This is a genomic window from Pseudomonas sp. CC120222-01a (assembly GCF_003097235.1).
GTDB lineage: Bacteria > Pseudomonadota > Gammaproteobacteria > Pseudomonadales > Pseudomonadaceae > Aquipseudomonas.
The window spans coordinates 57,672-108,504 of the sequence record NZ_QEQQ01000020.1; the positions used below are offsets into that span (position 1 = coordinate 57,672).

A 50,833-nucleotide genomic window follows, 5' to 3' on the forward strand; every position below is an offset into this window, starting at 1 on the left:
TGGCCCGGCAGCAGGCTGAACAGCAGCTCCGACAGCTCGATCACCGCCGGGTGGGTGGTGTGGAAGAACATGTTGTAGTAGGCCAGCTGGTCCATCTGCGCGGCGGCGGCGGCGGTCAGGTCCTTGCGGCCATAGCCGAGCTGGGTGCACCACAGGCCCGACATGCCGTCCAGGTAGCGCTTGCCGTCGCTGTCCCACAGGTGCAGGCGCTCACCACCGACCATCACCCGTGGGCCTTCGGCGTTCAGTGCCTTCTGGTCGAGGAAGGCATGGATGTGGTGGGCGGCGTCGCCGGCCTGGTAGTCACGGGTATCGCGCTGGGCTTGCAGCTTGGCTTGGAACGGTGCGTTCATTGTTGTTCTCCGGGGTAAAACGCGGCGTGCAGTTGGCCCTGCCAGGCCGCTGACAGTAAAAAACGGGTGGGGTGAAACGGCGCGTTCAGCGCCTTCGCAGGTAGCTTTCCAGCGGGTCCTTGCTCAGGCCTTCCTGGGCCTGGGCGAGCGAGTCGATGAACAGCGAAAACAGCTCGGACTGCTTGGCGATATCGAGCTTGGTGTAGAGGTTCTTGCGATGGGTCTTGACCGTGTCTTCGCTGATGCCCAGGCGCTCGGCCAGGGAACGGGTCGAGTGGCCGCGCAGCAGGTACTGGGCGATGCGGCACTCGCGCTCGGTGAGCAACGACGAGCCGAAGTTGTTCAGCGCAGCGTTGATCTGCCGGCCCAGGGCGCTCTCGAAGCGCCCGCCCAGGGCGTCGACATCCAGGTGGCCCCATTGCCGTCGCACCGTGGCCACCACCCACGGCGCCACGCACTTGAGGTCATTGACCTGCTGGCGGTCCAGGCGGCGGGTACTGGCCAGGGCCACGGCGATGGTCAGGTGCTCGTCGAGCGGCACGATGAAGTTGAGTTCGTCTTCCAGGTGGGCGTGCTGGTAGAACGCCAGGTAGTACTCGCTGCGCTTGAAGTGGTCCGGTGCAACGTCGCTGAGGCGGTAGCAACCGGGGGCGATGCCGTCCATGCAGGCGCGATAGAACGGGCACAGCAGGTAGTAGCCTTCGAGGTACTTCTGGATATTGCCTTCCGGCAGCCACGGGCCCTCTTCGTCCTTTTCGAACAGCGCCGAGGGCAGACCTTTGCGAGGATAGAGAAAAACAGTAATCGCCTGGCACGGGGCAATCAGCTTGAGCGCGGCGAACAGCGCCTCGACGAAGCCCGGCGAGCCCTGGGCGTCGACGACACGGGCCATTTGCGCGTACCAGTCAGGCGATTTCAGCCGGTCTTTGCTCATTGTCGTGTCCCATGCCAGGGTTGTTGTGGCTGGGATTCTTGCACGGGGCCTGGTTACAGACCATCACCCTTAGGGGTGAGCCCCAGGCCCGGTTCAGGGTAAGGCAGGTCCCAAGAGTGGGCTCAGCTGATGGCCTCAAGAAACACCCAGGACGCCAGCGCAGTCAGGACCAGCACAGCAACCACAACGAAGATCATGTAGCGATAATCGTTCTGAGTCATCACGGCATCTCCCCCAAAAGCATGGTTTTTCAGGGAGAGAGCAATTCCCATTCCATATCGTGCTGCTGGCCTATCTTATGCTTGGCTGCTTGTGAGCTTCCAATCGCTGAACGTCCCTGGCGAACCATATTCCTACCGCAATCACCATCAGGCAGATGAACACAACGTCCCATGCCCTGTGTTCGATGGCGGCCACGATCGCAAAAAACTGCAGGGCGCCAGCCCACCACAGAAACGGTCTGATTTTCGAGTAGCGCATAACCCACCTCACTGCCCCCAACTATCAAAAGTCTAGTTGAGTACCGACCCGGCAACGCCCTGCCCTGCACCGGCACTGACCTACCGCCCCGCCGACAATCGCCCCATGCACCACCGCATGAAATCCGAATAGTCATAGGTGATAACGGTATGCGCCCCCTACAGCAGCAGTTCTGCAGTCTGTCCGAACGAATATCGGTAGCCCCTGCAAAATGCTTCCCACCCCTCAGCCGACCATCCTGACCGTCGCTTGACTTGTCTCAAGTCATGGTGGCCGGCCTGCTTCGCGGTAAGGCGTTTCCTGGCCTTCTCCAGGTCAAGCAGTGCGACTTTTACGCACGCTTCGCTGAAGTCAACAAAGACATGTTTCAGGTACAAGCAACCGTGCTGCCAGCGGCCAAGGTTCAATCTGGCAAGTTCTCGGCCATATGCTTCTAAAATCTCGTGGTGGCGCCTGAATCCAAGTGATTGGTCGAGGTTGCGGGCGTAGTAGTCTTCCACCGACAAATAACCGTCCAGAGCTGCCGTCACCATCACTGCATGCCAATCTCCGTCGCGTTTACGGACTTCGGCGTGGAGTAGCGATGGCGTTGCCACGCCCAATGACGCTGCCGCACGCAGAGCCTTTGCTTCGCGGGCAACAGTCGGATACCCGAACGGGTGTAAAAGGCTTCGATAGACATGCCCGACTTGCTGCTTTTTGTAGAAGGTCTGGCCCTCTAGCTCAACCCGGAGAACGCCACTTTCCCCGCCCCTGCGGATATTGGGGGGTTCCACCCAGTTGCCGGGGGCATTCAGGATGTCCTCAACACGTGGGTAGGAGGTTCTCAGACTTGTTGAATTATTATTTGTCATTGAGCACTCACTCATATGCCAGCCTTGGCGCGGCGAGATCCAAAATATAACAGTCACTTCGCAGACAAATCGATACCGTGGATAACAGGGAGCGCTTTATGACCATTCGCAGCTTGGCGAAAAACCTGCCTGCAGATCCTGACAAGGAAGGCTGGGTGCTTGGGTGGGGCGTCCTTCGGGATAGACATCCATGGCATTTTGTCGACGTCTATGCCGACCAGAAAACAGCCAAGGCGGAAGCGCAACGCCGCGGTGATGGCTACGTGGTGGAGTACGGCTCTCACCGCCTTGGCTCGAAAGAATTTGTGTGCGGCATCACCCTGCCTGAGGGCTGAGCAGTCAGCGTGGATGAAGTGCCATTACCGCGCCGCGACATAGCGGCCAAGGTATTAGCTGCGCGCTTTCTTAACGATCCCGGCGGCCATGAGCGCAGCGCCTGGTATCCATAGACCAGCGTTCGAAGTGGCCAGCCCGACAACAAGCAGCCCGATACCGACAGCAAACATAAGCGTTCTCTCTAACTAGAAATATCCATTTCACAACCCGCCAATTTAGGCACAAGCCGGTCGCAGGAGCGGCCAAGGCGTCGTCATGCCTGAAAAAATCAAGCTGATCCAGCGACTCTTCAACGCACGGCGCCCGAATCGGCCCATCCAGTGAGCCCTTTTGTGCTCCAACCGAGCAAAGGTGGGCTGTGGATCAACGAGCCAAGTGTTACAATCCGCCCATTCAAATCGGCGCTCAAGGCGCTGAACGTCCGTAAACGCCGCCAGTACGACACCCGCCACACCTACGCAACCATGTGCCTGATGCCTGGGATGAACCCCGCGTTCATCGCGAGTCAGCTTGGCCACAGCGTCGAGATGTTGCTCTCTACCTACGCGAAATGGATCAGCTCCTCCTCGGATTGGAGGGAGCTGGAGAAGCTGCCGCCCCGAGTCGAATTGGCCCAAAATTGGCCCAAAACGGACGAGAGGGCCTAAATACACCTCTGGAACCCCCGCAGGACAAGCACTTGATTTCTACCGCCAACATCACCATGCAGTTCGGCTCCAAGCCGCTGTTCGAAAACGTTTCGGTCAAATTCAACAACGGCAACCGCTACGGCCTGATCGGTGCCAACGGTTGCGGCAAGTCGACCTTCATGAAGATCCTCGGCGGTGACCTGGAGCCGTCCGGCGGCCAGGTCATGCTCGAGCCGAACACGCGCCTGGGTAAACTGCGCCAGGACCAGTTCGCCTACGAAGAATTCACCGTGATCGACACCGTGATCATGGGCCACGGCCAGCTGTGGAAGGTCAAGGCCGAGCGCGACCGCATCTACTCGCTGCCGGAAATGACCGAGGAAGACGGCATGGCCGTCGCCGAGCTGGAAACCGAGTTTGCCGAAATGGACGGTTACACCGCCGAGTCCCGCGCCGGTGAACTGCTGCTGGGCCTGGGTATTCCGCTGGAGCAGCACTTTGGCCCGATGAGCGAAGTGGCGCCGGGTTGGAAGCTGCGTGTGCTGCTGGCCCAGGCGCTGTTCTCGGACCCGGACGTGCTGCTGCTCGACGAACCGACCAACCACCTGGACATCAACACCATCCGCTGGCTGGAAACCATCCTCACGGCGCGTAACAGCACCATGATCATCATTTCCCACGACCGGCACTTCCTCAACAGCGTGTGCACGCACATGGCTGACCTGGACTACGGTGAGCTGCGCCTGTTCCCGGGCAACTACGACGAGTACATGACCGCGGCCACCCAGTCGCGCGAGCAGCTGCTGTCGGACAACGCCAAGAAGAAAGCCCAGATCGCCGAACTGCAGACCTTCGTCAGCCGCTTCTCGGCCAACGCCTCCAAGGCCAAGCAGGCCACTTCGCGTGCCAAGCAGATCGACAAGATCCAGCTGGCCGAGGTCAAGCCTTCGAGCCGTGTCAGCCCGTTCATTCGCTTCGAGCAGACCAAGAAGCTGCACCGCCAGGCGGTGGTCGTCGAGAAGATGGCGAAAGCCTTCGACGACAAGGTGCTGTTCAAGAACTTCGACATCACCGTCGAAGCGGGCGAGCGCGTGGCGATCATCGGCCCCAACGGTATCGGCAAGACCACCCTGCTGCGCACCCTGGTCGGCGAGATGACCCCGGATGCCGGCTCGGTGAAGTGGACCGACAGCGCCGAAGTGGGCTACTACGCCCAGGACCACGCCCACGACTTCGAAGACGACATGACCCTGTTCGACTGGATGGGCCAGTGGACCAGCGGCGAGCAGGTCATCCGCGGCACCCTGGGGCGCATGCTGTTCTCCAACGACGAGATCCTCAAGTCGGTGAAGGTGATTTCCGGTGGTGAGCAAGGCCGCATGCTGTTCGGCAAGCTGATCCTGCAGAAACCGAACGTGCTGGTGATGGACGAGCCGACCAACCACCTGGACATGGAATCGATCGAAGCGTTGAACCTGGCGCTGGAAAACTACCCGGGCACCCTGCTGTTCGTCAGCCATGACCGCGAGTTCGTGTCGTCGCTGGCGACCCGCATCATCGAGCTGAGCGCTGATGGTGTAGTGGACTTCAGCGGGACTTATGACGATTACCTGCGTAGCCAGGGCGTCGTGGTCTGAGGTAGATCAGCTGGCCTGGTCGCCTTGTGGTGACCGGGCTGGCTCTCGCCGATGAATAATTCGTTAGCCTGCTTTCATTTACTTCGCGCAGCGGCCATGATTAGGGCACGCCCAACCGCCCGCCCGCGAAAGAGCCCATGACCGCGCAACAGCCCGCCCCCGCCAGCAGCACCCTCAGCATTACCCTGCAGATCCTGTCGATCGTCTTCTACACCTTTATTGCCTTCCTCTGCATCGGCCTGCCGATCGCGGTGCTGCCCAGCTATGTCCATGATCAGCTGGGCTTTGGTGCGGTGATCGCCGGGGTGACCATCGGCCTGCAGTACCTTTCCACCCTGCTCAGCCGCCCATTTGCCGGGCGCGTGGCCGATACCCTGGGGGGCAAGAAGGCGATTGGCTATGGCCTGCTGGGCATCGCCGGTTGCGGGGTGCTGACGCTGCTCTCGGCCTGGTCGCTGCAGGTGCCGTTGCTGAGCCTGGCCCTGCTACTCGGCGGCCGCGTGCTGCTGGGCCTGGCGCAGGGGCTGATCGGCGTCGCCACCTTGAGCTGGGGCATCAGCCAGGTCGGCCCGGAACACACGGCGCGGGTGATCTCGTGGAATGGCATCGCCTCGTACGGGGCGATCGCCATCGGTGCGCCGGTCGGTGTGCTGGCGGTCGCCGGCCTGGACTTCAGCGTGCTCGGCCCTGCCCTGCTGGCGCTGGCGCTGCTGGCCTTGCTGGTGCTGCGCAAACGCCCCGACGTCGTGGTGACGCGCGGCGAGCGGCTACCGTTCTGGTCGGCCTTCGGCCGAGTTGCGCCGTGCGGCCTGGGGCTGACCCTGGCGTCGATCGGCTACGGCACCCTGACCACCTTCGTCACCCTTTATTACCTAGAGCGTGGCTGGGTCGGTGCGGCCTGGTGCCTGAGTGCCTTCGGCCTGTGCTTCATCATTTCGCGGCTGCTGTTCGTCAACGCGGTCAACCGCTTTGGCGGCTACAACGTGGCCATGGCCTGCATGGCCACCGAGGTGCTCGGCCTGAGCCTGCTGTGGCTGGCCCCCTCGCCACCCTGGGCGCTGGTCGGCGCTGGCCTGACCGGCTTCGGCCTGTCGCTGGTGTACCCGGCACTGGGTGTCGAAGCGATCAAGCAGGTGCCGAGCAGCAGCCGCGGTGCCGGGCTGGGGGCTTATGCGGTGTTCTTCGACATGGCACTGGCCATCGCCGGCCCGGTGATGGGCGCGGTGGCAGTGCACCTGGGTTATGCCTCGATTTTCTGTGTCGCGGCCCTGCTGGCCTTGGCCGGGGTCGGCCTGACGCTACTGCTGGCGCGGCGCAGTCACCGCAGCTGAACGCTCGGCGTGCTCCGGTGCGCCCAGGGCCTGGGTGAAGAAGGCGGCCGTGTCGCGCTGCAGTGAATGATGGATGTGGCGGCGGTCGACGCCATCGGCGTCCTTGCACAGCGCCGCCATGCGCGCGCGCTGCTCCTCGTCGCAGCGGGCCATGAACACGAAGTGCCCGGCCCCGGCCAGCAAGCGGTAGTCCGGGGTGATCGGCAGCTTGCGCGCCAGTTCCTCGGCATTGCGGTCCACCGCCACCAACTGATCACTGTCGCCACTGTAGATCAGCGCAGGCACCCTTACCCCGGCCAGGGCATGGCGACCAAACATCAAGCTCAGGGGTGCCATCAGCATCACCGCGCCAACCCGTGAGTCGGCCTTGGGCGAAAGCTCGCTGCGATCGGCTATCAGCACGCCATGGGTCTTGCAGGCATCGGCATCACCCGGGCGCTCCAGGCAGTAACGGCGCAGGCGATCGAGGTCGGGCTGGGCGCCAGACAGGATCAACGCGGTTTCACCGCCAGCCGAATAGCCGATCACACCGACCTTGCCATCATTCAGGTAGGGACCAAGCAACGCGTCTTCACGGGCGGACGTGATGGCCTCGCTGACCTGCAGCGGCCGACCATACAGATTGCTCAGCGTACCCAGGCGGCTGTGATCGCGGGCGTTGTCGCCCGGGTGCACCACCGCCACCACGACGAAACCCTGGCGGGCCAGGGCGGTGGCCAGGTAATGCAATGCCAGCGGGCTGCCGGTGTTGCCGTGGGACAGCACCACCAGCGGGAACTGCCCGAGGGCGACCGGGGCCTCTTCAGCGACGTCGATGGGGTAACCGTCGATGCGGATATTATGTGGCGTGCCATGGGATGGGTAGAACGCCAGGGCCTGCATCGGCCGGGCATCGACCGGGTCGTCGAGGGTCATGTGATGCAAACCGGCAACCCACGGGGAGGCTTCGGCATGGGCCAACAGGCCGCCGAGCAGCAACGCCAGCAAACAGCGGGGAGTGTTCATCGGTCAGCTATCGCGCAGCAAGCATCAGGATAGCGTCAGCATAGATCCGGCCTTAGCACCGGCAGATGAAAACTGGATGAAAAAACCGGCTGGCGCACGGGGTGCCAGCCGGTTTTTTTGACGCCAGGCGATCAGGCTGCGGCGAACAGCTCGTTGGCAATCTGCGCCTGGGCGGCGTCGATGGCCTGGGTACGGTGTTCCGGACCGTAGGCCAGGCCGTGGGCACGGACCACTTCCAGGTCGGTGATGCCGATGAAGCCGAGGAACACCTTGAGGAAGTCTTCATGCCCAACGCCAGTCGGCTGGCCAGCGTGCAGGCCACCGGCGGTGGAGACCAGCACCACTTTCTTGTTGCCGCACAGGCCTTCCGGGCCGGCTTCGGTGTAACGGAAGGTCTTGCCGGCTACGGCCACGCGGTCGATCCAGGCCTTGAGCTGGGTCGGTACGCTGAAGTTGTACATCGGCGCGCCAATCACCACGGCGTCGGCGGCGAGGAATTCTTCCAGGGTTTCGGCGCTCAGCTTGGCTTCGAAGGCCTGGGCGGCGTCGCGGGCTTCTTCCGGGGTACCGGCTGCTACCAGGGTGGCGGACGAGAAGTGGGCGATGGCGTCGGCAGCCAGGTCACGGTAGACCACTTCGATGCTCGGGTCTGCGGCTTTCCAGGCTTCGACCACTTCGCGGCTCAGTTGGCGAGAGGCGGAATTGTCGCCCAGGATGCTCGAATCGATATGCAACAGTTTCATGGGACTCTCCTGTGAATGAAGACCGCAGCGGTGGGCGATCACGATGGGGAAAATCCTACCGGGATGCCGAATGGCTGAAAAGTCAGTAAAAATGCGTTAGTTTGTCCCACAGGTAGAACAGTGAGACAGCCCCATGCAAGACCTCAATGACCTCTTCTATTTTGCCCAGGTGGTTGAAGCCGGCGGCTTTGCTGCGGCCGGGCGCCAGTTGGGCATCCCCAAGTCGCGCCTGTCGCGGCGGATTGCCGAACTGGAAGAACGCCTTGGCACCCGCCTGCTGCAGCGCACCACGCGCCAACTCAAGCTGACGGCCGTTGGTGAACGATACCTGCACCATTGCCAGGCCATGCTGCTGGAGGCCGAGGCCGCCGACGAAGTGGTGGCAAGCATGAGCAGCGAGCCACGTGGGCGCCTGCGCGTATCGTGCCCGGTGGCCCTGGCCCATGCGTTTCTGCCGGACGTCATCAGCCGCTTCCTCGAACAATACCCGCAGGTGCAACTGGACATGGTCCTGCTCAACCGCCGTGTCGACCTGATTTCCGAAGGCATCGACGTGGCCCTTCGCGTACGCGACCTGGGCGACGAGGACCCGGCACTGGTCACCCGCCGGCTGCGCCAGGCGCAAATGCAGCTGGTGGCGGCGCCGGGCTTTGCCGACCATATCCGCGAACCCTCCGAGCTGGCCACCCTGCCCGTGCTGGGCGCAGCCGAAGCCGATCGGCTGGTGCACTTCCGCTTGTTCGGGCCCAATGGCCGGCAGCAGGAGATCGCCCTGGAGCCACGCTTGGCGATTGACGATTTTGTCGTGCGCAACGCTGCCGTGCGCGCCGGGCTGGGCTTTACCGCCCTGCCCAGCATGTTCTGCGAAGAGGAGCTGGAACGTGGCGAGCTGGTCAAGCTGCTGCCGGACTGGTCCTTGCCAGGCGGCTACCTGCAGGCGGTCTACCCTCATCGACGGGGCTTGTTACCGGCCGTGCGGGCGTGGATAGACCACCTGGCGGCGTCATTCGAGGCGTGTGGGGAGCGTTATGTCTAGACAGAAAATGAGCGAAGAGCAGGTGGCGGCGTTCTGCCTGAGCCTGCCGGGTGCGCGGGAAGACTACAAATGGGGCGGCATTCGGGTGTTTTCCGTGGCCGGCAACAAGATGTTCGCCGTGCTCGACCTGGCCGGGGCGGGGTTGTCGTTCAAGGTCGCCGATGAACTGTTTCTGGGTTATTGCGACCGGCCCGGCGTGCGGCCAGCGCCTTATCTGGCACGGGCGAAATGGATCAGCATGGAACCGCCCTACCCCATGGGCCGGGACGAACTTTGCGACCTGCTGCAGCGCTCGCACCAACTGGTGGTGCGGCGGCTGCCAAAACGTCTGCAGGCAGGCCTGCTGAGCTGATCAGTTGAACGGCAGAAAACGGCTGCCCAGGAACAGGTAATCGAGCCAGAACACCTGGTGCAGCAGCACGATGCCCCAGAACACCAGTTGGTAAGACAGTTTGCGCGTCTTGTGCCGGAACAGCTGCTGGGCCACCAGTGCGCCGGGCCAGCCCCCCAGCAACTCGCTGGCATGCAGCACCTTTTCAGGGGTGCGCCAGGCATCGCCCTGGGCCTGGCGTTTATCCTGCCAGTACAGCAGCAGGCTGATCAGGCTGACCAGCGGGTACGCCGCCAGTGGCCCCCAGGTCTGCCCGCTCCAGCCCATCTTGGCCGCGCCAAGCCCAGGCAATAGGCACAGCACCGCCAGCAGCAAGCATTTCAGGCGCGCATTGCGCACGCCCTGTGTGCGCTCGGCGCCGCGTGGCGCCGTGTGCTGTGCCCGCGCCATGTCAGCTGTGCGCCGTCGACCAGTCAACCCAGCCGAACTGCCAGGTCGCCAGGATCAGCAGACCAAAGACGATGCGGTACCAGGCAAAGGCCGCGTAGCTGTGGTTGGCGATGAACTTCAACAGCGCGCGAACCGCAATCATCGCGAAGATGAACGAGGTCACGAAGCCGAGGGCGAACACCGGCAAGTCGCTCGGTTCGAACAGATGGCGGTACTTGTAGCCCGAATACACCGCCGCACCGACCATGGTCGGCATCGCCAGGAAGAACGAGAACTCGGTGGCCGCCTTGCGCGACAGGCCGAACAGCAGGCCGCCGATAATGGTGGAACCGGAGCGCGATGTGCCCGGGATCATCGCCAGGCACTGCACGAAACCGATCTTCAGGGCATGGCTCCAGCGCATGTCGTCGACATGGTCGACCGCCACGGTGTGCTGGCGACGTTCAGCCCAGAGCATGATCACACCACCGATTACCAGCGCCGTCGCCACGGTGATCGGGTTGAACAGGTACTCATGGATCAAGTCGGCGAACAGCACGCCCAGCACCACCGCCGGCATGAACGCCAGTAGCAGGTTACCGGTGAAACGCCGGGCCTTTGGCTGGCTGGCCAGGCCGAACACCACTTCGAGGATCTTGCCTCGGAACTCCCACACGACTGCCAGGATCGCCGCCAGCTGGATGATGATGTTGAACGCCATGGCCCGTTCGCCACCAAACCCGATGAGGTCGGCGACGATGATCTGGTGGCCGGTACTGGAAATCGGCAGAAACTCCGTGAGCCCCTCGACCACACCTAAGATGATTGCCTGGAAGGCAGTCCAAAAATCCATTATTCCCCCGATGAAGCGCTGCTGCTTGCAGGCCCCTAGTTCTTGGTTTGCTTGTGATTACCGCACGCGGCGCGGCCTTTTTACAGCGACTGCTGGGACCGGCGCCAGTGGAAAAGTTCACCCCGACTAAAGGTTTCATCTCGCACGGCCGAGATCCTATCAAAGCGGCAAGGCAAAGGCTCGTGCGGCCGGTGGCAGAGTAGCCAATAACTAGCACTTAGCCATTAGTCGAGTGCCTGCCGCCTGCAAAGCGTGTTTGGATGCACCTGAATAAAAAGAACAATGCGGGAGTGAGTTCAATGAAGGCATTGCGGTCGATGTCGATCAGCCGGCGTCTGTGGCTGATTCTGGTGGTGGCGGTGGGCATGCTGGTGGTGCTCGGCCTGCTGATGTTGCGCCAGATCCATGGCGACCTGTACCAGGCCAAGGCGGAAAAGACCCGCCACGTGGTGCAGACCGCCGCTGGTGTGCTGGCCTACTACCAGGGCCTGGAAGCCGCCGGTACCCTCAGCCGCGAGGCGGCCCAGCAGCAGGCCCTGCAAGTGGTACGGGCGCTGCGCTACGACCAGAACGACTATTTCTGGATCAACGACCTGGGGCCGAAGATGATCATGCATCCGGCCAACCCCAAGCTCGACGGCCAGGACCTCTCGGCCATTCGCGACCCGGACGGCTTCGCCGTGTTCAACGAGATGGTCGCCCTCGCCCGCAGCCAGGGCGCCGGCCCGGTCGACTATCGCTGGCCCAAGCCGGGTGCCAGCGAGCCGGTGGCCAAGACGTCGTATATCCAGCTGTTCAAGCCTTGGGGCTGGATCATCGGCTCTGGCGTCTACGTAGACGACGTGCAGGCCGAATTCGCCCGCCAGCTGCGCGATGCCTCGCTGGTAGGCTTGGGCATCGCCCTCCTGCTGGGGCTTGTGGTCACGCTGATCGCCCGCAGCATCGCCCGTCCGCTGCAAGAGGCAGTGCAGGCCATGGGCAACATCGCCAGCGGCGAAAGCGACCTGACCCGCCGCCTGGACACCCACGGCCGTGACGAGATCACCCACCTGGGCCAGCACTTCAACCAGTTCAACGGCAAGCTGCAAGGTGTGGTTGGCCAGCTTCAGGGCGCTGCCCATGCCCTGGCACAGTCGGCCGGGCACGTCGGCGACAATGCTGGCGCCGCCCAGCAACACAGTGCCCAGCAGTCCCTGCAGATGGACCAGGTGGCGACGGCGGTCAACGAAGTCACCTATGCCGTGCAGGACGTGGCCAAGACGGCCGAACAGGCCGCCGGTGAGATGCGCGCCGCGCAGCAACAGGTGGAACACGGCCAGCAGGCCATCCATGGCAGCCTGCAACAGATCGACCGGCTTTCGGCGACCATCGAGCAAGCGGTGCAGGTGATCCGCGACCTGGCCGGGCACAGCACGAAGATTGGCGGGGTGCTGGAGGTGATCCGCGCCATCGCCGAGCAGACCAACCTGCTCGCCCTCAACGCGGCCATCGAAGCCGCTCGCGCCGGCGAACAGGGCCGCGGCTTCGCCGTGGTGGCCGACGAGGTACGCCTGTTGGCGCAACGTACCGCGCAGTCGACGGCGGAAATCCACACCATGATCGAGCACCTGCAGGGCCAGTCCGATGCGGCGGTCAAGGCCATCGACACCAGCAGCGAGGCTTCGCGCCAGACCGTGCAACAAGCCCGCGAGGCGGGTACCAGCCTCGATGCCATCAGCCAGGCACTGCACAACCTCACCGCCCTCAACGCCTCGATCGCCAGCGCCACCTTGCAGCAGTCCCATGTGGTCGAGGAGATCAACCGCAATGTGCTGGACACTGCCGGGCTGTCGCAGCAGACCGCCGATGCCGCGCGCCAGTCCAGCGACGCCGGCTTGGCCCTGGGCCAGTTGAGTGAGGAGCTTGAGCAACTACTGCGTCAATTCCGGGTCTGAACCGGCCGTAAGCACCGGCCCGTGAGCGGGCCGGTGCGGGTTGCACGCTACACCTCCCGCCCTGCACAAGCTACAATCGCCGCCCTTTGCCAACCAAGGATCGCCGATGTCCGGCCTCGAACTCATCGCCGCCGTGCTCGGCGTCACCGCCGTGTGGCTCACCGTCAAACAGAACGCCTGGTGCTGGCCGATCGGCCTGGTCATGGTGCTGATCTATGGCTGGCTGTTCTACGAGGTGAAGTTGTACTCGGGCATGCTGCTGCAACTGGCCTACGCCGTGCTGCAGCTGTATGGCTGGTGGCAGTGGAAGCGCCCGGACCGGGTCGAGGACGCTCGCCAGGTCTCGCGCCTGCCAACCCGGGCACTGTGCGGCGGGTTGCTGGCAGGGCTGCTGCTGAGCGTGGCGCTCGGGGCGGCGATGGCCGGCTGGACCGATGCCGCCCTGCCCTGGCTGGATGCCACCCTGACCGGCTTCAGCCTGGTCGCGCAATTGTGGATGGCGCAAAAGCGCGTGCAGTGCTGGCCGCTGTGGATCGTGGTGGATGTGGTCTATGTCGGCCAGTACCTGCACCAGCAGTTGTACTTCACCGCCGGTTTCTTTGCCGTGTTGACCCTGATCGCGGTACGCGGCTGGCTGGAATGGCGCCGTGACCCGGCAGTGGTGCAAGCATGAAGGTTCTGGTGCTGTGCGGCCCGGAGTCGAGCGGTAAAAGCTGGTTGAGCGGTGAAATCCAGGCGCATTTCGGCGGTATCGTGGTGGCCGAATACGTGCGCCACTTCATCGACCAGGAGTGCCGCGACACCTGCTATGCCGATGTCCCCACCATCGCCCGCGGCCAACTGGCCTGGGAAGACCAGGCGCGCCAGCAGGCACCCGAACTGCTGATCCTCGATACCCACTTGCTCAGCAACATGTTGTGGAGCCATGCCCTGTTCGACGCTTGCCCGCCCTGGCTGGAACAGGCTTTGCTTGACCGTCGTTACGACCTGCACCTGCTGCTCAGCCCACAGGGGGTGGGCTGGGTCGCCGATGGACAGCGCAGCCAGCCGGACCTTGCCGACCGCCAGGCGTTCTTCGACGACAGCCGCCGCTGGCTGGAGCGCCACGGGCAACCGCTGCAGATCATCGAAGGTGACTGGCCGCAACGCAGCGCGACGGCCCTGCTTGCGGTTCAGCGCCTGCTGCAAGGAAAAACCCCGGTCTGCCCCACCGAGTGTTAACCCCATGACACACCTGGCTGAGGCCAAGCCCCCGTTTTTGCGGGCTTCCAGCCATTTTTGGGGGCAGTGTCAAGGCGGTGAAACAATCGTCAAAAAGCCACTTCGAGTAACGCAAATGCAGGGCCAAACACCCATTCCCTGAAAATCTGTCTCAGCGCTGATACAGCTAGTTGAAAGTTCGTTCAGGCATTGCGTTCAACCTACTGATCTTGAACAGATATCCAAAAACGGCACGCCTTTCGCTCTCCTCCTTCGCAACGCTGAACAAGACCAGCGCTCTAAGAAGGAGTAGCCGTCATGGGGAAACTGGATAGAGGCGTTTTTCGCCTGTTGCTGGTCGGCTGTGCACTGGCTTCGGCGCTACCCGCATACGCCGATAACGGCATCATCGTGATCACCCGCGATGTGCAACCGCGCATGGCCATTCGCGCACCCCTGGCGCCCGACCCCTACCCCACCACCGCCAATGCCAACCCCTCCGCGCAAGTGCTCAAGCAGACCAATGAATTGAGCGATGGCGACTTCGCCAGCATCACCAGCGGCACGGGAATTTCCTCGCTGATCACCCAGCAGACCGACAACCTTGGTGGCCAAATCGGCAACCAGACGCAGCTGTCAAACCAGGCAGCCGGGCGTGGCACCGGTTCAGGCAACGGCATTTCCAACATGGTCAACTCAAGCGTCCAGCGCGGTCTCGCCCCACTGCAGATCCTCACGGGAGGCAAATGACATGAGGCAGACGCTGTTAATCCTGGCCCTGTTGAGCAGTGCCTCGGCACTGGCGCAATCACCCACACCATCACCCGTTCCGGTGATCAACGACGCCAACATCGACAGCTCTGGCGCGCAATACCAAGGCAACTTCAGCGTCAACCAGGCTGCAGGCGACAGCCAGCAACAGGCCAATGCCCGGGCAATCGCCACCGGTCACGAAGCCAATGCGACCACGCAGATCCGCCAACGCCAGCTTTCCATCGTCGACCCCAACATGGGCGCCAGCGCCAGTATCCAGGGCAATGCCTTCAGCCATGGCAGCGGCGCACTGGGCGTCAACCAGAGCGCCGGGGCCGCCACTCAGCAGGCCAACGCCCTGCGCATCAGCATCAGTACACAACCGCAAAGCATCGATGACAGCGTCCTGCTGCAACAGAACGTGGCGCTGATCAACAGCTCCGATCCATCTGATACCTCACCCGGCTATCGCCATGTCACCACCGGTGACCAGGCATTCACCGGTAGCCGCGGGGTCATCCAGCTGAATCAGAGCGCCGGGGTGGGTAACCAGACGGCAAACACCCTGAGCGTAAGGGTCGCGAACTGACCCAGTTAGGTAGATAGGTACAGGTAAGAACAACACTTAACCTAAAGACGGAGAAACACCATGAAACCCTCGATGGCAATCAAGCCTCTGGTTTTCGCAATTGCTGCGGTCATGGCTGTTGCTGCACAAGCGAATCAAAACGATCGTCGTGATCACGACCACCACAACAACAACCACCGGCAAATGGACAAGGCGGTCTACACCAACGCCACTGCCACTGCCACTGACTCCCAGAGAAGCACCGGCAACACCATTCGTAACGAAGGCACCATCAACGAAGCCGAAATGAGCAGCTCCGGTGCTGGCGCAAGCGGCAACGTAGGTGTCAACGTGGCCGCCGGTAACGGCAACCAGCAGGATAACGCTGCGGCCATCGCCAACACGTCGTCCAACAATGCCGATATCGACAACAGCTTCGTCTTCGGCACTGCCACGGCGACCGCTGAAGTTACCCAGCGCAGCAACAACAACACCGTCAACAACTGGTCGACCCAAAGCTCCGCCGTCATGAGTGGCTCGGCCGACGGTAGCAGCGGCAACATTGGTATCAACATTGCTGGCGGCGACCTGAACCAGCAAAAAAATACCATGGCCATCGCCAACAACGCCGCGCCTATCGGCAACTCCACCGCAACTGCCTCGGCCGACCAGAACGGCCCTGGCCTGACAGTGAACAACAATGCCGACCGCACCTACCGGGTCGATACGCTGACCTTCACCACGTCTTCGAGTGGTTCGGCCTCGCGTAGCGGCGCGTTCGATGCCAGCGTCGACAAGAGCTCCAGCTCCAGCTACAGCGCGTCGGGCAGCCAAAGCGCCAGTGCCAGCGGCAGCAAGAGCAGCAGCTCCAGCGGTTCGAGCAGCATGACCGCCAGCGGCTCCAACAGCAGCAGCTCCAGCGGCAGCAACAGCATGAACGCCAGTGGCTCCAACAACTGGGCTGCGAACGGCTCGTCCAGCCGCGACCACAGCTCGTCGTCCAACACCACGGTTAGCGCATCGCTCGATGCCAGCGCCAATGGCAGCGCATCGTCGTCGCAAACCTTCGGCAATTTCACTCGCTCGCGCAGCAGCGACTTCGACGCATCGCTCAGTGCATCGCTGGATGCATCGGTCGACAAGTCGCATCAGTCCAACAGCAACTCGTCGTTCGACAAGTCGCTCAGCTCGTCCTTCGACAGGTCCTATGACTCCTCGTATGACCGTAGCCATGACTCGTCCTACGACAAGTCTCGCGATACTTCCTACGAGAAGGCCAACGCCTCGGCATGGGAGAAAGCCAGTGCCTCGGCCTACGAGAAAGCTGGCGAAAAAGCCTCGCAGTCGTCGGACAGCATCTCGAAGAGCTTCAGCGAGTCTAGCGAGTACGCGCTGAGCAACACCGTGTCGTTCCAAGTGCTGACCCCGACCGGCTGGGCCAACCCTGTGACCAACACCGCTACCCTGAGTGGTTCGGTGAACGGTGGCAGCGGCAACCTGGGCGTGAACGTGGCGGCAGGTGTGGGCAACCAGCAAAGCAACTCGCTGGCCATCTCCAACACCTCGATGTAACCACTGCGGTCTGGAGGCTCCCTGCGGGGAGCCTCTTTCTAACAAGAAAAAGGCAGGGGGCGTCGAACATGCGCATTATCGCCTTGGCAATTCTGCTGTCCATCGCCAGCGTCGGCGAAGCCTCGCAGATGCCGTTGTCCGTGCTGCCGGGTGGTGCAGTGATCTACAAACCGGTCCAGAGCATCCGCGAACGCAAATTCGCCGACCTGGTCCAGCAAAAAACCGACTTCAGCTGTGGCGCAGCGTCGCTGGCGACCATCCTGCGCCAGGCCTACTGGCTGGACGTGGATGAAAACCAGGTCATCGAGGGCATGCTGGCCCACGCCAATGAAGACCTGGTGCGTACCCAAGGCTTCTCGATGCTCGACATGAAGCACTACGTGGAAAGCCTCGGCATGCGTGCACGCGGCTACAAGGTAGCCCCCGACACCTTGCCCAGCATCCGTATCCCGGTGGTCGTGCTGATGGACATCCGCGGCTACAAGCACTTCGTAGTGATGCAGAAGGTCGACCGAGGCTGGGTGTACATCGGGGATCCGGTCCTGGGCCACAAACGCTTCAAGCTCGACGATTTCGTCAAAGGCTGGAACGGCATCATCTTCGCCGTCATCGGCAAAGGCTATGACAAGAACAACATCCTGCTCGACCCACCGCTGCCGCTGAGCGCGAAGAACCGCATCAGCAATTTCACGCCGGTGCCGGACGCAGAGTTGATGGACTTCGGTTTCATTCAAAGCGACTTCTTCTAACGACTTTCTTTCAATGACGTAGGGCAAGACGCTCAGGGAGCACCCATGAAGACTTCCCTCTGGCTGGCAGTGGTATGCCTGGCCGCCAGCCTGCCAACCCATGCAGAAACGTTCAAACCGATCGAGTTGAAGGATCAGGAGCTGGCCAACCTGCGCGGCCGCTACGTGATGCCTGGGCGGATCGTGAGCTTTGGCATCGTCATGACCAGCACTTGGCAGAACGCCAACGGTGAGGTGATTGGTGCGACTTCAGCGATGCAGGTCCAGCAATCGACCATCAAGCCACAGTTCTATGTCTCGATGATCGATGAAAAAGGCACTGGCAGTTCACAGACCAGCAGCACCGGTACCGGCACCGTCAGCGGTGGCAGCGGCCTCAACACCACCCAGGGCGTGACCCAGGTGGTACGGGCTGCCGGCGACTTCAACTCGGCCAACAACAATGTCGATATCAATGTCACCAAAGGCAACGAGGCACCTGCCGGGCAGCCGCAGGGCCAGGCCCTGGCTGCGGGCTCTACGCTGGTGGGGAGCAATGGCGCTGGCACATTGAGCGTGTCGTCCACCGGCACTGGCGTGCAGATGAATATCGTCGCCAACGGCAACCAGGGCAACTCGGCGCAAAGCCTGGGCCAAGGTGGGCTGATGCAGAACACCACCCTGCTGGGCGCCAGCAACCGTGTGAGCAACCTGACATCTCTCAATGTCGTGCTCCGCGACAGTCCGCCAATGGCGGGTTCCGTGAGCGCCAATCTTGAGCAACTTAAAGGCCTCCGCAATCTCGGATACTGAACTACGCTCATGTCTCATCGTATGTAGTCAGAAGGGACGGCTAATCCATGCACCGTTTGTCGACGTTCAGAGCTATCGTTTGTATTTCAACATTGGCCCCGGCCACTCTGCTGCAAGCGGCAACCGACCCTCAGGTCGAAGCACTCAAACAGGAACTGATTGCGCTGAAACAGCGCTACGAGGCCCAACAGAACGCATTGATGGTGCTCGAACAGCGGCTCAAGCAGGTCGAGGAGGCCCCCGCACAACCGCAACCGAAGCGCCTGACCAAGTCCCCCGCACAGGGGGTGAAAGGCGGCCAGACCGTGGCCACCGGCACGCCGGGCAGCAGCGGCGCCTCCTATGGGCAGTCACTGCAGGACAACTCGGAGCCGGCGCAGAGCGTGTCCAACCTGTATGACGAGGCCAGCGGCTTCTTCGGTGGCGGCAAGTTCAGCGTCGAAACCGGGCTGACCTACACCCACTACGACACCCGCGCCCTGGTGCTCAACGGGTTCCTGGCGCTGGACTCGATCTTCCTCGGCAACATCAACATCGACCGCATCAAGGCAGACAACTGGACCCTGGACCTGACGGCGCGCTACAACGTCGACCAGCGTTGGCAGTTCGACATCAACGTGCCCATCGTCTACCGCGATTCCACCTACTCGTCCGGTGGTGCAGGCGGGGCCGCCGGGGTCACGTCCGACGCTTCGGTCACCCGCGACCCGACTATCGGCGACGTCAACTTCGGCATCGCCTACAAGTTCCTCGATGAGAACGAGACCTGGCCGGATGCCGTTGCCACCTTGCGCGTGAAGGCGCCAACCGGCAAGGACCCATACGGCATCAAGCTGAAACAGGTGGCGGGCAACGACAACCTGTCGGTACCTGAGGACCTGCCGACCGGTAACGGTGTGTGGGCAATCACCCCAGGCATCTCGCTGGTCAAGACCTTCGACCCCGCCGTGCTGTTCGGCAGCCTGTCGTACACCTACAACATGCAGGACTCGTTCAGCGACATCAGCCCGCAGGTGAACACCAAGGTGCCGGGTGACGTGAAACTCGGTGACTCCTGGCAGGTCGGCGGTGGTATTGCCTTTGCCCTCAACGAGAAGATGAGTATGTCGTTCTCGGTTACCGATCAGTTCGCCCGCAAGAGCAAGATCAAGCCCGACGGCAGCGACTGGCAATCGATTACCAACAGCGACTATAACGCGGCCAACTTCAACGTCGGCCTGACCTTCGCTGCCTCCAACAACCTGACGATCGTGCCCAACTTGTCGATTGGCCTGACAGACGATGCACCGGACTTTTCCTTCAGCCTGAAGTTCCCGTATTACTTCTGAGATCCGGGGCGCATCGCGCCCCAATTGGTTACCAACCTTGTAGCCAACGGCTTTCCGGGTATCGGCCTGTTATCATCGCGCACAAATGTGTGACGATTTCATGGCAAAAAGGAAAGTTTTCGTGAAGAACCTGCAAGGCCCACCACGCACCCGGCTGCTCGCCCTGGTAACACTGGTGCTGGTGATTCCCCTGGTCGTGCGCGCCGTGCTGGGCTGGTCCAGCCCGTATGGCTATCTGTCGGACCTGGCGCTGGGCAGCCTGCTGGTGTTGCTGTTGCATCGCCGCGCCTGGTGGCTGGCACTGCCGGTTCTGCTGGCCTGGGCCGCGCTCTGGGTGGCTTCGGCTGAACTGGTCAGCGCCGTTGGCAGGCTACCGAACAGTGCCGACCTGAGCTATCTGTTCGACCCGCAGTTCATGGAAAACTCCACTGGCGGCGGCCTGGCCCATGCCTGGCTGCCCGTATTGCTGGCGGGCGGCCTGCTGGTCTGGCTGGGCAGCGCCTGGACCAGCCGCAAGCAACCTGGCGAGCAGTTCTCGCGCAAGGCCTGGGCCATCCCGGCGGTGCTGTTCGCGGCCCATTGGGGCAGCCAGCACCTGGCGCCCAGCGACGCTGACCAGTGGCGCCAGTACAACCTTCCCCATCAGTTGCTGACTGCCGCCACCGGCGACCTGCAGCGTCAGGTCCAGCACTGGGCCGGTCAGACGCCCATCGTCACGCCGCTACCCAGTGCCGGCCTGACCCAGCACGACCTGAGCGGGCAAAAGCTGCTGGCAGCGCCAGGTCGCGCCCGCAACCTGCTGGTGATCACCCTCGAAGGCATCCCCGGCGCCTACGTGCGCCCCAACCGCCAGGCCCTGCACAGCCGTTTCGACGAAGACCTGATGCCCAAGCTCGGCCACTGGGCAGAACGCGGCATGAACACCCCGGACTACGTATTGCACACGCACCAGACCATCCGCGGCCTGTATGCGATGCTCTGCGGCGACTACGACAAGCTGGCCAACGGCACACCCAAAGGGGTTGAACTGCTCACCCAGCAACAGCGCAACCAGGCCTGCCTGCCGGCACAGCTGCGCCAGGCCGGCTTCACCACGCACTACCTGCAAGGCGCCGGCCTGCGCTTCATGGCCAAGGACCGGATCATGCCGCATATCGGCTTCGACTCGGTGCACGGGCTGGAGTGGTTCAGCAACAAGAACTACCTGGAATTCCCGTGGGGCAAGGACGATCGGGCCTTCTTCGAAGGCGCCCTGGATTATGTCGGCCAGTTGCGCCAGCAAGACCGCCCGTGGATGCTCACCCTGCTGACCGTGGGTACCCACCAGCCCTACTCCGCCCCTGAGGAGTACCTGCAACGCTACGACACCGCCAAGCAAGCGGCGGTCGCCTACCTCGATGATGCGATCGGCGCCTTCCTAGACGACCTCGAACGCCAGGGCGTGCTCAAGGACACCCTGGTGGTGGTCACTTCGGACGAGTCTCACGGTATCGATGGCGTGCGCCTGGCCTCGTCCTGGGGCTTCAACCTGACCCTGGCACCGGAGCAGGCCGAGCTGCCACGCCTCAAGAACGGCACCTACGGCCACATCGACCTGGCGACGTCGCTGCTCGACTACTTTGCCCTGCCGATCCCGGTCGCCCTTGGCGGGCGCTCGCTGTACCGCGATTACGACAGTGGCCGGGAGATGATTTCCTACACCAACGGCATGCTGCGCTACCACGATGGCAAGGGCGTCTTCACTGAGTGCGACTTCCAACAGCGCTGCCGCCGCTACGGCAGCCCAGGTTTCATCGCCGATCAGGCCCGGTACCTCGGCCCCGGCGATAGCTCACTCGGTGCACAGATCGGCGCACTGGCCGGCGTGCTCGACCAGTCCCTGCTGCAGACACCGCTCAACCTGCGCTACCAATTCGGCGGCCCGTCTGCCATTCAGTTGCAGGCGCGCATCCGCGACGACTGGGCAGACAACCTGATCGGCGCGCAGTACCTGGAAATGCCCGAGGGTTCGCACACCCGGGTGCGAGTCAAGGTCCGTACGCTGGACCCGCAGCACGCGGCCTATATCCAGCTCAAGGCCAAGGAACTGGAGCAGGATGTACCGTTGGGGCTACCCGAGGAGATCCAGGTGACGGCCGACAAACCACTGGAAATGGAATTCGGCTTCGATAACCCGACGGTACGCAAGGCATTTTCCTTCCACTTGCTGGGTTATGGCGGCGGCGAGGTAGAGGTCAGTGATTTCAGTGTGATCACTGCGCTACCTGGCGAGGAAGAACCGCTGGAGGACTTGTCTGACGGGCATATCGCCCAATCCAGCTGATCAGCGGATCTGGTGCTTGTGCAGTAGCCGGTAGAACGTCGGCCGTGATACGCCAAGCACCTTCGCGGCAATGCTCATGTTGTTGCTGTGCCGGCCCAGCACATCGCACAGCGCCTGACGCTCAGCCCGATGCTTGTAGTCTTCCAGGGTGCCCAGCGGCTGCTCTTCCTGCTCCAACCCCTGCAGGCCAAGGTCCTGGGCCTCGATCTGGCGCCCTTCGGCCAGCACCAGCCCGCGCCTTACCCGGTTGGCCAGCTCACGTACATTGCCCGGCCAGTTGTGGCGCCCCATCGCTGCCAGCGCATGATCGCTGAATGAGCGGGGCCTGCGGCCTGTTTCAAGGCTGTAGAAGTGCGAAAAGTGATTGGCCAGCATCGACAGGTCGCCGTGGCGGTCGCGCAGCGGCGCGGTCACCACTTGCAGCACGTTGAGCCGGTAGTACAAGTCTTCGCGAAAACGCCCGTGTTCGATGGCTTTTTCCAGGTCCACATGGGTGGCCGCCAGCACTCGCACATCCACCGGTATCGGCTGGCTACCACCTACCCGCTCGATATGCTTTTCCTGCAGGAAACGCAGCAAGTTGGCCTGCAACTCCAGCGGCAGGTCGCCAATTTCGTCGAGGAACAGGGTACCGCCATGGGCCGCCTCGATCCGCCCCACCTTGCGCTGGTGGGCACCGGTAAAGGCACCTTTCTCATGCCCGAACAACTCGGACTGGATCAGGTTCTCGGGTATTGCCCCGCAGTTGATGGCGATGAACGGCATCTCGCTGCGCTGTGATTGCCGGTGCAACGTGCGCGCTACCAGTTCCTTGCCGGTACCGCTCTCACCGCGGATCAGCACCGGTGACTCGGTAGGCGCCAGCTTGCCGAGCAGTTTGCGCAATTCCAGGATTGGCCGGCTGTCCCCGAGTAGCTCGTGCTCCAGCCCATCCACCCTCACCGCGCCCTTGCCGCGCAGGCGGGCCATGCCGAACGCCCGCCCCAGCGTCACCAGCACGCGGGAAAAGTCGAACGGCAAGGTATGAAAATCGAAAAACCACTCACAGACAAAATCACCGACGTTCTGCATGCGCAACTGCTCGGCGTTGAGCACGGCAATCCATTCGGTGTTGCTGCGCTTGATCATGTCCTTGACCGCGTCCGGATGCCGCAGGTGCGATGCCTGCAGGCGCAACACGCCGATATCACAACGGTGCTCAAGGGCCTGGTCCAGGCCACAGCTGTGAACCTCCCAGCCGGCACTCTCAAGGCCGGGTAACAGACGGTGGCAATCGTCGCAGGGGTCGACGATGAGCAAGCGACGCAGGGCGGCAGTCTCGTGCATGACCGTTCCTTGGCGCCAATTGTTGGTTTTTTACGTGAAAACAGTAAGTTGCGGCGCCGAATTAACAGTAGCAACGAACTTGACGCCGCCCACGACCGTCTGTCTGCCGGATTTTGCCAAGCCAAACCGGTTCGGGAATTTTTCAAATTTATTGGCGTCACAGGCCGCGCTGGTAAACAAAAAATGTGTAACCGGCAAAAAATTTACAATACCTGTGTGACTCCACCCCTAACTTGGAGCATCAGTACAAGTAACCCCGCGCTGCGGATCGCGATAACACCTGAAGCGACGTAGCAGTTACGCGGACCTAATTTCGATGTTTGGGACCATAGAGAGACCGAACCATGAATGCACCGCTGCGTGTCAACGAGGCACTGCTGATTGCCGACCACGCGTTCGAACCCTTCCAGTGCGTTGCCTGGGATGCGCCCAACGGTACTGGCGAGCTGAGCCTGGCGGTGATCGACCGGACCAGCACCCGTATTGGCAGCAAACAAGTATCGTCGCGTATCTATTCGGACCCTGCGCAATGGGCCAGCCTGATCGAGGAAGTACGTGCCGAACTGTGCCAGAAAGGTTATGACCTGCAGCCTTGGTCGATGCCGAAGTAATATCGCTGCGTCCCTGCAAGTGCGTGCCTGGCACGCACTTGAACAACTTTCCAATAGCCTGCCGGGCAACTTTCTTATTGCGACATAGTGTCGCGCCCCGCCCTTCCCGCCTAACTCACTCCATTACCTTGAATTGCTCGAGATGCTGATAGACGGCGTGTAGTTGCGTGGCCAACTGTTGTGCCCGGCCCAGGCGAACTGGCGCCAATTCCATGTCCACCAACACGGTTGCGCAAGGCATGGGGTGCACGGCACTCCAGCGTTGCAACCGACCATCGGTGAATACCAGGCAGCGCTGCAGCTCATGGGGATGGGCTTTCTGCCGGGCCTGCAGCCAACACCGGGCCTGCTCCAGTGCTGCGATCAAAGGCGTTCCACCGCCTGCCCCCAGGGCCTGCAACCAAGGCTGCAGGCTTGCCGACGCCTTGAGGCCATGGCGCTGCCATTGCGGTGCGCCACCGCTGGCCGTCAGCAGCGCGAGACGGGCGCGCTGCCGGTAGGCCTGGTCGAACAACTCGGCCAGCAGGCCTTTGCACTGCGCCAGGGCCTGATGGCGGCGCGTCGAAGCCGAGGCGTCAACGATCACCAGCCACAGTTCATTGGCCTGGGCCTGGCGCTGCTGCCAGCAAAGGTCCTGGCGCAGCTTCGGGCGCCCCTTGAGCAAGGTCGGCAGCCAGGCTACCCGGCCTGAGGATGCCGCACGGGTACGGCCACGGCTCGCCCCCGTCAGTTTTCCGACACGGGGCATGGCATCCGCCATTCTCAATCCTGGCTGGCGGATGCTCAGGGCTTTTTTGCCCAGTTCGGCACCTCTCGCCGTGCACCGCTGCTCACAGGCTGCGCGGGTAACGCGCCCCAATCGCCCTGCCCGCCCTCGTCCTGCCGGTCGCGGCCATCCGCGGCAGCGGGTGGCGCAGAGGCTGGCGCATCCGGCGCCGTACGCCGACGATGGCGCAAGGCAAATTCGGCCACGGCGTCGACATCGCCCTCCTCGATCGCCTTGCCACCGCGCCAGGCACAATGGGCGCGTGCGGCGCGCAGCCAGACCAGGTCGGCACGCAGGCCATCGACGCCAGCGGCGAAACAACGCTCGGTGATCCAGGCCAGGGCCTGATCGTCCAGGGCAATCGCCGCCAACCCTTGGCGCGCCGCCTGGCAGCGCTCGCGCAGTTGCGCCTGGGCACTGGCCCACTGCTCGCAGAACCCCTGCGGGTCGCTGTCGAAGGCCAACCGCCGGCGGATGATCTGCTGGCGTGCCTCCGGGGCCGGCAGGCCTTCCAGCGCCACATTCAGGCCAAAGCGGTCGAGCAGTTGCGGGCGCAACTCGCCTTCCTCGGGGTTCATGGTGCCAATCAAGACGAAACGGGCACTGTGCCGGTGGGAAATGCCGTCACGCTCGATGCGGTTGGTGCCACTGGCGGCCACATCCAGCAACAGGTCGACCAAGGTATCGGGCAGCAGATTGACTTCATCGACATACAGCACGCCGCCATCGGCGTGGGCGAGCACGCCGGGGGAAAACTGCGCCTTGCCCTGGCCGAGCGCGGCATTCAGGTCCAGCGTGCCGACCAAACGCTCTTCACTCGCCCCCAGCGGCAAGGTCACGAACGGGCCTTCTCCCAGCAGGTCGGCCAGGCCGCGAGCCAGGGTGCTCTTGGCCATGCCGCGCGGGCCTTCGATGAGCACGCCACCGATCTTCGGGTCGATGGCGGTCAGGCACAGGGCCAGTTTGAGGTCATCGGCACCGACCACGGCTGCCAGTGGGAATTGTACGGGTTCACTCATTTCAAGCCTGTTCCTCGCCGTCGAGCAATTGCTCCTCAAGCGCCTCGCGATAGTCACCGGGGGCTTCCCAGAGCCCGCGCTGCTGGGCTTCCAGCAAGCGTTCGGTGAGGTCGCGCAGGGCCTCGGGGTTGTGCTTGCGCATGAAGTCGCGGGTCGCCGGGTCGAGCACATAGGCATCGGCCAGCGACTGGTAGTGATGGTCGTCGATCAGGTGCGTGGTGGCGTCGAAGGCGAACAGGTTGTCGACGGTTGCGGCCAGCTCGAACGCGCCCTTGTAGCCATGCCGCTTCGCCCCGTCGATCCATTTCGGGTTCAGGGCGCGGGCACGGATCACACGGTTGAGCTCTTCCTTCAAGGTACGGATCCGCGGCCGGTCGACCTGGCTGTGGTCGCCGTGATAGCTGGCCACTGCCCCGCCAGACAAGGTCTCCGACGCCGCCAGCATGCCGCCCTGGAACTGATAGTAATCGTTGGAATCGAGCAGGTCGTGCTCGTGGTTGTCCTGGTTCTGCAACACCGCCTGCACCTGGCCCAGGCGCCGGGCGAACTGGGCACGCGCCGGGGTGCCTTCATCGCTGGCACCGTAGGCGTAGCCACCATGGTTGAGGTAAACCTCGGCGAGGTCGTCACGGCTGTGCCAAAAGCGGCCATCGATGGCGTTCTGCACGCCGGCACCGTAGGCGCCAGGTTTGGCCCCGAACACCCGCCAACCCGCCTGGCGCGCCGCCTGTTCGGCGTCCACGCCCTGCGCCTGCAGGCTGGCGCGCTCGTTGCGCACCCGTGCGGCCAAGGGGTTGAGGTCGTCCGGCTCGTCCAGTGCCGCCACGGCCTGCACCGCCGCATCGAACAGGCGGATCAGGTTGCCGAAGGCATCGCGGAAGAAGCCCGAAACCCGCAGCGTCACGTCCACCCGTGGGCGGTCGAGCAGGCTCAGTGGCAGGATCTCGAAGTCGTCGACGCGCTGGCTGCCGGTGGCCCACACCGGGCGCACGCCCATCAGCGCCATGGCCTGGGCGATGTCGTCGCCACCGGTACGCATGGTCGCCGTGCCCCACACCGACAGGCCCAGCTGGCGCAGATGGTCGCCATGGTCCTGCAGGTGCCGCTCGAGGATCAGGTTGGCCGAGGCGAACCCCAGGCGCCAGGCCGTGGTGGTTGGCAGGTTGCGCACATCCACGGTGTAGAAGTTGCGACCGGTGGGCAATACGTCCAGGCGGCCGCGGCTGGGTGCGCCGCTGGGGCCGGCCGGCACGAAACGCCCGGCCAGCGCGGCAAGCAGGCCATTGATTTCTGCAGCACCGCAGGCATCCAGGTCCGGTGCGACCTGCTCGCGCAGGGCGGTTATCACCTCGTGCACCGGCTGCCATTCGGGCTGCTCGGGCAGTTGCGCCTGCCCCTCCAGTGCCTGCTCGATGATACGCAAGGCAAGCAGCTCAAGGCGCTCGCGGGTATCGCCAGAGGTGCGCCACGCGCCGTCACTCACGTCCTGCAGCAGCACTGGACGTGGCCCTGACCAGGCCTCGCCGAGGTCGCAATCGAGGGGATCGAAGCCCAGCGCCAATGCCTTGGCCAGCGTCCGCAACAAGCTGGCATTGCCACCGCGGCCATCGCCACGTTCCACGCGCAGCAAGGCCAGCAAGGTATCGATGCGCAGACGGGCCTGGGGCGACTGGCCAAACACATGCAGGCCGTCGCGAATCTGCGACTCTTTAAGGTCGCACAGGTAGGTGTCCAGGCGCGGCAGCCAGACGGCGGCATCGTCCAACTGGCCTTCCAGCTGCAACTCACGGTCGATATGGTTGGCCTTGACCAGTTCGAGAATGTCGCGCTGCAGTTCACGTGCGCGCCGCGGGTCGAGCAGCTGGGCCTCGTAGAATTCGTCCGCCAGCTGCTCCAGGTGGCGCAAGGGCCCGTAGGTTTCCGCACGGGTCAACGGCGGCATCAGGTGATCGATGATCACCGCCTGAGTCCGGCGCTTGGCCTGGGCGCCTTCGCCCGGGTCGTTGACGATGAACGGGTAGATGTTGGGCAGCGGGCCGAGCAACGCGTCCGGCCAGCATTGCGCGGACAGGCCGACGCCCTTGCCGGGCAGCCATTCCAGGTTGCCGTGCTTGCCGACGTGGATGACCGCATCGGCGGCAAAGGCATGGCGCAGCCAGAAGTGAAACGCCAGGTAACCATGGGGTGGCACCAGGTCCGGGTCGTGGTACACCGCGCTGGGGTCGACCTGGTAACCACGCGCCGGCTGGATGCCGACGAAGGTCAGGCCAAAGCGCAAACCAGCCACCATCAGGCGGCCTGCGCGGTACATAGGGTCCTGTTCTGGCGGCCCCCACCGTTTCAGCACGGCCTGGCGGTTGGCCTCGGGCAGGCGTTCGAACGCCACCTGGTAGTCCGCCAGGCTCAGGCTCTGGGCGCAGGGGCGCTGGTCGAGGTGTTCGAGGTCGTTGGTGACGCCACCGAGCAGTTGATGAATCAGTTGTGTGCCGCTGTCTGGCAGCTCTGCAAGCGGATAGCCCTCGGCTCGTAACGCCCTGAGGATGTTCAGCGCGGCAGCCGGGGTGTCCAGGCCGACGCCATTGCCAATGCGGCCATCGCGGGTCGGGTAGTTGGCCAGCACCAGGGCCACGCGCTTTTGCCCATTGGGCAGGCGCGCCAGTTCGACCCAGCGCCGTGCCAGCTCGGCGACGAAGTCCATGCGCTCGGGGTGAGCGCGGTAGCAGACCACGTCGGACTGGCTGCGCTCGCTGCGCCAGGCCATGTCCTTGAAACTCACCGGGCGGGTGATGATACGCCCGTCCAGTTCCGGCAAGGCGATGTGCATGGCCAGGTCACGGGCACCGAGGCCTTGCTCGCTGGCTTCCCAACCGGGTTGGTTGTCCTGCGCGCAGATGGCCTGCAGCACCGGGATATCACGACGGAACGGCCGCAGGTTGGGGCGTTCCGGGCTGGACAGGGCAAAACCTGTGGTGTTGATCAACACCTCCGCGCCCACTTCGTCCAGCCAGGCCTCGACCTGCTCCAGGCAGGCGCTTTCCTTGAGGCTGGCCACCGCGATGGGCAGCGGGTTGAGGCCAGCGGCCTGCAAGCGCTCGCAGAACACGTCGATGAACGCGGTGTTGGCGGCCTGCAGGTGCGAACGATAGAACAGCAATGGCGCCACCGGGTGTTCGGGGTTCCACTGGCTGTACCAGTCCTCTAGCAGCGCGCCAGGTTTGCGCGGGTGATACACCGAAGTCCGCGGCAAAGGCTGCGGTTCGTCCCAACGGTAATCGCGCCCCAGCCACTGGTTGGCCAGGCATTTGAACAGGTTGACCGCATTGCTCTTGCCACCCTGGCGCAGGTAGTGCCAGAGGCGCTCGGCCGGCTCGCCGGTGACTGTTCCGAGGCCGGTCAACTCCGGGTCCGGGCGGTCATCGCCGGGGACCATAATCAACTGCACGCCCCGCGCCGCCAGCTCGACCAATTGCTCGACGCCGTAGCGCCAGTAGCCGACGCCGCCATGCAGCGACACCAGGATTACCTTGGCATGGCGCAGGACCTCGTCGATATACAGGTCGACCGAGGCATGGTTCTGCACCTGCATCGGGTTGGCCAGGCGCAGGCTGGGGAAATCGTCCGGCAGTTGCTCGGCGGTTTCGGCGAGCAATGCCAGGTGCGAGTCGCCGCTGCAGAGAATCACCAGGTCGGCGGGTGTCTGGCCGAGGTCGGCAATGCTGTCGTCCGGCACGAAGCCGCCGGGCTGGGTCCGCAGCAGGTGCATGGGTCAGGCGCCCAGGGCCTGACGCAGGCGCGCTTCCAGGTGCGCGGCATCGAGGTCCTGGCCAATCAGCACCAGGCGGGTGATGCGCGGCTCGTCGGCGCGCCAGGCGCGGTCGAAGTGCTTGTCGAAACGGGTACCCACGCCCTGCACCAGCAGGCGCATCGGCTTGCCGGGGATGGCCGCGAAGCCTTTGGCGCGCAGGATGCCGAATTCCACCACCAACTGGGTCAGGGCATCGAGCAGCAGGCTCTCATCGGCTTCGGGCAGGTCGATGGAGATCGAGTCGAAGGCGTCGTGGTCGTGATCGTCGTGATCATCGCCGTCATGGTGGGAATCGTGGTGGGTGCGACGGCCATCGATGTGCGCCTCGGACTCCGCGCCCACACCCAGCAGTACTTCCAGCGGCAGCCGGCCGCTGCTGGCCTCGATTACCTTGACCGCCGCTGGCAGCTCCTCGGCCACTTCGGCACGGACCTTGGCCAGGCCTTCGGCGTCGATCAGGTCGGCCTTGTTCAGCACCACCAGGTCGGCGCTGGCCAGCTGGTCGGCGAACAGTTCGTGCAGCGGCGATTCGTGGTCCAGGTTAGGGTCGAGCTTGCGTTGTGCGTCGACCTGGTCCGGGTAGGCGGCGAAGGTGCCAGCGGCTACGGCCGGGCTGTCGACCACGGTGATCACTGCGTCGACGGTGCAGGCGTTGCGGATTTCCGGCCACTGGAAGGCTTGCACCAGGGGCTTGGGCAATGCCAGGCCGCTGGTTTCGATGAGGATGTGATCGAGGTCGCCACGGCGTGCGACCAGTTCGCGCATTACCGGGAAGAACTCTTCCTGGACGGTGCAGCACAGGCAGCCGTTGGCCAGTTCATAGACGCGGCCGCTGGCTTCTTCCTCGGTGCAGCCGATGCTGCATTGCTTGAGGATTTCGCCATCGATGCCAAGCTCGCCAAATTCGTTGACGATGACCGCGATGCGGCGGCCCTGGGCGTTGTCGAGCATGTGGCGGAGCAAGGTGGTCTTGCCCGAGCCGAGGAAGCCGGTAACGATGGTGACGGGGAGCTTGGCCAGTGTTTTCATGTCGCGTTGCCCTTGGCAGGTTGGCGCGGGCACACGGGACGAAAGCCGCGGGCCAGGCCGGCCGGGCTTGTTCGCCACCGGATCACCCCGCCCGGTTGAAAGTCGAATTCGTCTCGAGGCAGGTCTCCTGGCTTGCACCATTCCAGTTCTTTACAGGCAAGAAACTGGCGGGATGACGCCTTCCCGCGCGCGGCGCAGTGGCTGTGTCGATCCGTTGTCGGTGCTTACAGTTGCGGGGGCAGCCGCGGCTTGTACCGCGTTCCCGTCTTAGCTTCGGCAGGGCCGAAGAACCTCGAAGTCGCAAGGCTACGCGGGGGGTGGCGGGTGGTCAACTGTTCCAGTCTTGCCGGCGACAAACCATTGTGCTGCTTTAGAGTTGCATTAGGGCTGACAGGGGCTCGCCGATAATCTTGCAGTGCCTATGAGATCGAGCGCCGCCCGCGCGGCGCATCGCGGGCAAGCCCGCTCCCACATCTGTTTCGGGCCAGTTACTCCTGTGCCGCCAACAGGGTCCGCCTTGGTGCATGACCTTAGACCGATGAAAAGCAGTTGAGCCCACTTCAATATCGAAGGGAACAAACAAGGCAGTCCCTGTTGGCTTCACAGGACTGATTGGCCCGAAACAGATGTGGGAGCGGGCTTGCCCGCGATGCGCCGCGCGGGCGGCGCTCGATCTCATAGGCGCTGCAAGGATATCGGCGAACACCTGTCAGCCCTCACTCCGGCCTCCAAAAGAACCACTAACCTGCCCTGCTGCCTGATGCTGTACCGATTTTCAGCTTATCTATACGAGACAGATCGCGCTGTACGATGGCTGCCCCTTCTAAATGGAGCCAGCATGAAGAAAACCCCGCTAAGCCAACGCAAGGACGACCACCTGGACATCGTGCTGACCGCCACCACCACCGCGCACGGTGTGGACCCCGGCTGGTCGGCGCTGCGCTTCGAGCACTGCGCGTTACCTGAGATGGCCCTGGCCGACGTCGACCTGAGCACCGAGCTGTTCGGCTGTGCCCTGCGTGCCCCGCTGCTGATCAGCTCCATGACCGGTGGCGCCGAACGCGCACGCTTCATCAACCAGCACCTCGCCGAAGCCGCCCAGGCACTGGGCATCGCCATGGGCGTCGGCTCACAGCGGGTGAGCCTGCGTAGCGACCAGGACCAGGGCCTGACCGATGAACTCCGACGCCTGGCACCGGATGTACCGCTACTGGCCAACCTCGGCGCCGCCCAGCTGCGAGAGGCCGACGGCCTGGACCTGGCGCGCCGCGCCATCGACACCCTGCAAGCCAATGCCCTGATCATCCACCTGAACCCCCTGCAGGAAGCCGTACAGCCTGAAGGCGACCGTGACTGGCGCGGCGTACTCAAACGCATCGAAGCCCTGACCTCCCAACTGCCGACGCCGGTGATCGCCAAGGAAGTCGGCGCAGGCATTTCACCCCGCGTGGCGCGCATGCTCTGCGACGCGGGTGTAGCCATGGTCGATGTCGCCGGTGCCGGCGGCACCAGCTGGGCAGCCGTGGAAGCCGAGCGCGCCAGCAACGCCGCCGAGCGCCAGGTCGCCCTGGCGTTTACCGACTGGGGCATCCCGACCGCCCAGTGCCTGCTGGCGGTACGCCGCGCCGTGCCGGAAATCGGCCTGATCGCCTCCGGCGGCGTGGCCAACGGCGTCGATGCCGCCAAGGCCATTCGACTCGGTGCCGACCTGGTGGGCCAGGCCGCCAATGTGCTGGGCGCGGCGATGATCTCCACCCAGGCCGTGGTGGAGCATTTCGATATTCTCCTGCGCCAGTTGCGTATCGCCTGCTTCTGCACCGGCTCGCGCAACCTTGCGCAACTGCGCCGGGCGCGCTTGCTGCCGAGCGACCTGACGCCGCCATGACGCTTGCGGCTGTGGCATGATCAGCGGCTCCCTTCCCGCGGGCCACTGTGCATGCTGATCGACGAAGAACTGACCCTGAAAAAGCTCGAAACCTTCCTCGCCTTCATGCGCAGCGGCAACCTCGGCCGCGCCGCTGCCGAGCTGTCCACCAGCGCAGTCAGCGTGCACCGCGCCATCCACTCCCTGGAAAGCGCCCTGCGCTGCCCACTGTTCAAGCACGAAGGCCGCCAGCTGATCCCGCTGGAAAGCGCCTACGTGCTGGAGAAGAAAGCCCGCCAACTGATCCAGGACGCCGAGCAGATGGTGCGCCAGACCCGCGAGGCCGCCGGTTTCTATGCCGAGCGCTTCCGCCTTGGCGCGCTGTATTCGCTGACGGTAAAGACCGTGCCGAAGCTGGTGATGGGCCTGAAGCTGCGGCGCAGCGAACTGAACATCGACCTGACCTTGGGCTCGAACGTTGACCTGCTGCAACGCCTGAAAAACCATGAGCTGGAAGCCATTCTGGTATCTCTGGACGAAAGCGTGGCGGACCCGGCCTGCGAGCAGCTGCCGCTGTTCTCCGACGACATCTTCCTCGCCGTGCCAACCGATTCACCATTCGCCGAACAGCAAGAAGTGGACCTGGCGGACCTGGCCGACTCCACCTTCATCACCCTGACCCAGGGCTTCGCCACCCACCGTGACGGCGCACGGGTTTTCCAGCAAGCCGGGTTCGAGCCCAAGGTGGCGATGCAGGTGAATGACATCTTTACCCTGCTGAGCATGGTCAGCTCCGGGGTGGGCTTCGCCCTGCTGCCGGGGCGCATCGCAGCGGTGTACGAGAACCGCGTGAAGTTGATTGCGCTGCAACCGCGCTACCGGCTGCAGCAGCATATCGGGGTGGTGTTTCTGAAGGCCCGGGAGCGGGAGCCGAATTTGTTGGCTCTGCTGGCTGAGTGCCGGATGTATAGCCGACAAGTTGAGTAAACTCTCGAATGAGGAGTTGTTTTATTCGGCTGCGCTGGCAGCTCGAAAATCACCTGCTTGCAGCTGAGGGCCAAGAAGGTGGCAGTGGCGCAGATTACTTCAAATGATATACCGAGATCGAGGATCTTGCCCCCTAAACCAGAGCGTTGAGTCGGTTGAAATGGCTTCAGCCAGGCACTTGAATGCGGCATAGCATGCGGCCACCTTCGGGTGGCCATTTTTCATATTGTTATTTTTCAATTATCCGTTTTTCTGGAAAAAACCTGTAGAAGCTCTCTACGGCGCCCTCCCAACAACGAATTAATTCATGAACATTTCCTTCCGCCCACGACTCAACTGCTTTTATCGGATAGTTAGAATCGTCTTTATGCAGAGTCACTACACGCTTACTATCAATATTCAAAACGCACGAATTCCCCAACCCTCGGATACAAACATTTCTATCTTTCAACGGATCTGTACAAATGACGCCCGCATGTACAATTTCCTGACGATGTCCAGGCTTTACGATTTCAAGTAATTGCGTATGCGCCACACCCGCAACACATTCTATCCCCAACTCAGACATCGCCTCCAGACCATGTCGCTCGAAATCATAAGAAATATAGTTGCCACCTAACTTGAAGTCGACCGCCTCAATAAGACTCGACTGCACCGGGCCGAAATGCAGATACCATGTATGTTCTTTTGAGCTATCTTTCTTCTTGAGAAGCCGCCGAAGCTCATCATCGGAAAGCCCGTCAATATCATGCATAGCGGATAACCCCATATACTTAACCCAGTGCTTCGGCGCCTCGACCAATCTGCACCATTTATCGAAAGAAATCAGACCATAAGGCCTCCCATCCACCATTTTGAAGTCTGATAGGCTTCTGGCATCCACAGAGAAGCGAATTTTAGACTTATCCGATGTCAAATCATTACGCAACTCTCCCTGGAGCCTTACGGCCTTTTCCGCCTGCTTTGCACTAATCCTTTTTGACTCTGTCGGCACTCCGGTACCTTTGGGGAACGGTAGGCTCGTGAACCACACTACGCCCTTTATAATCTGCCCAGTGTGCAAGTCAAGATGACCTTGAGACAAACTATCTGACAACACTGCTTTAGCAAGCGACACCGACGTAAAATGATATAGCTTCATGAACCCCTCAACTTAGCAATGAAAACATGTAAGACCTAATCGCACCACCCATTCTTGTGCTGCACACACACAAAGCCAGAGGCACTCACCAAACCCAACCAAACTCAGCATTAATTGATCGCCAGGATCAGTTAATCAATTAAGTAGCTTGCGCTACTCTATGAGGCTCATGCCTTTTTCACCAGCTCCAGAACACAGCTCATCTATCTAGGTATACCGTTAGCTATATTCAAAGCCACCATAATCATAGCCATGCCGATCACCACCATCAGGAAAACTATAAACACCCCCTCAAGAATACGCAATTTTCGCCGCCTCAAACAAAAAACCATCACTTCAAGAGAAGATCTAAACCAGCCGAATCCAGAGCCATGCTCTATTTGACTTAGGCGCCTGACCGAATTTAACTCTTTATCACCATCAGCAAAACCCTCCATCAAATCTATCATATTAAGCAACACACCGATAACCACAACCAAGAACAACCCAACCACTAAGAAGTAATACTCAAAATTCTTATTCAGTGTTCTTGCCATGATAAAAACCATCACACCCAGCACCATCCCCATTGACATCATATTGCTAACAAAAGAGATGACCTGCTTCCTTCCCGTCACGCTATATAGCCACATATTCCAATCCATGTTAAATTACATACAAACAAAGTTCACTGCTAATCAGCACTACATTAAAGGCTTGGCTTTACTGCAAAACGATAGTGACTGGATAGAATTAAAACCATCCAGTTACGCGCAACCACTGCTACCGATGACATAGGCCAAAGCGCTCCGACATATCTCGCCTCGCAGCACCCGAGCAGAGCACCCAAAACACACCGTCGAGCATCAGGCGGTCGCTCAGTCGCGGCTGTCCTCGGCCGTGGTTATCGATGAAGGAATATGAGACCACACCCCAGGCCTCGTCCGAGATTCCGTCACGCTTTGCCATCAATGAACTCCATTCCTTCGATGACGGAGACTTTACAAAATCCCCGCGTTCAGGGCGACGATTAGGTATCTAAGAATTCCGTATAGGGCCTAATCTCAAATATTACATTCTGTTACAACTGGCCGCTGAAAAAATCAGATTTAGTCCCTTCCTCGTAGGACATTTCCCAAAGATACTGCCGACGCCCATTTTTCGTTGCACATGGTCAATGTGGATCCTAGTCTCGGCCGGTCGCTGCCAATTCAGCGATCGGTTTTGACAGACCGTCGATTGTTGTCCGTGTGCACACGCTTATGGCGGCTGTACGTGCGGGCACATTACTGTGCGCCGAGTGCCAACAATCTCGGTCTGTCAACCCGCGTACAGCTGCCACCTTCCCGTTTGACAGCGAGGCGGATCGCAGCTCAACCATTGTTGGAGCGTAAGCATGCTGAAAGTAGTTCCAGACCCTCCCCACAATCTCCACTCCCTCGAAGACACGCTGATGATGGCGGCTGACTACGCACTTTGCGCGGAAGTCGTTGCCCAGCAGGCGATGTTGATGCAGCCGAAATCACCCGTGTCATTGTTGATCATGACGTCAATGCACGAACTCGAAACACTGCGCAAGTTGCTCGAATCGGCGCTGGTTCAAATCCAGAAACCAGCCGATCCGCAGACGCTGCATTAATTCGCATCATGATTCTGCCTGGTCTGACGCTTTCGCAGGGTTGTCAGCGACAGGGTCAGCCCAGGCAATTACAACTTCAGGGAGATCAAGCCATGACCACCGAAGAAACCCAATTCACAGTCGGCAAAACCACCTTCTTCCAAGGTGAAAACCAGACCCATCCCCTCTTCCGCATCGAACCCGGCATCCCTTGCCAAAGCGCCCGCGAACAGGCCTCAGAGCTGATGGGCTACGTCCGCGACCTGACCATCGACGGGCTGATGGAAGACAAACCCCAGCTGCTCTGGGCCTCGCACTATCTCAGCGCCCTGGCCAAGGCGCTGCTCGATGATGCCGAACTGGGCATGATGAAATCAGGGCAATGAGCCTCATGCCGCAACCGCGCGCATGATGAAGAACAGCAGCGAAGGCCCAAGCAGGCAGCCCAGAGCCGTGTAGAACGCCGCCGTCAGGCAACCATAAGGCACCAGTTTCGGGTCGGTGGCCGCTAGCCCACCGGCCACACCACTGGAGGTGCCCATCAAACCGCCAAAAATCACGGCGGTGCGGGGGTTGTTCAGGCCGATCATCGGCGCCACGAACGGTGTGACCACCATCACCAGGATCGCTTTGACCAGCCCGGCGGCAATCGACAGCGCCATCACTTCGGAGCTGGCGCCGATGGCAGCACCGGTCACCGGGCCAACGATGTAGGTCACGGCACCGGCACCGATCGTGGTCAGGCTGACCGCATCGGTGTAACCGAATGCCATGGCCACACCGACGCCCGCGACAAACGACACCCCAATGCCAAAGAACAATGAAACGACGCCCGAGACACCGGCACGCTTGAGCTCATCGATGTTCACCCCGAAAGCCGTGGCGACAATGGCGAAGTCGCGCAACATCGCGCCACCCAACAGGCCGATACCGGACAGCAGCGGAATATCCACCAGCCCTTTCTGCCCGCCTGTGAGCGCCCCGCCGAAATAACTCAGGACCAGGCCCAGGAAGATCGCGATGGCCGAGCCGTGCAGGCGGCCGCGGGTCAGCCTGGCGGACAGCCAGTAAGAGAGCCACATGGTCACACCGATGACGGCAAAGCCACTCACCAGCCCATAACCACCGATTACTTTCATCATGGATTCGTACATGGCGATCACCGCTGTGGCGTGGTCAGAGGTTTGTCGGCAACCGGCTCAGGCTTTTTTTGGCCCAAGCGGTCCAGCAGCGGCACCATGGCGAAACTGGCCACCACCGCAACAGTGCCGGCAAGAATGGCCATAGGCCCGCCGGACAGCGCGCCAAATACGTTCTGCTGTGCGGCCATGGCCACCACGATGGGGATGTAGATGGCGCTCCAGAACTCCACGCCCTGTTCGGACTTGGCCGTGATCAGGCCGCGCTTGTTGAGGTAACTGCCGATGAAGATCAGCAGCAGCATGGCAATGCCCACTCCACCGACGTTGGCAGGCACGCCCAGAAGCTTGCCCAGCAGCTCACCGATAAACAGGCCCAAAAGGGTGCACATGGCCAGGAAGGCCACACCGTAGATAATCATTATTGTTGTCCTCGCGTTGGGTCGAAGTTGCTTGTTGTTGTCCTTCGAAAAACACGGCGCGTGTCAGTGTTGATTCACCTCCTGGCGCAACAGCGCATCGACGGTATCCCAGCGGGTGGCTTCGAGGGCAACCACCCGGCCCTGTTCGAACACCGGGCGAGCCAGGCCGCTGAGTACGCTGCCCGGCGGCATTTCCACATGCAAACGCACGCCGCGTTCATAGGCGTTGCGCAACGTAGCACGCCAGTCGACCAGCCGGGCCATGTTGCCGGCCAAGTCATCGCGCAGGCGCTGTGGATCGAAGATCGGCCGCGCACTGCTGCCACTCAGGTAGGTGATGCGCGGGCGATGGAGTTCGACGCTGGCGAACGCAACCGCCAGCTCGGCGGCCGGGCCGTCGAGCAATGCGCAGTGGGACGGCACGCTCACCGCCAGGCGCGTGGCCACGCCCTGGCCGCGGCCACGCGCCCTGGCGGCGACCTCGGCCATGGCCGTGTCGCTGCCGGCGATGACGATCTGGTTGTCGCTGTTGAGGTTGGCCAGGTACACCTCGCCGCCCACCTCAACCAGCAAACGTTCGACACTGCCCAGGTCGAGGCCGCTGAGGGCGGTCATGCCGTAGCCCTGTGGGTAGGCCCGCTGCATCAGCTCGCCACGCAAGGCCACCAGGCGCACCGCATCGCCGAACGCCAGTGCCCCGGCCGTCACGGCGGCGGGATAAGCACCGATGGACAGGCCGGCCACATAGTCCGGCGCCGGGCTGCGCTGCAGCAGCCAGCGCGACCAGGCCACCCCGGCCAGCAGCAGGCACAGCTGCACGGCACGGGTCGACTGCAAGGCCTGATTGCTGTCGAGCGCAGCAACCTGTTCACCCAGTGCATCACTAGCCTCTTCCAGTAGCAGCGTGGCGCCCTCAGGCAGGCGCTGCAGCATGCCTGCCTGTTGCGCGCCCTGGCCAGGGAAAGCGAACAGGCTGCTCACGCTGCACACTCCAGCGCATTCCATGGGTCGGCGACAAGGCGTGCGCCTTGGGCTGACTTGAGCAGTACCCGGCGGGCGACACCCGCCCACTCGCGCAGGGCCACGGCACCCGCCGGCGTCTCCAGCTGCACATCGATGCGGCACGGGCCGCAATCGAGAATGTCCAGCAGCTCGCGTGCCTTCGTGCGGGTCATGAACTGCGGCGTGCGCACCAGCAGATCGAGGTCGCTGGCGCCATGCACGACGTTGCAGCCGGTGGCCAACTGGTACCCCACACCTCCGGTCGGCCCCCAGGCCAGCCCGCTGGCATCGAGCACGGGTGCCACCGAGCCCAGCGCCCGCAAGGCTGGCCAGGGGCTCTGCCCCGCCCCGCGCAATGCCTCGGGGCTTAGCTGTCGCTGGATATCGCGCACGCGCATCTGCACACCCAGGCGCTGCTCACGCCCCTGCCCGCGCACGCCCACCGCCACCCAGCCGCTGGCACAGGCGGCACGCCGCACCACCACCGGCTGCCCGGCAGCCAATGCCTGTATGGCCCAGGCAGGCGCATCGGCAGGCAGCTCGGCCAGGGGCATGCCCCAGAGCAGGTCATGTGGCTGCGGCAGGTTCATCTCAGGCCTCCTGCCACTGGCTGCGCAGGCGTGCGCGCACGTCACGGGAGGCACTGCGGTTTTCACCGTTCAACCGCGATGTCAGGTCAGTCGAGTTGCCGATATCGCGCACGGCCTCGGCCAGGCAGGCACGTACTTGCGCAATGTCGGTGGCACTTGGCGCCTCGGCGCTCTCTACCTCAAGACGCCGCCACAGCAAACCCAGCGAGGCGTAACTGGCGAGGTCATAGGCCATCGGCGGCACCTCGGCGGCGAGTGCCTCCAGCTGTTCGACACTGCGCAGGGTAATCCGCGCTGCCGCCGCCTTGCCCATGGCATGCACCATCACCCCGCTGTCATCCAGGGCGATCAACCGTTGCGCCTGGTAGCCGTGGGCCAGGAACGCACCCGACATGGCCTTGCCGACCAGCAGGCCAATCACCGGGTGCCCCGCCAGGCGTGCTTGAGCATAGGCCTGCACGGCGCCGGCCAGTGCCTGGTGGATACCGAGGGCTTCTTCCCGGCGGCCATAGGCCTGGCTTGGCACATCGATGACGGCAACAATGGCGCGCTTCTCGCCGCTGCGGTCCAGCTCGACCGCATCGCTCACGGCCTTGGCCAGGCCCCAGCCTTCCAGCAGGCCAACTTCGCCCTCTCGCGCCCGTGGGAACGGGTTGTGCGGGTCCGGCACCACGGCAATGAAGCGCGCCAGGCGGTTGTCCAGTTCGCCATCGACCACCCGCAACGAGGCGGGATAGCCTGCCAGCGGTTCACCACCGGCCAGGCCCGGCAGCCAATTCAAGGCACGGTTCATGGGGCATCTCCTTGGTAGAGGGCACGCACGGCAGCGGCGTCCAGTTGCGGGCAATCGGCGCCCAGGCTGGCCAGGCGCTCCAGGTACCAGGCATGGCGACCAGCGCGGTTGGCTGATGGCGTGTCCAGCAGTTGCAGCAGCTGCTGGCGAATGCTGTCGACGTCGTCCGCCACATAAGCGTCCACCAGGCCGCTGGCGTGGCGTTGTTCGCCACCGGTCAGGCTCCAGATGAACGGGCGGTCCTTGGCGTCGTACTCGGCGATCCCGGCCTCTTGCTCGATCACTTGCGGGCCGTTGAGGCCCAGGCGTGCTTCGCGGGTGACCAGCAAGTGGCTGCACAGCCCGGCCGCGATGGACATGCCGCCGAAGCAGCCGACCGAGCCTGCGACCAGGCCAATCACCGGTTGATGGGCGCGCAGCTCGATGATCGCCGCCTGGATCTCGGCAATCGCCGCCAGGCCGAGGTTGGCCTCTTGCAGGCGCACACCGCCAGTTTCCAGCAGCAGCACAGCGCAGGTAGGGATGCCGTTGCGGTTGTCCTCGATGGCCAGTTCCAGGGCGCCGGCAATCTTGGCGCCGCCCACCTCGCCCATGCTGCCGCCCTGGAACGCGCCTTCGATGGCGGCGAGCACGGTATGACGGCCATTGAGCAGGCCCTTGGCGATAACCACGCCGTCGTCGGCCTGGGGCACGATGCCCTGGCGTGGCAGCCATGGCGACATCAGGCGGTCGAACGGGCCGAGCAATTCGCGGAAGCTGCCAGCATCGAGCAAGGCACGGGCGCGCTGGCGGGCGCCGAGTTCGACGAAGCTGCGGCTTTGCAGCAGGCGGGCGGTGTCAGTCATGGGCAATCTCCTCGAAGCCTTGCTCCAGGCGCAGGCGCACAACGCCAGGGGTGGCGCCGAAGTCGTGGATGTCGATCTTCACGGCAGGCAGCGAGCGGCCGTCGAACAGGCGCTGGAACAGTTGCTCCCAGCGTGCGCTGCTGCCGTTGACCGAGGTGACCACCTGGATCTCCAGGCGCCCGGCACTGCCAGGCTCGATCAGCACTTCCAGGTCGCCGGAACTCACACAGCCGACCAAGGTGCGGCCACGGCCAGGCTCGGCGGCGGGGAATTGAAAGTTCAGGGTTTCCATTTCACAGGCTCCCGGCTTTGTCGAGGAACAGGCAGGCGGCCAACAGATCGGCGGCGCCGCCCGGTGAGGCATTCAGTTGCAGCAGTTGTGCGTCCAGCAGGCGCAGTTGACGGCGGCCATCGAGGCTGGCGCAGCCACCCGCCAGCAGCACCGCACGGGCGCCCGCCTGCAGGGCTTGCAGGCCTTGCGGGCCGGCGCGCCAGAGCACGCAGGTGTCGCTGAGCGCGGCCATGATCGCCAGCAAGGCATCCAGCCGGGCGTGGCTTTCGCTGGCGCCGGCGGCGCGGCTGCGACGCAGTTGTGGCAGGCCGTGTTCGAGCACGGCGGGGAAACCTTGCTGGGCCTGCTCGCGGGCACCGCTGGCGCCGTAGCGGTGGCGGACGTGGGTGCCATGGCTTTCCCGAATCGGGGCTGCTGGGTCGTCGATCAGGGCGATGCGGCCGGCACGGGCGGCAACCGCCTGGGGATCGGCCTTGGTATCGAGCGCTTGCGCGGCCACCAGCAGGCCAAGGGCCCAGATCGCGCCGCGATGGGTGTTGATGCCGCCCGTAGTGGCGAGCATGGCCTGTTCGCCTTCACGGCCGATGCGGCCCAGCTCGGCGCGCAGCGGTTGGCTGATCTCGCCATGGGCCTGCGCGGTTTCGGCCATCTGTCGCAGGCAAGGCCACAAGGCTAGGGCTGAGGCATGCATCAGGGCCAGGGTCATGTCGGTGTGGGCGCCACTGCTGCGGCGGTCGACCAGGCCGGGTTTGGGCGACAGGTCGGCTTCGTCGATGAGGGCCTCGACGGCCAGGTCGGCCAGATAATCAGCCTGGGAAATATCGGTTTGTTGTGCGGGCCTCTTCGCGGGCACGCCCGCTCCCACAGGGACCGCGCCGAACTGGAGTTCACTACTAACCCTGTGGGAGCGAGCGTGCTCGCGAAGAAGCTGATGCGGTTTCAAGTCGTGCGCAGTCATCACCAGCTCCTGAACCGTGCGGGCGGGTTGTAGAGGCTGCCGGACCATTCGACCAGGTCGGCGATGCTGCGCGCGGCGAGCAGCTCGCGGCTGGCGTCGGTGCGGCGGATGCCGAGGTCCTCGGGCAAGGCGATCAGGCCTTGCTGGCGCAGGCGCAGGGTGTCCTTGGGGTTGTGGCGCAGGCCAATGGCGGTGACCCCGGCCACGGCGGCGATCATCTGCTGGCGCTCCTCCAGGCTGCGCGCCTTGTACAGGTAGGCGATGCCTTCCTCGGTGAGCAGGTGGGTGACGTCGTCGCCGTAGATCATCACCGGCGCCAGCGGCATGCCGGCCTTCTTCGCCACCTCCACGGCGTCGAGGGTTTCGACGAAGGTAGGTTTGCCGCCTTCCTGGTAGGTCTCGACCATCTGCACCACCAGCTTGCGGCCACGTTCAAGCATCGTCTCGGGCACGGTCATGTCGAGCCAGGCCGGGGTTGCATGGCGCCGGCCGCGGGGGTCATGGCCCATGTTCGGCGCCCCGCCGAAGCCCGCCAGGCGGCCACGGGTGACGGTCGAGGAATGGCCGTCGCCATCGACCTGCAAGGTCGCGCCGATGAACAGGTCGACCGCGTACTGCCCGGCCAGCTGGCACATCATGCGATTGGAACGCAGCGAGCCATCGCGGCCAGTGAAGAACACGTCCGGGCGCTGGGCAATGTAGTCCTCCATGCCCAGTTCGGTACCGAAGCAGTGCACGCTCTCGACCCAGCCGGTCTCGATGGCCGGGATCAGGGTCGGGTGCGGGTTGAGCGTCCAGTTGCGGCAGATCTTGCCTTTGAGGCCCAGCGACTCACCGTAGGTGGGCAGGATCAGCTCGATGGCGGCGGTGTTGAAGCCAATACCGTGGTTCAGCGACTGCACCTGGTGTTTCTCGTAGATGCCGCGAATCGCCATCATCGCCATCAGCACGTGCACCGGCTTGATATGGCGCGGGTCGCGGGTGAACAGCGGCTCGATGTAGAACGGCTGGTCGGCGACCACCACGAAGTCGACCCAGGACGCCGGAATGTCCACCCGTGGCAGGTCGTCGACACGGTCCACCAGCTGGTTGACCTGGGCGATCACCAGGCCGTCGCTGAAGGCGGCAGGCTCGACCAGCGCCGGGGTGTCTTCGGTGCTGGGGCCGGTGTACAGGTTGCCGTCGCGATCGGCCATGAAGCCGGCGACCAGGGTGACATTGGGAATCAGGTCGACCAGCAGCCGCGAATACAGCTCGATATAGGTGTGGATGGCGCCGACTTCGAGCAGGCCGTCTTCGAGGAGTTGGCCGATACGCAGGCTCTGCGGGCCGGCGAAGGAGAAGTCGAGCTTGCGGGCGATACCGCGTTCGAACAGGTCCAGGTGCTCGGCGCGGCTGACGCTGGGCATGATCATGTGCAGGTCGTGCAGGCGCTCAGGGTCGGCCTTGGCCAGCGAGCGCGAAAGGAAGTCGGCCTGCTTCTGGTTGTTGCCTTCGAGCACCACCCGGTCGCCAGGGGCGATCAGCAGTTCAAGGGCTTCGACGATCCGCTCGGTGGGCAGTACCACACCGTCGGCCAGGTGACGGACGCGGTCCAGGCGGCGCTGCTTCTCGGCGCGTCGCCTGGACCATTGCGGCGGTGGATTCTTCGTTATGGTCATTGGGTGACTCCACGGGTTCGCTGTCGTGGAGGCACATTAGGGCGGGGTTGGTCGGGGGATCAATCAAGCTGGGGGGCTGACCGTTACGGTCAGGGTAATGAATTAGCATTCGAGCTGTTTGCCTGGAGCCTTTCAGCGCCTGTCAGATCGAGCGCCGCCCGCGCGGCGCATCGCGGGCAAGCCCGCTCCCACATTTGTTTCGGGCCAGTCACTCCTGTCCCGCCAACAGGATCCGCCTTGGTGCATGACTGAAAATTGATGAAAAGCAGTTGCGCCCACCTCGATATCGAAGGGAACAAACAAGGCAGTCCCTGTTGGCTTCATAGGAGAGATTGGTCCGAAACAAATGTGGGAGCGGGCTTGCCCGCGATGCGCCGCGCGGGCGGCGCTCGATCTCACAGGCGCTGCAGAACCCAAGCCAGGAACAACTCAAGGCATAAACGCACGATCCCCCTGCAGATTTGTCCATTGCGTAAGATAAATTCGCATGCCAGGATCCAGCGATCCTCCAGCGCACTCCAGACTTCACTTGGAAAATCAATAACAAAGCAGGGAGAACGCGATGACCGCGCACGCTCATACCTCGGCAACGGCTCATGTACTGGCCGAGGTCCGCAACCAGATTGGCCACCTCACCCTCAACCGCCCTGCCGGCCTCAATGCCCTGACCCTGGACATGGTGCGCAGCCTGCGCCAGCACTTCGACCAATGGGCCGAAGACCCACAGGTGCAGGCCGTGGTCCTGCGCGGCGAAGGCCCCAAGGGCTTCTGCGCCGGGGGCGATATCCGCTCGCTGCACGACAGCTACAAGGCCGGCGAAACCCTGCACGAAGACTTCTTCGTCGAGGAATACGCCCTGGACCTGGCCATCCACCGCTACCGCAAGCCGGTGCTGGTGTTGATGGACGGTTTCACCCTCGGTGGCGGCATGGGCCTGGCCCAGGGCTGCGACCTGCGCATCGTCACCGAACGCAGCCGCCTGGGCATGCCCGAGGTTGGCATCGGTTACTTCCCGGACGTCGGCGGCAGCTACTTCCTCTCGCGCATCCCGGGCGAACTGGGCACCTACCTGGGCGTCAGTGGCGCCCAGATCCAGGCTGCCGACGCCCTGTACTGCGGGCTGGCCGACTGGTACCTGGCCAGCGACAAGCTTGCCGCGCTGGATGAAGGCCTGAACACCCTGCGCTTCGGCGACCACCCGCTCAAGGACCTGCAGAACCTGCTGGCCAGGCTTGGCAGCCAGGTGCTGGACGATGCGCCACTGGAAAAACTGCGCCCGGTCATCGACCACTTCTTCGCCCAACCCGACCTGGCCGCGATCATCGAGCAACTGCGTGCGGTGAGCATCGGCGACAGCCACCAATGGGCGTTGGCCACCGCCGAACAGCTGGAAAGCCGCTCGCCGCTGGCCATGGCGGTTACCCTGGAGATGCTGCGCCGCGGTCGCCACCTGGCGCTGGAAGACTGCTTCGCCATGGAGCTGCACATCGACCGCCAGTGGTTCCAGTACGGCGACATCATCGAGGGCGTGCGCGCCCTGATCATCGACAAGGACAAACAGCCACGCTGGAACCCGCCGACCCTGGCCGGGCTGTCGCGCCAGCGGGTCGACCAATTCTTCGAAGGCCTGTGAGCCCGGGAGTACACCGATGCAAGACCTGGAACTGAGCGAAGAACAGATCATGATCCGCGACATGGCCCGGGACTTCGCCCGTGGCGAGATCGCGCCCCATGCCCAGGCCTGGGAAAAGGCCGGCTGGATCGACGATGGCGTGGTGCGCAAGATGGGCGAGTTGGGCCTGCTCGGCATGGTCGTGCCCGAGGACTTCGGCGGCAGCTACACCGATTACGTGGCCTATGCCCTGGCCGTCGAGGAAATCGCCGCGGGCTGCGGTGCCACCGGCGCGATGATGAGCATCCACAACTCGGTCGGTTGCGGCCCCCTGCTCGCCTACGGCACGCCTGATCAGCAACAGGCCTGGTTGCCGCGCCTGGCCACCGGCGAGGTGATCGGCTGCTTCTGCCTGACCGAACCACAGGCAGGCTCCGAAGCGCACAACCTGCGCACCCGCGCCGAGCTGGTCAATGGCGAATGGGTCATCAATGGGTCCAAACAGTTCGTCAGCAACGCCCGCCGTGCCGGGCTGGCGATCGTCTTCGCCGTCACCGACCCGGAGCTGGGCAAGAAAGGCCTGTCGGCCTTCCTGGTGCCCACCGACAACCCGGGCTTCAAGGTTGACCGCAGCGAACACAAGATGGGCATCCGCGCCTCCGACACCTGCGCCGTGACCTTCGACAACTGCCGCATCCCGGCGGCCAACATCCTCGGCGAGCGCGGCAAGGGCCTGGCCATCGCCCTGTCCAACCTCGAAGGCGGGCGCATCGGCATCGCCGCCCAGGCACTGGGCATCGCCCGTGCCGCGTTCGAGGCGGCGCTGGTGTATTCACGTGACCGCATCCAGTTCGGCAAGCCGATCAATGAGCACCAGAGCATCGCCAACCTGCTGGCCGACATGCAGGTGCAGGTGAATGCTGCGCGGTTGCTGATTCTGCATGCCGCGCGGCTGCGCACGGCGGGCAAGCCGTGCCTGTCGGAGGCATCGCAGGCCAAGCTGTTCGCTTCGGAAATGGCCGAGCGGGTGTGCTCGATGGCGATCCAGGTACACGGCGGGTATGGCTACCTGGAGGACTACCCGGTCGAGCGCTACTACCGCGATGCGCGTATCACGCAAATCTACGAGGGGTCGAGCGAGATCCAGCGCATGCTGATCGCGCGTGAGCTCAAGCACTACCCCCTGTAAGCCCCGTCATTGGCGCTGCCTGAAGGTTTCCGAAGGCAGCTCGCCAAAGCGCTGGCGATACACTTCGGAGAACCGCCCGAGGTGCAGGAAGCCATAATCCATGGCCAGCTCGGTCACGCTGCGCACCGCGCAGCTGCCATCGCTCAGGCACGCATGCACCCGCTCCAGCTTGCGCTGGCGCACGTACTGCTTGGGCGTGGTGCCCAGCTGCCGATCGAACAGCGCATACAGCGAACGCAGGCTCATGCAGGCCTGCTCCGCCAACGCCTCTGCGGTCAGCTCCAGCTTGAGGTTGCGCTCGATGTAATCGAGGATCCGCTCCAGGCTCGCGCCCGGCGTACCCAGGCTTTCGCGGCGGATATTGGTGCTCATCAGGGTCATCAGCTTGCTGGCGACAATCTGGCTGTAGTGCCCCTGCACCCGCGGCAGCGAATCACTGACCTCGGCTTCGTGGCAGACCATGGCCAGCAGGTTGACGAAGCCATCCAGCTCCTCTAGCCGGTAGTGGTTGCGCAGGAAGCGCACGCCGCCGTCCGGCCGTTGCCAGCGCTGCTCGTCGCAGATGGTGTCGAGCAGCCGGGTCGGCACTTTGAGGATGAATTTCTCGCAGTCTTCGGAATAGGTCAGGTCGACCGGGTCGTCCGGGTTGATCAGCAGCAGTTCGCCCGGTACCAGGTGGTGCTCACGCTGGTGTCCGCGCCACAGGCAGTTGCCGTTGAGCAGCACTTGCAGGTGATAGATGGTTTCCAGCGCTGGCGAAGTCACCCGCACGCTGCCGCCGTAGCTGATGCGGCACAGGTCGAGTTCGGCGAATTTGCGGTGGCTGAGGCTGGCCTGGGGGTGAGTGGTGCGCGACAGGCCGATACAGTGCTGGCCGACGTGCTGGTTGACGTAGTCGGACACCGCATAGGGGTCGGCGTGATGGAACACGCTACTGCGCTCGCTCAGCAGGCGGCTTTCCATAGGCTAGGCACTCGGCATCGTTATTGTTCTGGGCGCCGCTTCCTACTGGCCCGGGGGCTGTGGTTGCGGTCGTTCACGGTCATTCTATCGGGCCAGGGTCAGGGTTCCGGGGGCAGCTGACCACTGGCGCGTAAGCGACACACTAAGCAAAAAGGCGGGGGTTGGGCAATGAGATGTTCGGATTGGCTGGGCGAATAGCGGACAGTAGGTCGACCAGAACTGAGCGATAATCGAACACCGCGCAATTCCCTGTGGGAGCGGCCTTGTGTCGCGAAAGGGCTGCAAAGCAGCCCCTTGTTTTCGGATGCGACGGTGAGATCCTGGGGCCGCTTTGCGGCCCTTTCGCGACACAAGGCCGCTCCCACAAAAAGCAGCGTTAATTTCAGGATCAGTGAACCGCGACTTCCTGCCGCCCTGCCCAGCCTTGGCTACGCGCCCGGAATTGGCGTGGGGCAATGGCGAACAACTCGCGAAAGCGCCGGTAGAAATGCGGAAAACTCACAAACCCACTGGCCACCGCCACCTCGGTCAGCGACTTGCTGGTGTGCTGCAGCAACTGTCGCGCATGGGTCAGGCGCAATTCCAGGTAATAACGCGGCGGCGTGGCCTGCACATGGCGGCGGAACAGGCGCTCCAGATGGCGCCGCGACAACCCGGCATGTTCAGCGATCTCGTCGATGCCGATCGGGTCTTCGATATTGGCATGCATCAGTTCCAGCGCCAGGCGCACACCCCGTGGCAGGCTTGGGTCGACTTCTGGCGCGGTCGACGGTACGTCGCCCAGCATCCGAGAGCGGTCGCACGCCAGCATCTGCTCCACGGCCCGGCGCAGCGACTCTCCGCCTTTGAATTCGAGCATCGCCAACATCATGTCCAACGCACTGCTCGCGCCGGCGCAACTCATCCGCCGGCTGTCGAGCACATGGGCCTGGCGGCTGACGCGCACCTTGGGGAACAGCTCACTCATCATCGCCCGGCCGTCCGGGTGAAAGGCACAGTCGTGGTCGTTGAGCAGCCCGGCTTCGGCCAGGAAGTAGGCGCCATTCCACAGCCCACCGAGCTGGCAACCCAGGTGATCGGCCTGGCGCAACTTGCTTCGCAGCAGCGCCGACGCCTCCAGGCGTACGCGGAAACCACCGCACACCAGCAGGCTGTCGAGCCCGTGCACATCAAGATCGGCAAGCGCGGTATTGACCGGCAGCGCGATGCCGAGGTCACTCATCACCTGCGCACCCTCGCCCACTACCTGGATGTCGAACAGCGGCGTGGCACTCATCAGGTTGGCAGTGACCAGGCTGTCCATGGCGGCGGTAAAGGCCATCATCGAGAAGTGCTCGCGCAGGACAAAGGCCACGCGCCGGCATGGCAGGCCCAGGGTGGTGCGGCCGGCGGGGTCGAGGTGGGCCAGGTTGGTGTTCTTGAGGATGCTTTCGAAATGGCTCATGGCGGTGACTCAACGGCGGGAAGAACGCGGTGGATTCTTCGCGGGCAAGCCCGCTCCCACAAGGACCGCGCAAGCCTGAAACTGGCGCGATCCCTGTGGGAGCGGGCTTGCCCGCGAATGCTACGACACCGCTATAACAGGATTAATTGCTGGCCTGGGTAGCCGCAGCGCGTGAGGCCTGCAACCACTGATCGAACTGCTGACGGTGCGCTTCGACCCACTCCTTGGCATGACGGGTGATGTCGGTAGGCTTCTTCTCACCCTTCTGCATCTTCAGGTTCTGGTTGCTCTCGTCATCGGTGCTGATCTGCACCAGCGACAGGAACTTTTCTGCGGCCGGGTTCTTCTTGGCGAAGTCCTTGTTCAATACCGCCACCACCTTGTCGATGGCAAAGCCGAGGTTCTTGCCGTGGTACATGGTATCAACGTCATTGTTGCCATCCGGCAGGTCGGTCTTCGGCACTTCCAGCCAGACCACGTCCTTGCCCTCGACCAGCACGCTGGCGATCCACTGCGGCACCCAGGTGAAGTACAGGATCGGCTTGCCTTCCTTGTAGCGGGTGATGGTGTCGGCCATCAGCGCGAAGTACGAGCCCTGGTTGACGGTGACGGTCTTGCCCAGGTCGTAGGCCTTCATGTGGTGGGCGATCACCAGCTCGCAGCCCCAGCCCGGGTTGCAACCGGTCATGTCGGCCTTGCCGTCGCCGTCGGTGTCGAACAGCTTGGCGATCTCGGGTTTCTTCAGGTCGGTGATGTACTTGATGTTGTATTGGTCGGCGGTCTTCTTGTCGATCAGGTAGCCCTGGGCGACGCCCGGCAGAATGTTGCCGGTCTTGACCATCACATCGTCGCCGCCGGCCTGCTGGTAGAACTTGTCATGCAGTTTTTCCCAAAGGTGCACGGTGAAGTCGGCGTCGCCGTTGGCCAGCGCCACCATCATCACGCCGTACTCGGTCTCTTTCGGCTCCTGCACGTTGTAGCCCAGTTCGCGCAGGCCCTCCATGGCCACTTCGCCACGGAAGCGCTCTTCAGCGATGGAGGGGAAGATCGGGGTGACCTTGACCCCTTCTCCCGGTTTGTCGGCCGAGGCATGGGCACACAGCGCGGCGGCTACCAGGGTCAGCGCGGTGGCGCATTTGAGAATGCTGCGGGAGAACTTGGATTCGTGCATCGTCGCTTACCTTTTTCTGATTTTTATCTTCAAGTGCGGCAGATCGAATGTATCCAGGGTAAAGCTCAGGCGGTCTTGCGCCGCCCTTGGGGTTGCGCCGCGCCGCACAGGCGCATTACCACGCCTACGGGCCCGGTGTGGTACCAGCGCAGGCTCGGGTCGGCGCTGGTACGCGCGCCCATGGCCTGGGTCAGGCGGTCGAGGAAGATCGCCAGCAGCACCAGGCCGACGCCGCCAACGGTGGCCAGGCCCATGTCCAGGCGGCCGATGCCGCGCAGCACCATCTGGCCCAGGCCGCCCACCGAGATCATCGAGGCGATCACCACCATCGACAGCGACAGCATCAGGGTCTGATTGAGGCCGGCCATGATGGTCGAGGTGGCCAGCGGCAGCTGCACGCGGGTCAGCATCTGCCGCGGGGTGCAGCCGAAGGCGCG

Annotated in this window: 51 protein-coding genes and 1 riboswitch (1 of these 52 running past the window's edge); of the genes, 24 read left to right on the forward strand and 27 right to left on the reverse strand. The window is 63.1% G+C overall.

Annotated features, from left to right (window positions below):
* The 3 genes from N430_RS22280 to N430_RS22295 form a co-directional block, all read right to left on the reverse strand.
* Positions 1-353 carry the start of an aspartate aminotransferase family protein gene (locus N430_RS22280; RefSeq protein WP_110638589.1) on the reverse strand. Its footprint begins 1,042 nt before the window's first position, so 353 of the gene's 1,395 nt are visible here — the first part of the coding sequence; the start codon lies at positions 351-353; the stop codon falls past the left edge of the window.
* A gap of 85 nt (positions 354-438) precedes the next feature.
* Entirely contained in the window at positions 439-1,287 is an 849-nt protein-coding gene (locus tag N430_RS22285) for a helix-turn-helix transcriptional regulator (RefSeq protein WP_110638590.1), read from the reverse strand.
* 638 nt (positions 1,288-1,925) lie between these two features.
* On the reverse strand, positions 1,926-2,621 hold the full coding sequence (locus tag N430_RS22295) for a lipopolysaccharide kinase InaA family protein (RefSeq protein ID WP_110638592.1): 696 nt from the start codon (positions 2,619-2,621) through the stop codon (positions 1,926-1,928).
* 98 nt (positions 2,622-2,719) lie between these two features.
* Here N430_RS22295 and N430_RS22300 point away from each other — a divergent pair, with 98 nt between their 5' ends.
* The 4 genes from N430_RS22300 to N430_RS22315 all read left to right on the forward strand — a co-directional run bounded on the left by N430_RS22300 (position 2,720) and on the right by N430_RS22315 (position 6,554).
* Entirely contained in the window at positions 2,720-2,956 is a 237-nt protein-coding gene (locus tag N430_RS22300) for a hypothetical protein (RefSeq protein ID WP_110638593.1), read from the forward strand.
* A gap of 321 nt (positions 2,957-3,277) precedes the next feature.
* On the forward strand, positions 3,278-3,604 hold the full coding sequence (locus N430_RS30075; protein WP_110638594.1) for an integrase: 327 nt from the start codon (positions 3,278-3,280) through the stop codon (positions 3,602-3,604).
* Between the two features lie 32 nt (positions 3,605-3,636).
* Entirely contained in the window at positions 3,637-5,223 is a 1,587-nt protein-coding gene (locus N430_RS22310) for an ABC-F family ATPase (RefSeq protein WP_027919182.1), read from the forward strand.
* A gap of 137 nt (positions 5,224-5,360) precedes the next feature.
* Positions 5,361-6,554 carry an MFS transporter gene (locus N430_RS22315; protein ID WP_110638595.1) on the forward strand — a complete coding sequence of 398 codons (1,194 nt, stop codon included), beginning with the start codon at positions 5,361-5,363 and terminating at the stop codon, positions 6,552-6,554.
* On the opposite strand, the gene N430_RS22320 is transcribed toward N430_RS22315, so the two are convergent.
* Positions 6,522-7,559 carry a dienelactone hydrolase gene (locus tag N430_RS22320; protein ID WP_110638596.1) on the reverse strand — a complete coding sequence of 346 codons (1,038 nt, stop codon included), beginning with the start codon at positions 7,557-7,559 and terminating at the stop codon, positions 6,522-6,524. The two genes, N430_RS22315 and N430_RS22320, sit on opposite strands and share 33 nt — an antisense overlap.
* Positions 7,560-7,690: 131 nt before the next feature.
* A complete protein-coding gene (locus N430_RS22325; protein WP_060507230.1) occupies positions 7,691-8,302 on the reverse strand; it encodes an FMN-dependent NADH-azoreductase in 612 nt (203 codons plus the stop codon).
* 133 nt (positions 8,303-8,435) lie between these two features.
* On the opposite strand from N430_RS22325, the gene N430_RS22330 reads away from it, so the two are divergent.
* Together N430_RS22330 and N430_RS22335 are read left to right on the forward strand one after the other, a co-directional pair.
* Positions 8,436-9,338 carry a LysR substrate-binding domain-containing protein gene (locus tag N430_RS22330; RefSeq protein ID WP_110638597.1) on the forward strand — a complete coding sequence of 301 codons (903 nt, stop codon included), beginning with the start codon at positions 8,436-8,438 and terminating at the stop codon, positions 9,336-9,338.
* Positions 9,331-9,690: an MmcQ/YjbR family DNA-binding protein gene (locus tag N430_RS22335; protein ID WP_110638598.1), complete on the forward strand. Its 360-nt coding sequence runs from the start codon at positions 9,331-9,333 to the stop codon at positions 9,688-9,690. Before N430_RS22330 ends, N430_RS22335 begins: the two co-directional genes overlap by 8 nt.
* Here N430_RS22335 and N430_RS22340 read toward each other — a convergent pair whose 3' ends face one another.
* Positions 9,691-10,119 (reverse strand): DUF1294 domain-containing protein, encoded by a 429-nt coding sequence (locus N430_RS22340; protein WP_110638599.1) that lies wholly within the window; start codon positions 10,117-10,119, stop codon positions 9,691-9,693.
* 1 nt (position 10,120) lies between these two features.
* Complete coding sequence (locus N430_RS22345; RefSeq protein ID WP_110638600.1) at positions 10,121-10,951, reverse strand: undecaprenyl-diphosphate phosphatase; 831 nt, start codon at positions 10,949-10,951, stop codon at positions 10,121-10,123.
* A 299-nt stretch (positions 10,952-11,250) separates the two neighbouring features.
* Here N430_RS22345 and N430_RS22350 point away from each other — a divergent pair, with 299 nt between their 5' ends.
* The 10 genes from N430_RS22350 to N430_RS22395 all read left to right on the forward strand — a co-directional run bounded on the left by N430_RS22350 (position 11,251) and on the right by N430_RS22395 (position 22,170).
* Positions 11,251-12,885: a methyl-accepting chemotaxis protein gene (locus N430_RS22350; RefSeq protein WP_110638601.1), complete on the forward strand. Its 1,635-nt coding sequence runs from the start codon at positions 11,251-11,253 to the stop codon at positions 12,883-12,885.
* Between the two features lie 106 nt (positions 12,886-12,991).
* Positions 12,992-13,558 (forward strand): nicotinamide riboside transporter PnuC, encoded by a 567-nt coding sequence (gene pnuC / locus N430_RS22355; RefSeq protein WP_110638602.1) that lies wholly within the window; start codon positions 12,992-12,994, stop codon positions 13,556-13,558.
* Complete coding sequence (locus tag N430_RS22360) at positions 13,555-14,106, forward strand: AAA family ATPase (RefSeq protein ID WP_110638603.1); 552 nt, start codon at positions 13,555-13,557, stop codon at positions 14,104-14,106. Before pnuC ends, N430_RS22360 begins: the two co-directional genes overlap by 4 nt.
* Before the next feature lie 297 nt (positions 14,107-14,403).
* On the forward strand, positions 14,404-14,835 hold the full coding sequence (locus N430_RS22365) for a hypothetical protein (RefSeq protein ID WP_110638604.1): 432 nt from the start codon (positions 14,404-14,406) through the stop codon (positions 14,833-14,835).
* A gap of 1 nt (position 14,836) precedes the next feature.
* Positions 14,837-15,427, forward strand: coding sequence for an adhesin (locus tag N430_RS22370; RefSeq protein WP_110638605.1), 591 nt, complete (start codon positions 14,837-14,839; stop codon positions 15,425-15,427).
* Between the two features lie 60 nt (positions 15,428-15,487).
* On the forward strand, positions 15,488-16,978 hold the full coding sequence (locus N430_RS22375; protein ID WP_110638606.1) for a heme utilization protein: 1,491 nt from the start codon (positions 15,488-15,490) through the stop codon (positions 16,976-16,978).
* Between the two features lie 68 nt (positions 16,979-17,046).
* Positions 17,047-17,727: a C39 family peptidase gene (locus N430_RS22380; RefSeq protein ID WP_110638607.1), complete on the forward strand. Its 681-nt coding sequence runs from the start codon at positions 17,047-17,049 to the stop codon at positions 17,725-17,727.
* Between the two features lie 45 nt (positions 17,728-17,772).
* On the forward strand, positions 17,773-18,519 hold the full coding sequence (locus N430_RS22385; RefSeq protein ID WP_110638608.1) for a hypothetical protein: 747 nt from the start codon (positions 17,773-17,775) through the stop codon (positions 18,517-18,519).
* A 47-nt stretch (positions 18,520-18,566) separates the two neighbouring features.
* Positions 18,567-19,847, forward strand: coding sequence for a hypothetical protein (locus N430_RS22390; RefSeq protein WP_110638609.1), 1,281 nt, complete (start codon positions 18,567-18,569; stop codon positions 19,845-19,847).
* Positions 19,848-19,968: 121 nt separating this feature from the next.
* Positions 19,969-22,170 (forward strand): LTA synthase family protein, encoded by a 2,202-nt coding sequence (locus tag N430_RS22395; RefSeq protein ID WP_110638610.1) that lies wholly within the window; start codon positions 19,969-19,971, stop codon positions 22,168-22,170.
* Here N430_RS22395 and N430_RS22400 read toward each other — a convergent pair whose 3' ends face one another.
* Positions 22,171-23,496, reverse strand: a complete 1,326-nt coding sequence (locus tag N430_RS22400) for a sigma-54 dependent transcriptional regulator (protein ID WP_110638611.1) — start codon at positions 23,494-23,496, stop codon at positions 22,171-22,173.
* Between N430_RS22400 and N430_RS29500 the strand changes: the two genes are divergently transcribed.
* Positions 23,495-23,716: a hypothetical protein gene (locus tag N430_RS29500; protein ID WP_165837376.1), complete on the forward strand. Its 222-nt coding sequence runs from the start codon at positions 23,495-23,497 to the stop codon at positions 23,714-23,716. The two genes, N430_RS22400 and N430_RS29500, sit on opposite strands and share 2 nt — an antisense overlap.
* Before the next feature lie 124 nt (positions 23,717-23,840).
* Positions 23,841-24,107: a hypothetical protein gene (locus N430_RS22405; RefSeq protein ID WP_027919312.1), complete on the forward strand. Its 267-nt coding sequence runs from the start codon at positions 23,841-23,843 to the stop codon at positions 24,105-24,107.
* A gap of 115 nt (positions 24,108-24,222) precedes the next feature.
* On the opposite strand, the gene N430_RS22410 is transcribed toward N430_RS22405, so the two are convergent.
* From N430_RS22410 to cobW, 4 genes are read right to left on the reverse strand one after another with little or no spacing between them, the layout of a single operon-like run.
* Positions 24,223-24,855, reverse strand: a complete 633-nt coding sequence (locus tag N430_RS22410) for a VWA domain-containing protein (protein WP_110638640.1) — start codon at positions 24,853-24,855, stop codon at positions 24,223-24,225.
* A gap of 35 nt (positions 24,856-24,890) precedes the next feature.
* The gene (locus N430_RS22415) at positions 24,891-25,892 is read right to left on the reverse strand and encodes an ATP-binding protein (protein ID WP_110638612.1); all 1,002 of its coding nucleotides are present in this window, start codon (positions 25,890-25,892) and stop codon (positions 24,891-24,893) included.
* Between the two features lies 1 nt (position 25,893).
* Positions 25,894-29,655, reverse strand: coding sequence for a cobaltochelatase subunit CobN (gene cobN, locus N430_RS22420; RefSeq protein WP_110638613.1), 3,762 nt, complete (start codon positions 29,653-29,655; stop codon positions 25,894-25,896).
* A 3-nt stretch (positions 29,656-29,658) separates the two neighbouring features.
* Positions 29,659-30,726 carry a cobalamin biosynthesis protein CobW gene (gene cobW, locus N430_RS22425; protein ID WP_110638614.1) on the reverse strand — a complete coding sequence of 356 codons (1,068 nt, stop codon included), beginning with the start codon at positions 30,724-30,726 and terminating at the stop codon, positions 29,659-29,661.
* Positions 30,727-30,825: 99 nt separating this feature from the next.
* Positions 30,826-31,036, reverse strand: a riboswitch (cobalamin riboswitch).
* A gap of 528 nt (positions 31,037-31,564) precedes the next feature.
* Here cobW and fni point away from each other — a divergent pair.
* Both fni and N430_RS22435 read left to right on the forward strand, forming a co-directional pair.
* The gene (gene fni / locus N430_RS22430) at positions 31,565-32,611 is read left to right on the forward strand and encodes a type 2 isopentenyl-diphosphate Delta-isomerase (protein ID WP_110638615.1); all 1,047 of its coding nucleotides are present in this window, start codon (positions 31,565-31,567) and stop codon (positions 32,609-32,611) included.
* Positions 32,612-32,662: 51 nt separating this feature from the next.
* Entirely contained in the window at positions 32,663-33,577 is a 915-nt protein-coding gene (locus N430_RS22435; RefSeq protein ID WP_110638616.1) for a LysR substrate-binding domain-containing protein, read from the forward strand.
* A 229-nt stretch (positions 33,578-33,806) separates the two neighbouring features.
* On the opposite strand, the gene N430_RS22440 is transcribed toward N430_RS22435, so the two are convergent.
* Together N430_RS22440 and N430_RS22445 are read right to left on the reverse strand one after the other, a co-directional pair.
* Complete coding sequence (locus N430_RS22440) at positions 33,807-34,718, reverse strand: hypothetical protein (protein ID WP_110638617.1); 912 nt, start codon at positions 34,716-34,718, stop codon at positions 33,807-33,809.
* A 203-nt stretch (positions 34,719-34,921) separates the two neighbouring features.
* Entirely contained in the window at positions 34,922-35,362 is a 441-nt protein-coding gene (locus N430_RS22445) for a hypothetical protein (protein WP_133248871.1), read from the reverse strand.
* Positions 35,363-36,093: 731 nt separating this feature from the next.
* Between N430_RS22445 and N430_RS22455 the strand changes: the two genes are divergently transcribed.
* Entirely contained in the window at positions 36,094-36,336 is a 243-nt protein-coding gene (locus tag N430_RS22455) for a hypothetical protein (RefSeq protein WP_110638620.1), read from the forward strand.
* Between the two features lie 92 nt (positions 36,337-36,428).
* The gene (locus N430_RS22460) at positions 36,429-36,701 is read left to right on the forward strand and encodes a DUF3077 domain-containing protein (protein WP_110638621.1); all 273 of its coding nucleotides are present in this window, start codon (positions 36,429-36,431) and stop codon (positions 36,699-36,701) included.
* A gap of 3 nt (positions 36,702-36,704) precedes the next feature.
* On the opposite strand, the gene madM is transcribed toward N430_RS22460, so the two are convergent.
* The 9 genes from madM to mdcA form a co-directional block, all read right to left on the reverse strand.
* Positions 36,705-37,469 (reverse strand): malonate transporter subunit MadM, encoded by a 765-nt coding sequence (gene madM / locus N430_RS22465; RefSeq protein ID WP_110638622.1) that lies wholly within the window; start codon positions 37,467-37,469, stop codon positions 36,705-36,707.
* Between the two features lie 5 nt (positions 37,470-37,474).
* Positions 37,475-37,876, reverse strand: a complete 402-nt coding sequence (gene madL, locus N430_RS22470; RefSeq protein ID WP_110638623.1) for a malonate transporter subunit MadL — start codon at positions 37,874-37,876, stop codon at positions 37,475-37,477.
* A gap of 63 nt (positions 37,877-37,939) precedes the next feature.
* Positions 37,940-38,857, reverse strand: a complete 918-nt coding sequence (gene mdcH / locus N430_RS22475; protein ID WP_110638624.1) for a malonate decarboxylase subunit epsilon — start codon at positions 38,855-38,857, stop codon at positions 37,940-37,942.
* Positions 38,854-39,468: a malonate decarboxylase holo-ACP synthase gene (locus tag N430_RS22480; RefSeq protein WP_110638625.1), complete on the reverse strand. Its 615-nt coding sequence runs from the start codon at positions 39,466-39,468 to the stop codon at positions 38,854-38,856. Before N430_RS22480 ends, mdcH begins: the two co-directional genes overlap by 4 nt.
* Before the next feature lies 1 nt (position 39,469).
* Positions 39,470-40,261, reverse strand: coding sequence for a biotin-independent malonate decarboxylase subunit gamma (gene mdcE / locus N430_RS22485; protein ID WP_110638626.1), 792 nt, complete (start codon positions 40,259-40,261; stop codon positions 39,470-39,472).
* Entirely contained in the window at positions 40,258-41,106 is an 849-nt protein-coding gene (locus tag N430_RS22490; RefSeq protein ID WP_110638627.1) for a biotin-independent malonate decarboxylase subunit beta, read from the reverse strand. The genes mdcE and N430_RS22490 overlap by 4 nt, the downstream gene beginning before the upstream one ends.
* On the reverse strand, positions 41,099-41,398 hold the full coding sequence (locus N430_RS22495; RefSeq protein ID WP_110638628.1) for a malonate decarboxylase subunit delta: 300 nt from the start codon (positions 41,396-41,398) through the stop codon (positions 41,099-41,101). Before N430_RS22495 ends, N430_RS22490 begins: the two co-directional genes overlap by 8 nt.
* 1 nt (position 41,399) lies before the next feature.
* Positions 41,400-42,356 carry a triphosphoribosyl-dephospho-CoA synthase gene (locus N430_RS22500; RefSeq protein ID WP_110638629.1) on the reverse strand — a complete coding sequence of 319 codons (957 nt, stop codon included), beginning with the start codon at positions 42,354-42,356 and terminating at the stop codon, positions 41,400-41,402.
* Positions 42,356-44,017 carry a malonate decarboxylase subunit alpha gene (gene mdcA, locus N430_RS22505; RefSeq protein WP_110638630.1) on the reverse strand — a complete coding sequence of 554 codons (1,662 nt, stop codon included), beginning with the start codon at positions 44,015-44,017 and terminating at the stop codon, positions 42,356-42,358. Before mdcA ends, N430_RS22500 begins: the two co-directional genes overlap by 1 nt.
* Before the next feature lie 562 nt (positions 44,018-44,579).
* On the opposite strand from mdcA, the gene N430_RS22520 reads away from it, so the two are divergent.
* The gene (locus N430_RS22520) at positions 44,580-45,650 is read left to right on the forward strand and encodes an enoyl-CoA hydratase/isomerase family protein (protein WP_110638631.1); all 1,071 of its coding nucleotides are present in this window, start codon (positions 44,580-44,582) and stop codon (positions 45,648-45,650) included.
* Between the two features lie 16 nt (positions 45,651-45,666).
* Positions 45,667-46,818, forward strand: coding sequence for an acyl-CoA dehydrogenase family protein (locus N430_RS22525; RefSeq protein WP_110638632.1), 1,152 nt, complete (start codon positions 45,667-45,669; stop codon positions 46,816-46,818).
* A gap of 6 nt (positions 46,819-46,824) precedes the next feature.
* On the opposite strand, the gene N430_RS22530 is transcribed toward N430_RS22525, so the two are convergent.
* The 4 genes from N430_RS22530 to N430_RS22545 form a co-directional block, all read right to left on the reverse strand.
* Positions 46,825-47,781 (reverse strand): AraC family transcriptional regulator, encoded by a 957-nt coding sequence (locus N430_RS22530; RefSeq protein WP_110638633.1) that lies wholly within the window; start codon positions 47,779-47,781, stop codon positions 46,825-46,827.
* 388 nt (positions 47,782-48,169) lie between these two features.
* Entirely contained in the window at positions 48,170-49,225 is a 1,056-nt protein-coding gene (locus tag N430_RS22535; RefSeq protein WP_110638634.1) for a GlxA family transcriptional regulator, read from the reverse strand.
* 142 nt (positions 49,226-49,367) lie between these two features.
* Complete coding sequence (proX, locus tag N430_RS22540; RefSeq protein WP_110638635.1) at positions 49,368-50,396, reverse strand: glycine betaine/L-proline ABC transporter substrate-binding protein ProX; 1,029 nt, start codon at positions 50,394-50,396, stop codon at positions 49,368-49,370.
* A gap of 65 nt (positions 50,397-50,461) precedes the next feature.
* On the reverse strand, positions 50,462-50,833 hold a 372-nt coding region (locus N430_RS22545), incomplete at its 5' end, for an ABC transporter permease subunit (protein WP_116583658.1).

Excerpts from the sequence above, each read along its gene's own strand:
- N430_RS22415 (WP_110638612.1), bottom strand. The coding sequence starts at position 25,892 with ATGAGTGAACCCGTACAATTCCCACTGGCAGCCGTGGTCGGTGCCGAT.
- N430_RS22370 (WP_110638605.1), top strand. The coding sequence starts at position 14,837 with ATGAGGCAGACGCTGTTAATCCTGGCCCTGTTGAGCAGTGCCTCGGCA.
- N430_RS22380 (WP_110638607.1), top strand. The coding sequence starts at position 17,047 with ATGCGCATTATCGCCTTGGCAATTCTGCTGTCCATCGCCAGCGTCGGC.
- N430_RS22345 (WP_110638600.1), bottom strand. The coding sequence starts at position 10,951 with ATGGATTTTTGGACTGCCTTCCAGGCAATCATCTTAGGTGTGGTCGAG.
- N430_RS22285 (WP_110638590.1), bottom strand. The coding sequence starts at position 1,287 with ATGAGCAAAGACCGGCTGAAATCGCCTGACTGGTACGCGCAAATGGCC.
- N430_RS22455 (WP_110638620.1), top strand. The coding sequence starts at position 36,094 with ATGCTGAAAGTAGTTCCAGACCCTCCCCACAATCTCCACTCCCTCGAA.
- N430_RS22460 (WP_110638621.1), top strand. The coding sequence starts at position 36,429 with ATGACCACCGAAGAAACCCAATTCACAGTCGGCAAAACCACCTTCTTC.
- N430_RS22405 (WP_027919312.1), top strand. The coding sequence starts at position 23,841 with ATGAATGCACCGCTGCGTGTCAACGAGGCACTGCTGATTGCCGACCAC.
- N430_RS22435 (WP_110638616.1), top strand. The coding sequence starts at position 32,663 with ATGCTGATCGACGAAGAACTGACCCTGAAAAAGCTCGAAACCTTCCTC.
- N430_RS22375 (WP_110638606.1), top strand. The coding sequence starts at position 15,488 with ATGAAACCCTCGATGGCAATCAAGCCTCTGGTTTTCGCAATTGCTGCG.
- N430_RS22340 (WP_110638599.1), bottom strand. The coding sequence starts at position 10,119 with ATGGCGCGGGCACAGCACACGGCGCCACGCGGCGCCGAGCGCACACAG.
- N430_RS29500 (WP_165837376.1), top strand. The coding sequence starts at position 23,495 with ATGACCGTTCCTTGGCGCCAATTGTTGGTTTTTTACGTGAAAACAGTA.
- N430_RS22300 (WP_110638593.1), top strand. The coding sequence starts at position 2,720 with ATGACCATTCGCAGCTTGGCGAAAAACCTGCCTGCAGATCCTGACAAG.
- N430_RS22445 (WP_133248871.1), bottom strand. The coding sequence starts at position 35,362 with ATGGATTGGAATATGTGGCTATATAGCGTGACGGGAAGGAAGCAGGTC.
- madM (WP_110638622.1), bottom strand. The coding sequence starts at position 37,469 with ATGTACGAATCCATGATGAAAGTAATCGGTGGTTATGGGCTGGTGAGT.
- N430_RS22330 (WP_110638597.1), top strand. The coding sequence starts at position 8,436 with ATGCAAGACCTCAATGACCTCTTCTATTTTGCCCAGGTGGTTGAAGCC.
- N430_RS22530 (WP_110638633.1), bottom strand. The coding sequence starts at position 47,781 with ATGGAAAGCCGCCTGCTGAGCGAGCGCAGTAGCGTGTTCCATCACGCC.
- N430_RS22400 (WP_110638611.1), bottom strand. The coding sequence starts at position 23,496 with ATGCACGAGACTGCCGCCCTGCGTCGCTTGCTCATCGTCGACCCCTGC.
- N430_RS22525 (WP_110638632.1), top strand. The coding sequence starts at position 45,667 with ATGCAAGACCTGGAACTGAGCGAAGAACAGATCATGATCCGCGACATG.
- mdcE (WP_110638626.1), bottom strand. The coding sequence starts at position 40,261 with ATGAACCGTGCCTTGAATTGGCTGCCGGGCCTGGCCGGTGGTGAACCG.
- N430_RS22360 (WP_110638603.1), top strand. The coding sequence starts at position 13,555 with ATGAAGGTTCTGGTGCTGTGCGGCCCGGAGTCGAGCGGTAAAAGCTGG.
- N430_RS22350 (WP_110638601.1), top strand. The coding sequence starts at position 11,251 with ATGAAGGCATTGCGGTCGATGTCGATCAGCCGGCGTCTGTGGCTGATT.
- proX (WP_110638635.1), bottom strand. The coding sequence starts at position 50,396 with ATGCACGAATCCAAGTTCTCCCGCAGCATTCTCAAATGCGCCACCGCG.
- pnuC (WP_110638602.1), top strand. The coding sequence starts at position 12,992 with ATGTCCGGCCTCGAACTCATCGCCGCCGTGCTCGGCGTCACCGCCGTG.
- madL (WP_110638623.1), bottom strand. The coding sequence starts at position 37,876 with ATGATTATCTACGGTGTGGCCTTCCTGGCCATGTGCACCCTTTTGGGC.
- N430_RS22480 (WP_110638625.1), bottom strand. The coding sequence starts at position 39,468 with ATGAACCTGCCGCAGCCACATGACCTGCTCTGGGGCATGCCCCTGGCC.
- N430_RS22295 (WP_110638592.1), bottom strand. The coding sequence starts at position 2,621 with ATGACAAATAATAATTCAACAAGTCTGAGAACCTCCTACCCACGTGTT.
- N430_RS22335 (WP_110638598.1), top strand. The coding sequence starts at position 9,331 with ATGTCTAGACAGAAAATGAGCGAAGAGCAGGTGGCGGCGTTCTGCCTG.
- N430_RS22495 (WP_110638628.1), bottom strand. The coding sequence starts at position 41,398 with ATGGAAACCCTGAACTTTCAATTCCCCGCCGCCGAGCCTGGCCGTGGC.
- N430_RS22325 (WP_060507230.1), bottom strand. The coding sequence starts at position 8,302 with ATGAAACTGTTGCATATCGATTCGAGCATCCTGGGCGACAATTCCGCC.
- N430_RS22440 (WP_110638617.1), bottom strand. The coding sequence starts at position 34,718 with ATGAAGCTATATCATTTTACGTCGGTGTCGCTTGCTAAAGCAGTGTTG.
- N430_RS22500 (WP_110638629.1), bottom strand. The coding sequence starts at position 42,356 with ATGACTGCGCACGACTTGAAACCGCATCAGCTTCTTCGCGAGCACGCT.
- N430_RS22390 (WP_110638609.1), top strand. The coding sequence starts at position 18,567 with ATGCACCGTTTGTCGACGTTCAGAGCTATCGTTTGTATTTCAACATTG.
- cobN (WP_110638613.1), bottom strand. The coding sequence starts at position 29,655 with ATGCACCTGCTGCGGACCCAGCCCGGCGGCTTCGTGCCGGACGACAGC.
- fni (WP_110638615.1), top strand. The coding sequence starts at position 31,565 with ATGAAGAAAACCCCGCTAAGCCAACGCAAGGACGACCACCTGGACATC.
- N430_RS22410 (WP_110638640.1), bottom strand. The coding sequence starts at position 24,855 with ATGCCCCGTGTCGGAAAACTGACGGGGGCGAGCCGTGGCCGTACCCGT.
- N430_RS22315 (WP_110638595.1), top strand. The coding sequence starts at position 5,361 with ATGACCGCGCAACAGCCCGCCCCCGCCAGCAGCACCCTCAGCATTACC.
- N430_RS22320 (WP_110638596.1), bottom strand. The coding sequence starts at position 7,559 with ATGAACACTCCCCGCTGTTTGCTGGCGTTGCTGCTCGGCGGCCTGTTG.
- N430_RS22520 (WP_110638631.1), top strand. The coding sequence starts at position 44,580 with ATGACCGCGCACGCTCATACCTCGGCAACGGCTCATGTACTGGCCGAG.
- mdcA (WP_110638630.1), bottom strand. The coding sequence starts at position 44,017 with ATGACCATAACGAAGAATCCACCGCCGCAATGGTCCAGGCGACGCGCC.
- N430_RS22365 (WP_110638604.1), top strand. The coding sequence starts at position 14,404 with ATGGGGAAACTGGATAGAGGCGTTTTTCGCCTGTTGCTGGTCGGCTGT.
- N430_RS22385 (WP_110638608.1), top strand. The coding sequence starts at position 17,773 with ATGAAGACTTCCCTCTGGCTGGCAGTGGTATGCCTGGCCGCCAGCCTG.
- cobW (WP_110638614.1), bottom strand. The coding sequence starts at position 30,726 with ATGAAAACACTGGCCAAGCTCCCCGTCACCATCGTTACCGGCTTCCTC.
- N430_RS22490 (WP_110638627.1), bottom strand. The coding sequence starts at position 41,106 with ATGACTGACACCGCCCGCCTGCTGCAAAGCCGCAGCTTCGTCGAACTC.
- N430_RS22535 (WP_110638634.1), bottom strand. The coding sequence starts at position 49,225 with ATGAGCCATTTCGAAAGCATCCTCAAGAACACCAACCTGGCCCACCTC.